We start from the raw sequence: 57,671 nt of genomic DNA on the forward strand, positions 1-57,671 counted from the left end.
GAAATCCCGAACATATCAAGAACTACCTGTATAAATCTTTCAGAAATCTCATTCTTAAAAAAACAGCTCAATTACAGAAGAATCAGGGTTTTGATGATCTTGAAAACTACGGATTCAATGTCAGTCTGAATATAGAAGAAGCATTGATTGATGGAGAAAGGCGTAAAAAAATAAGCGGGCATCTTCAAGAAGCAATCTCTAAGCTTACAGCAAGGCAAAAAGAGGCGATATTTCTGAGATTTTATGAACAGCTTTCCTATGAAGAGATCGCAGAAGTTATGGGAATCACGGTTAAGGCTAGTTATAAGATAATGGCCAGATCGCTCAGTTTTTTAAGGGATAATCTGTCTAAAGAAGATCTGCTGATACTGTACATGGCATTTCACATGAAATTATTAAACTGATAATCAGCAAGATAAAAAATTAAGATAATTTTAATGGGGTGAAATAGTTCGTGGTCGGCTAATAGGATCAAAATAAGGAAGATGAAGAAACAATTAACCGACTATCAATCTTATACTCTGGAGGACCTGATCAATGATGAATCCTTTATGGTATGGGTAACCCAACCCAATGACGAGCTAGATACCCATTGGAGCAGCATCCTGGAGGCCTATCCCGGATTAGCTCCAATTATACAGGAAGGCAGGGAAATTATACAGTCCATGCGTTTTGAAACGGAAGTACTGGATGCTAAAGAGCAAAAGGAACTTTGGAATACTATTGCTGCTAAAACTACTTTATTAGATAAGCCCATTAAGCAGATCAGACTCTGGTCGCGCTATGCAGCTGCCGCAATATTGGTTGGTGTACTTTTCGCATCCGGTCTTTTCTACTCCGGCTTCCGTCAGGTAACTATCCAGACTCCATATGGTCAATTACAGAATGTAACGCTGCCAGATGGGTCCCTGGTGACTTTAAATGCGAATTCCAATATCAGATATGATAAGAAATGGGGAGAAAATCAGATCAGGGAAGTATGGATTGAAGGAGAAGCCTTTTTAAAAGTAAACCATTTGCATAAAGAAGGACAGGTAAAAAATAATCAACGTTTCATTGTACATACTGGTGTATTAGATGTAGAAGTACTCGGTACCTCTTTTAACGTTAATGACAGAAGAGGCCGGACAGCAGTTGCCTTATTAGAAGGAAAAGTTAGCCTCGGTTTGAATACCACTCGGGAAAAACCAATTATAATGGCTCCGGGAGATATCGTAGAATATACTGGAGGCAAGTTAAATAAGAAGCCGGTCGATGTCGTGGAATATGCTTCATGGAAAGATGGGAAGCTATATTTCAGAGATGTCCCTGTCTCCAGAATATTTGATTATTTCGAAGACATATATGGGTATAAAGTAAAGGTAGACGATCCGGAGATTTTAAAAAGAAGACTTTCCGGAACAATGAGTTCGAAGAATGAAAAAGTTTTCTTTGAAACCATCGCCAGAACACTAAACATCAGCATCACACCTGATCACGATTCCCATGAACTCATCATTAAATCAAATTAAGACGAGAATCATGGAAAAATATTTCAAAACAGGACTAATCATAGTGATTAGTATGTTCTTCTTATGTTCGGCCGATGCCATAGCCCAACAGGTTAAACCAGCAGGAACGCCGCAGTCACTGACTAGTGTGCTGTCCTCTTTAACAATACAATATAAGGTCAACTTTTTATATGAAGAGACAAACGTAATCCATCAAAAAGTAATATACGACGCAGCACATTATAAAGGTAAATCTATCAACGAGGTACTAAATAATTTATTAGCGCCCTTAAATCTCTCCTGGTATAAAGTCGATGCTCAAAACTATTCCATCTTCCCTAAACCAGTGCCTTCAATTCCTCAGATACACCAAATCTCTGCCCCGGGTTTGACAGGGCAGGATTCAGTAGTAAGGGAACAGATCGCCGGACGTGTACTGGACGAGCATCAACAGCCCCTGGGCTATACCAAAGTCACTTTACTAACTGCGGCAGATTCTGCTTTAGTGCTGAATGCATTGACTGACCCCGATGGTAATTTCGGTTTTACGGGAATTAAAGCAGGTGTTTATAAGATCAGAATCTCTGCGATAGGAAAACTGCCCTATATCACAAAACCTTTTACTGTTGGCGGGACATTACGTGTAGCGATTGAACCTATCGCGATGCGGGCATCTGAAGAAACTTTAAAAGAAGTGAAGATTACTTCTGCCAGACCACTGGTAGAGACGAAAAGTGACAGGCTTATTTATAATGTCGAAAATAGTGCTATGGCTGCCGGCAATTCCTTACAGTTACTTCGCTCCGCACCTTTCGTTAGGGTTTCCGCAGACAACAGTGTGAGCTTGCAGGGAAAGAAAACTATGATCTTGATTGATAGCAAGCCGGTTCCTGATGTTTCACTGGAAAACATCCTGCAGACAATGCCGGCAGGAAATATCCAGAAGATTGAATTGATTACCCAACCCTCAGCCAAATATGACGCGTCCTACGGCGCCGTAATTAATATCATTACTAAAAAAAGTCAGTTAGAAGGTCTAACCGGTAACTTTCGACTCGATGGTTCTGCAGGAAAGTATGCTAATGGTAATACAAACCTCTCCACTACCTATAAGCGTAACCGCTTAACTATTTCTGCAAATGGCGGGCTCAATAAAGGCGATAACCTTTTTGGCCTTACCGGCACCAGGTTTCAGGATCCTTCAGATCCTTCATATTTCCTGACAAATAACTGGAAACGGATTTCGCATTACAATAACTACTCTTTTCAGGGCAGCGTGGAGTATCAACTAGACAAAAACCAAACTATCGGGCTGTTCGCCGACTTGAACAGATACGATGCTAAAGGTCCCTGGGCTACACAAAACGAATTTGGAAGGCTGAATGCAAAGCCAGACTCTATCTTACTGACTGATGCCGATTTTAACCTAAAAATCAGATCTTCTACCTATAATATTAATTATCACCTTACAGCGGATTCGGGAAAGCATGATTTAACAATTTTGGCAACCTTTACCCCCTGGGAAAGAGACATGTTCCAGCAATTTCCATCTGCACTTTATGATGGATCCGGAAAATTGATCAAAACCCCTTTCCTATATCAGAACAGGAACAGGGGTAATATCGATGTTTATATTGCACAGGCAGATTACACCCGCCAGTTTAAAGATAACTGGAAGTTGGAAACCGGTGTTAAATACCAGAAAACCGATTCCAAAACAAGTGTCAATTACGAAGACGACCGGTCCGGAGAGATGCAACAAGTTCCTGAATTTTCAAGTCAGAATACCTTGCAGGAATCTATTGGCGGTGCATATGGGATAGTTTCCAAAGGTTGGTCAGACACTAAAATACAAGCTGGGCTGCGTCTGGAAGATACCAGGGCGAATTTCGCAGAACATTTTCGCCAGCATTATACAAACCTCTTCCCCACACTTCTAGTGCAGCAGCAGTTGAATAAAAACGTTGATATATCGGCTTCCTATAAAAAAACGATCAGCCGCGCGCCCTATAATGAGTTAGTACCTTATATGGTCTCGACCAATCAGTATACAATTGAACAAGGCAACCCAGCACTGGTACCTGCTTTCGACGATATCTATTCCGTAAACGCTAATATTCATAAGCTTAATCTGTCTGCTATTTACACGAGAAATAAAGGGCTGATCGGACTTTTTCCGGTCAAACAGGATTATGCAACCAAAGTGACCTACTATTCCCGTCAGAACTTAAAAAGTGCTTCAGATATTTCCCTTTACTTGTTCTATCCTTTACAGATTACTAGTTGGTGGGAAACCATCAACAGCGGTACGCCGATCGGATACAACCAGGCTGAAGGCATGGTATTTGGCCGGCAGTATAAACTATCTGCTTTTCATTCAGATTTTCGGACATCACACGTATTCAAATTTTCCGAAAAGCTAAAATTTCAGATAGACGCTTATTACTGGACAAACTACGTACAGGATCTCTCACATAATACAGGTAATAAAAATGTAGACGCTTCCTTTCTGCTGAACCTATGGGAAGGTAAGGGTCAGCTTAGATTAGGTGGAAATGAACTGATATTTAAACGTAATGATTATGTTGTCTCCAGAGATTACGGAAGTTTCCGTTCTGCAGAAAGATTAAATACCGACAGCAAAAGAATTTATGCGGGTTTCACCTATAAATTCGGAAAATCACGTGTACAGAAAAACGACACAAAATTAGGCAATGAAGATGCTTTAAGAAGGTTATAAAAAAGCGCAGCCTCTTTTAAATTTAAAGGAGGCTGCGCTATATATTAAACCATTCTACCCATTAGCGGGTCTGTTTTGGTAACCTGCCCAGTTTCAACCCGTCCGGCGTACTGTGCCATAAAGCTACTTTCACCTTTCAGGCCAACAGTAAAATCGTACCAGTTATAGCTGTTTTTTAAATTCAGCACCAGACTCGCCTTATTAGCAGCAGGCACTTTTAATATTTGCTTCCCTGTCTTATAGCTCAAGTCGGAAATCTCTATTTCTTTTACAGTTGTTGCTGTATTATTAACTGTAACAATCACGTTCCCACTTAGCTTTAAAGGATTGTTCGGAGATTGTTCGTAGCGTATCTGAATTTGTAATGACGGATCAGATTCAGCTCCCTGAAAAGACCTGAAAAAACCATTCGGTCCATGCACGTGTAAATGATACCTGCCCTTTTGGAAATCTTTTATCGTCCACTCATCTTCCAGCGTGTCGCCCGCAGCTACTGTATAATCCCATACCCTTAAGGTTTCATTCTGATAAGGATTCATCGCGTATACCGTAAAAGGACTGCCTGCAGACTTTTTGCCAAAGACTTTCTGACCAGCATGGAAAGTTAATTTCAATTTGCCCTGCGCTGAAACTGCATTAACATAAAGTTCATAAGGGATTGCACAGGCAGATCTGACTCCCTTTTCCTGCTGTGGAAATATGGTAGAAGCAGCCTGATTTTCGTTTACCTGTCTGATCTCTTCTGCATTCAATGCTTTAAAATTATCCGGCTCTTCCTTAAATTTCGCAGAATAAATCTTTTCCATAAAAGGTCGTTTCTCCAGAAATTCAGGCTGCTGAATTTTCTCACCATTATAAGGTCTGAATGCAGCCGTAAGATCTCCACACACCGTTCTTCTCCAAGGCGTTATATTCTCTTCTTTGATACTTTTATTGAATTTTCTCTCTATAAAATTCTCCAGAAACTGGAGTGAAGAAGTATGATCAAAAACCTCGGAACACACATAGCCACCCCTGGTCCAAGGTGAAACAATGATCATCGGAACTCTATAGCCTAATCCAATTTGGCTCTCCCTAATCTTTTCCGGTTGCGCCGAAGGGTTCGTCTGCTGATCCCGGGCAGCAAAATCGAGTTTTGCATCGAGGCCTTTAGACATTTTACCTGTATTCGCTTTAAACGGGTGTGTCGGCACATAGGGTGGGACATGGTCGAAATAACCATCGTTTTCATCATAGGTCATAATAAAAACTGTCTTTTTCCAAACTTCCGGATTCTTGGTCAGAATTTCCATAACCTCACTCACAAACCATGAACCAAACCAGGGCACACCGGGATGATCTGAGAAATTTGCAGGCGTCATTAACCAGGAAACTGCAGGTAAAGCGCCATCATTTACATCTTTCCTGAACTGATGCAACACATCACCCTTTGGAATATTCAACTCTCTTTCTACGCCTTTATCGGTATAGGTAAGCGGAGTTAATGTATGAAAATCCGGATCATTCGTATTGGTGGTAAATGCTTTTGCATTTAAGCGCTGTGCTTTTTCAGACAAGGCGTTATGGGCTTCTACCGTATATTTTTGCTGATCCTGCTCAATTTTGCGTAGCAATTTCTGCATTGCCTCTAGCTTTTTCTGCTCATCATCGCTTAAATCTGCAGGCATTTCCGCCAGCTGGACCTCAAGCAACTTTTTCTTTTTTTGAAGGTTCGATACAGCACCGGGATGAAGTCTGACATTATATTGCTCAAAATACTCCAATACATTTGTACCAAAATTACTTAACCAGCTGCTTTCTTCTCCATTCAGGCCAAAACCCATGGTCAGTTCATTCTGATAGATTTTCCAGGAGACCCCGTTTTCTTCCAGCCTTTCCGGATAAGTTTTCCAGTTCAGTGTTGGTATATCGTAATTGCTGTTATTCCAGAGATGTGCAATTCCTTCTGGACTATTTTTTTCCCGGACAGTACCTGTCATCCAGTAATAACGGTTAGGATGCGTCCCGGCAAGTACGGAGCAAAAATTCTGATCACAGACAGTAAACGCATCAGCTAAAGAATGGTAAAATGGGAAATCTTCCCTTTTACAGTATCCAATGGTTAAAGGTATATGCGCATATGTTGTTTTATATGGTTTTTTGAAATCCAGCCACTGATCGTATTTCCCACCGTTCCTGGCATCGGTCTGATCTGTCCAGTTGTGTGGTGTAGAGCCCATCCACGCGACTTTAGTTTCTTTGATGTCAAGATGAAAAGGTACATAGGTCTCCCCTTCTTTATTAGATTGCAACCATACTTTATTCTTATTTGGTAACTGTACAGCCCTGGGGTCATTAAAACCGCGAACCCCCTGCAGTGTTCCCAATGCATGGTCAAAGGAACGGTTCTCCTGCATCAGGAATACAACGTGCTCTGCATCGTAAAATGTACTGCCCGCTGCCGGATCAATAGCTAATGCCTTTTGTATAACGGGCGGCAAATTATTAATCAGGCCGGCACCTGTGGTTAGTAATGCTGCTTTTTTTAGAAAGTCTCTACGTGAATCCATATCTTATTAAACCTGTTGACACCTGTTCCCACTGGTTAAATAATAAACCTTAGAAACCTGTTTTGATTTAGCGGCTAAAGTAGCTGCAGAATGATTAAGTAAATGTTAAGACTGTTTTACCTTAAAAAGGTTTTTTATAAACTCCTGACATCCTATGTAAAATGTCCGTTCAAAGAATAATTTAGCAAATAATATTACTATTTTGGGATAACCGTTAAAGAACGAATCCATCAAAACCAAATATTATTATGAGCAAATACGGACTACACGGCAAGTTAAAAGCGACACCAGGTAACGCAGAACAACTGGCTTCAATTCTCCTCCAGGCATCTGAACTGGTCTCTAAAACAAAGGGATGTAATTTATACATTATCAGCAGGGACAAAGATGATGAAAATATGTTCTGGGTAACAGAGATCTGGGATACTAAAGAAGACCATCATTTATCTTTAAAGACGGAAGGCGCTGCAGAATTGGTACTACAGGCACTCCCTATTATCGAAGGCAGCCCCAGCGGAAGGGAATTTGAAATCATCGGAGGTTTCGGTCTGAAATAATAGCTGTAAAACCTTTTTATTCGCATAAAAGACACTCTACATTATTTTACTGTTATTTTTTCAGCTTGAAATTCAGAGTGTTCCGCGAAATATTCAAAACGGGGTTTATAAAAAAGAAAAAATATCTATCTTCGTGACGTAATCAACGCGAAAGTAGCTCAGTTGGTAGAGCACGACCTTGCCAAGGTCGGGGTCGCGAGTTCGAATCTCGTCTTTCGCTCTAAAGCCTTCCCACTCAGGAAGGCTTTTTTTATGCCTATATTTTTGGGCAGCTAATTGATCAATGGATCAAGCGGAATTGTTGAGGATCAATGCCAAATGTTGTGGAGCAATCATTTTTTTTTGAATTTAAGCATACAATTGGGTAAGTCTGTAAAGGAATAACTGCACGATTCTTTTGACCTTCCGTCGGGTCCGATGGTTTTTTATACAGTAATTCCAGTATAGTACACTCGGACTAACGTTAAGGTTTGAAAGGGTATTGATAGGGTATTGAAACGGTGTTCAGTCGGTGTTGATATACCCAATTACCGACTGAACACCCTTTCAATACCGTATCAATACCGGCTCAATAGCCTTTTAGTGTAAAGCGAGCTAACCAATAAAAATTCAGGTAAACTTAGTAGAGGAATGAACAACATGATTAGGGTGAGGGCACAAAAAAAAGAGCAAAAACTAAGGTTTTATGCTCCTTTGAATTCTCGTCTCCTAAACCAGTCCGAAAAAAGGGAGGGTTCCATATTCACACAGGAAATAAAATCCTCAATTGTTGCCGTTATCGGCAACAATTGAGGATTAGACAGTTGTTGTTTATTGTATATTTGCCGATAACGGCATTTATAATCAAAAGCTATGAATTATATTTCAGTAAGTGAATTTGCAAAAAAGCGGAACATTCCCGAAAGAACTGTCCGGAATTATTGTGCTATAGGAAGGATTAAGGGAGCATTCTTAACTGGTAAAACATGGAATATTCCCGATGATGCAATATTGCCTGAGAAAGCAAATAAGAAGAAATTTAGTGATAATCAATTACTCAATCATCTCAACGAGCAAAAAGAAATGAAGCTCAAAGGTGGTATTTATCACCGTACGCAAATCGATCTGACCTATAACTCAAATCGCATAGAAGGAAGCAAATTAACCCACGACCAAACACGATATATTTTTGAAACGAATACTATCGGAGCATCCAAAGAAAGCGTGAATGTAGATGATATCATAGAAACGACCAATCACTTTCGATGTATTGATTTAATCATTGATAAAGCAAAATCTAAATTATCAGAATCATTTATAAAGGAATTACATTTCCTACTGAAATCAGGAACATCTGATAGTCGAAAAAACTGGTTTAATGTAGGCGAATACAAAAAACTACCAAATGAAGTTGGTGGTAATGAAACTTGTTCGCCAAAAGAAGTTTCATCAAAAATGAAAGAACTGCTTTTCCAGTATCATAACATTGAAAAGAAAACTTTTGAAAATATACTCGACTTTCATCATCAATTTGAAATTATTCACCCATTTCAAGATGGTAATGGTCGTGTTGGCCGGTTGATTATGTTTAAGGAATGTTTAGCCAACAACATTGTACCTTTCATTATTGATGAAGATAATAAGATGTTTTATTACAGAGGATTACAGGAATGGACTGATATAAGAGAATATCTATTAGATACTTGTCTTACTGCTCAGGACAATTACAAAGCTATTCTTCAGTATTTTGAAATAGCGTTTGAGTAGATTTGAGATTATTTTTCTCTTAGTAAAGGGCTTGATCAGAAAATATTTGAACTCAATCGATTTCAGTTTTCTATTCTTCCTTTAAAATCACTCTGCACTATAAAAAAAGGAGAACAAATAAATGCCTCCAAATTATCTGAAACAGGGATTTATTATGTAATGAACGGCGGAATATGACCATCTGGTTACCATTCTGAATACAATTCAGATGCAGAAATTATTTCTATAAGTGAAGGTGGCAATTCTTGTGGATATATTCAATATAACTATACTAAATTTTGGAGCGGAGGACATTGTTACGATGCGCCAGCGTATATCAAAACTTCTAGACAAAAAAAGCGACTAAGTAAAAGACATGTTTTACTTAATCGCTTTTAAAAGTTGATAAATGAGGAACTTTTTCAGTGCCCTCCTGAAAAAGCTCCCCTTTTTATAAAAAAAATTAGCTTATTAATGCTGATGAACGCCAGGCTGAACAAGCTTATAACCTGTTTTGGCTTTTTCTTTTTCTACCATCTCTTTTACATCCGCCAATAATTTTTTAGCATCATAAATGATTCCGTCTTTGATCGTGTATTTCACACCACCAGCTCTGATCACTTCGTTGTTTGCATTCAGCTGAATAGCTCCCGTTCCGTATAAAACCTGCAGGTTTTTCAATGGGTTTTCTTCAACGATTACAAAATCTGCAAGTTTACCAACTTCTACACTGCCCAGGTCTTTCTCCATACCTAATGCCTGTGCGCCACTTAACGTAGCTGCTTTAATTACCTCAAGCGGATGGAATCCGGCTTCTCTAAGCAATTCCAGCTCTCTGATGTAAGCAAACCCAAATAATTCATAAATGAAGCCCGCATCAGAACCTGCAGTTACCCTGCCGCCCCTATTCTTGTATTCATTGATAAAGGCCATCCAAAGCTTATAGTTCTGCTTCCAGTCATTCTCTTGTTCTGTACCCCAGGAATGCCAGTAAGAACCATGAGAATTCCAGCTTGGGCTGTAAAAATCCCAAAGCTTAGGCATGGTATAATCTGCGTGCCATTCGACTGTCCTTGCCCGCATAAGATCCCTGTTGGCTTCATAAATATTAAATGTCGGATCTAAAGTAAAATCTAAAGCCAGCAACTGGCTGATCAGCTCTTTCCAACGGTCAGACTGCGGTTCCGCAGCTTGTTTCCATAATGTACCTGCTTCGCCAAAACGATCCTGTTCATTCAGATAATTATAGTCCGCAGAATAATGTTGTACAGTACGGTCTTTGAACATCGCTTCCGGCAAACCATACCAATGCTCAAGAGAAGTTAAACCGGCTTTCGCGCTGTTCAATGCATTCCATCGGCCTACATCTGTCTGCGCATGATGTGCTGCTGAACGTAGTCCTAATTTCTTATTTTCGTCAATAGCTGCAAACATCACTTCCGGTGAAGCACCGAAAAACTTAACACCGTCTGCGCCTTTTTTCGCATTTTCACGTACCCAGGCTCTAGCCTGTTCCGCTGTAGAAATTGGCGTTTTATTACCCTGACCGAACACCGTATAGGCGAAGATACGTGGCGCAGTAATTTCGTTGCGCAGACTTTTAGCTTTCTGATCCAGCACCCAGTCTATACCATTCATGCTACCAGGTTCACGAATTGTAGTTATGCCGTGTGCCATCCATAATTTAAAGACATAGTCTGCGTCGGAACCTTTTTCTGCACCGCCGATATGACCGTGCATATCAATAAACCCGGGTAAAAGATACATCCCTTCTGCCTGCAATTCTTTCCCTCCTGCTTTAAGTACCGGTCTTCTTGCTGGATTAATCTTAACTCCCGGAGAACCCACTGCCTGTACGTTTGTGATCCGGTTTCCTTCTACAACAATATCGACAGGTCCCATCGCAGGAGCACCAGTACTGTTAATGAGCGTTACACCGCGGATAATAAGTTGTGGCCAGGGGCCTTCGCCATCATTTCTGGGTGACGCTTTCTGTGCCTGGGCAAAACTGCTCAGGCCGGAAAACAACAGCGCAGTAAACAAAAGGCTGGTTAATTTGAGATGTTTCATATAGATCTGTTCAATTAAGATTTACGGTAACGTTCAGAAATGTAATACACTGGAATTCCTAATAACACGATAACCAATCCCCATCCACATGTACTGGTTTTATAATACAATAATCCACCACAGATAACCGCCGCACATACAATGTACAGTGCTGGGATAAATGGATAACCGAAAGCTTTGTATGGTCTGTCAGCATCCGGATATTTACGTCTCAAAATAAAAATACCACCGATAGTCAGAATATAGAAGATCAGAACCACGAAGATTACGTAATCGAGTAAATCTCCGTAACGTCCCGTCAGGCATAAAGCCGATGCCCATAGACATTGAGCCCATAAACCCCATCCCGGAACTTCAAATTTATTCAGTACCGCAGCTTGTTTAAAGAATACGCCATCCTGTGCCATTGTGTAATAAACTCTTGCACCAGAAAGGATCAGGCCATTATTACACCCAAAAGTTGAGATCATGATCATGATAGCGATAACCAATGTTCCGGCTGTACCAAAAATATACTGCGAGGCTGCTACGGCTACGCGGTCAGCAGGTGCATTGGCAATCTCCTCCATAGAGAGAACAGCAGTGTACATGATGTTGGTCGAAACGTAAATTACGGTGACGATCATCGTTCCGAGAAACAGGCTCAATCCAATATTTTTACGCGGATTTCTAATTTCTCCGGCAATAAAGGTGACGTTATTCCAGGCATCACTGGAAAATAGCGAACCCACCATAGCCGAAACTACACCGGCAAATAAAGTAGCACCACCAATAGTTACTTTAGTCTGTGTACTGGCATCCCACCTGAATGGTGTGAACATATCTGTCCAGTTTGCCTGCCATACTTCGGTACGAAACGAAAATGCCAGACCTGCAATGATCAATCCGAATAAGGACAGAATTTTAACAATCGTTAATATCGTCTGGATGATCTTACCATTTTTAACACCGCGGCTATTGATCCAGGTGAGTAAAATAATCGTACTGATGGCCAATATCTGAGCAGCATTAATATTTACACCGCCTATAGAAAACAGAATATTATCATCTCCCAGTGGCGCGTATAAATAAGCTGCAAATTTCGCAAAAGCTACACCAACAGCGGCAATTGTACCGGTCTGAATTACCATAAAGGTAGACCAGCCATATAAAAATGCAATAAGCTTGTTATATGATTCTTTCAGATATACATATTGTCCTCCTGCTTTCGGGTACATCGCAGAAAGCTCTCCGTAACTTAAAGCGGCCATTAAAGTAACCATACCGGTGAGCAGCCAGATAATAATCAGCCAGCCTGCACTCCCCACACTACGGGTGATATCGGCACTGACGATAAAAATACCGGAACCAATCATAGATCCGACAACCAGCATCGTGGCGTCCAGTAAGCCCAGCTCCCGCTTCATTTCATGGTTTTCTGTTTCGTTTTCGATTTTAGACATGTTTTTTTTATGGTAATAGTGTTAATTTATCTTTTGAAACCCGGTCCTGGCTGAACTGGTAACTGCGCAAGCTTCGCCTGCAATGCATCTGCTTTAGATTTTTGGTTAGCAGCCAAATATTGGGCTTTTAACGGACCATAAGCTTCCAGTAGATATGGATTTGCACCTAAGGCATTTTCCCAAGCTGCTACGGCTTCGGCCTTTTTCCCTTGTGACAGCAATATCTGGCCCGCAGTATAATTATAATCTGCCTGATTATAGAGATCTATCGCAGGTTTTACAGTGTTTAATTGTTTGAAGGCTTCTTCCTGATGCCCTGTTTCAATTAACAGCCTGGCATACCGAAGTTTGTCATTCTCACGCACCGGCGTTTTACCGCTCAGAAATGCCTGGATCAATTCGTCTGCGGCAGCTTTATTACCTTGAGCAACCTGGAAAGCTGCGATGCGAAGGGTATAGTCCGATCTTCCATTTCCCGAAGCCGCAAGTATACGCTGTGCCTGCTCCAGGGTCTTAACGGCCTCAGCATAGTTTCCGTTAGCCGCCAAAGCGTCGGCATACAAATTACGGTATTCATAATTCTGCGGTTTCTGCAGAACCAGCTTCTGTAATACCTGAACCTGGTCGGAATAGCCTAATCCAGATTTCAATGCAGCAGCAAAAGCAACCGCATCATCCCTTCTATCACGCAGATAAGTAGAGACGGTCGCACCGCTTTTGCCATAGGCACCCGCAGCATCGATAGCTTCTGCGATCATCCCATTTCTGCGGTACATTTCACGTAGTTGCATATTTACTTTAGCCAGCTCCTGATAATCCTGTTCTAGTTCAAATGATTTTTTCAGATACTTTGCCTGTTCACGCACAGCGGTCTGCAAATCGAGTTCTTTAGCGACAAAACGCGCAGCATACCACTCGGCATACGCTGCATAAACAGGTGCGTATTTCGCATCAACTGCTTCAGCTTTTTTCAACCAGTTTTCTGCCGATTTAAAATCCTTCCGCGTATTATATAATGCCGCATAACTCAAATATGCAGGGAGGTATTTCTGATCATAAACCAATGCTGTATCCAGATAGCGCGCAGCAAGTTCTCCGTCTTTTTGTTTAGCTTTCTCACTCAGATTCAAATAAACCTGTGACCAGTTACTAGCCATTGCCTGTTTGTCACCAGCGAGGTAAGCTTTTTCCTTTTTAACTAGTTTATCCAGAAATGCATACATATCCGGATCTTTTGTTTTCAGATCGGAAGTGGTATTCATAGACTTAAAATCCAGCGGATGTACTTTAACCGGTTCAAAATAGGCCGGATAAGTTTGTGCCAGGTACTCGCTTTCATTATTCTGAGAATAATAATCGAGTGTACGTTTCTCTTTCATCGCCTGATAGTACAGGGCCTTAATCTGACGGTTTTCGGCATCTGTAAGCACTCTTCCATGAAACAGGTGAACATATTCATGCAGAATCACATTTCTTTCCAGAAAAGCACCACGTTCTACATATTCAATTGCGGCAGCACCACTTCCTACTCCCCTGATATCCATCCACTGCCTGTTATCAAAGGTTGTCATAAAGCGGAAATAAGGAGAATTCATCGTGATTGCCAAATCGTTGTGTAACGGTGGAATCCGGAACGCATTATCCTGTTTAGACAGGAAAGGGAAATAAACCACAGCGGTAAACAACTGGTTCCAGGCCATAGCCTTAACCGTTTCACCTGGATAATAGCTGACGTCAGGAAATACCTTAATGAAATTCTCCATGTCTGTAATCTTAGTGGTCTGCAACTGATTACTGATCGAGTCATAAACTGCCAGGTAGGGAATCCTTTTGGATTTAATTACAGCCGAAAGTCCGTTATGAGCCGGACCATAATGTTTCTTACGCATTAAGATATTGCTGAAGATCTTTTGTGCCGAATCCAGACGAGATTTACGGTCCATATCAAAAGCAATATAATAAATAGAGGCTCTGCGCATTCCGGGAAGCACTGAAGCAGGATATTGTTTCTCTACTTCCCTGGTAATCGCAATGGCTTTATCCACCTGGTTTTGCCTTACAGCATCGTCAGATTTATCGAGCGCTTTTCTCACTTCGTCGTCGTCTTTTTCGGCATAATCGGCATAAGTAAGGTTGGTATGCCCGTTACCCCAATGCCAGTTGGTTTGAAAATGCAGCGGATTTACAGCCAGTGCAAGCTCCCACTGTGCTGCCATTGCATTCAGCTGCGTAGCATCAATTCTCCGCCAGATCGCATAGCCATAACTAAAACGGGCATCAGCGTTGTAAGGATCAATTTCAAGAGAACGTTTCAAAGGTGCTTCTGCCAGATCAGGTTGTTGATCCCAGAAATAAACGTCTGCCTCCAGTAAATACGCTCCCGCACTTTTGGGGTTCTTTTGCAGGACATCTGTAGCAATTTTTAATGCTTCTTTATAATTTTTCTGCAAGAGCCGGGTCCGGCCAAGCATTAGGGATAGTTTCTCGGATGGTTGTTTTTTCAGGGCAGCTTCGCAGATCTCAGCTGCTTCTGGTAAACGCCAGGCCTGAATTTCGAGGAAAGCCTTCAAAAGAATAGCTTTCTCATTGGAAGGTTGTTTTTTCAACACCTCATAAACCAGCTTCTCAGCTTGTTTCAGTTCATTGGTCAGGATCAGATAATCAGCTTTCAGTAACTGAAAATCTGGAGTCTGGTTACCTTTACCGTTAATGGTTGCTAGTGCCTGGTCCCACATGCCAAGCTGTAATAGCCTGGAGAGGCTCTCAACCTGATCTTTACCGGGTTGTGTGGCTTTTTTTAAGACTTCCTGCTGAAGCCCGCTGAGTTGTTTTAACGCCAGGCCTGCACTGTCAGGACTTAATGTTTGCGCCGAAAGGCCTGCAGCCTGTAAGGCGAACAGACAGGTCAGGTAGAAGTGGTTCTTTTTCATCATTTAGGGTTGAGAGATGAATATACAGCGCAACAGCTTTACGGGATAAAGCTGTTGCGCTGGTCTTATTTTATTTTACGGGAGCTGAATTAATCTCCTTCATAACATCGTTGTATAACTTATCTGCATCTTTTTTCACTTGAATCAAAGAAGGTTTATGTACATATAGCATGTGCCCCGCTTCGTAATAGGTGAAATTTACATTTTTTTTCTGCTCAGGTCTTAATCCCATCGTACTGAAAGTATACTCAGCTGCGAAATAAGGTGTAGCCAGATCATAATAACCGCAGAGTACCCACACCTTCAGGTAAGGATTTACAGCCATCGCTTTTCGCAGTGACTCTGCCACGTTCAAATAGCGATTCTGTACGTTATTATAGTTCCAGGGCTGCACACGTCCGCCAAGGATCTCATAGGGCAGATCATTTTTAAATTTCAGTTCTGCACGTACATAATGATTTAACGCTGCACTGTATGGTCCTGAAATCGTTCCGTCATTACTTGGATCGAACTCCGGGGTTACTCCTACATCATTATAATCACGTCCGGTAAATCTGCTGTCCAGACGTCCTACTGTCAGTCCTTCTTCCCTGCGCAGTTCTTTATCGAATTTATGAATGTCTATACGCAGGTTAGTCTGGCGGATATAGTCTTTGGAAAGACCAGTATAACGGCTCAGTTTATTCACTATATTTTCATACTCCGCAGCCGTAAGATCTGAACCTTTCATTAATGCAGTATGATATTCACCCAGCGCAAATGCCTCGACTTCTTTAAGGGTAGTTTTAAGATCACGCTGTAAATCGGCATCCAGTTTTTTATGGTACCAGGCAGTCGCAGCATAAGTTGGCAAAAATAAAGGGAAAGGCAGATCATTGCCGATATCAAACCTTGCAGTCTGCATATTCAGGATAGAACTGATCAATACGACACCGTTCAGATAAAACTTATATTTGCTCTGCAGGTATTCTGATAAGCCTGCAGCACGTGTAGTACCATAACTTTCACCAGCCAGGAATTTTGGAGAGTGCCAGCGGTCATAACGTGTGGCGTACAGACGAATAGCTTCACCCATACTTTGAATATCCTCATCATAACCATGAAACTGTTTATCATTTTCACCAGTTACTGCTCTGCTGTATCCGGTAGTTACCGGATCAAGGAACACCATATCGGTTTTATCCAGCCATGAATATTCATTATCGACATAGCTATAGGGCGGAGAAAGTACGTCACCCTTATCGGACATAAGTACTCTTTTAGGTCCGATGATCCCCATATGCAACCAAACAGATGAAGATCCAGGGCCGCCGTTAAAGGTGTAGGTCATTGGCCTTACTTTGCGGTCTGTCACGCCATCTTTGGTATAGGCTACAAAAAAGATATTTGCTTTAGGCTTGCCATCTTCAGTTTTTAACTGCAGATAACCCGTTGTAGCCGTATAGTTAATTACCTGACCATTAATGGTCACACTGTGTTTAGTACTAATCGGTTCGGGAATATTTGCCGAATTGGAAATAACATATCCACCCGGATCTAGCGGCAGCGAAACTGCTGCTGCTGCTTTACTGTCTGCAGCCAGTGGATTTACTGCGGCCGGTGCGGCCTGCCTTCCCTGTCCCGGCTGTGCCTGTACAGAAAGGACAAAAGCGGCCAGCAGGCCTGTTAAAATGCTGCGTTGTATATATTTTTTATGAAATAACTCCATGTGTATACATTTTTCAATTGTGATTATTTAATTTCTGCCAATGTATTCTTATAATACAGGTCGGCATCGGTCTTCATCTGCTGAAGTGACGGCATATGGATATATAGCATATGGCCGGCTTCGTAATAGGTGAAAGTCACATTCTTAGCCTGCTCCGGTCTTAAACCCATATGGTTCATAACATACCTGGAAGCAAAATATGGCGTTGCAAAATCATAATAACCACCTAATACCCAAACTTTCATGGAAGGATTTGTAGACATTGCCTGTCTCAGGTATTCTGCAACGTTCAGGTATTTATTCTGCACATTACTGTAATTCCATCGGCCGACTCCTCCGCCTAAAGTATAATAGGTCAGGTCACTGGTAAAATTAAGTTCCTTACCCATATAGCTTAACATACCTGCTGTATACGGGCCGGAGATTGTACCTGTATTACTTGGATCGTAAGAAGTAGACGAACCGGTATCATTAAAGTCTGTGCCGGTAAAGCGCGAATCTAAACGGCCCACAGTTTTCCCCTCTTTACGCAAAAGTTCTTTATTGTACTGAGGCAGGTCAATACGAAGATTGGTCTGTCTGATAAAAACTTCTGACAGTCCCGTATAAAAGCTTAGTTTTTTAACTACTGAGTTATATTCTGCTGTTGTTAATTTATCGCCTTTAACCAATGCTGTTGCATATTCATTAATTGCAAATTCCTCTGCTTCAGCGGTTAGTGTTTTCAAATCCTTAGCCTGCAATTCTGGGCTCAGTTTTTTGTAATACCATGAAGTAGCCGCATAACTAGGCAGGTATAATGGGTAAGGTAAGTCATTACCAATTCCGAAATTGATAGTTTGGAAATTTAAAACTGCGGAGATCAATACAATACCGTTCACGTACATTTTATAGGCACTCTGCAGGTAATTGGACAACCCAGATGCACGAGTTGTACCATAGCTTTCACCGGCCAGAAACTTCGGTGATCCCCAGCGTTTGTTCTGTGAGGTATATAACTTGATAAATTCGCCTACAGATTCTATGTCTTCCTGATAACCCTGAAATTCTTTTTTATCGACTCCAGGAGCAGCACGGCTATAACCAGTACCTATTGGATCAATGAATACCAGATCACTGTGATCTAACCAGGAATATTCATTATTGGTATAGGAATAAGGTGGTGTAAGTGCGTCTCCTTTATCGGACATTACAATTCTTTTTGGACCAATTACCCCCATATGTAACCAAAGGGATGCAGAACCCGGACCACCATTAAAGGTGTAGGTTACTGGTCTTTTAGTCAGATCGTTCTCATTATCTTTCGTGTAAGCCACATAGAATATCCTGCCCCGAAGTTTGCCCTCTTCGGTTCTTAGCAGCATATATCCAGTGGTCGCGGTATAGTTGATTACTTTACCTTTAATCGTTACAGATCCTTTTGTTTTTACAGTTTCTTCTACTTCAGGCCTGGCACCAAATATTGGCGTAGCGGCAGGGCTTTCTGTAGTAGATTTGGTCTGTGCATATGACAACTGAATGCCCAATGCAAGGACTACTAAAAATACTTTTTTAATCAGCATGTAATTAGTTTTTAAGTTGATGAAAGCAATCATGAGCTATTGCATCCTCTGCTTTAGCTCATGATCGTTCATTTTTTAGGAAATTTAGTTTTGCTTATTGACGTGTGTCCCAGAACACGCGATCCAACATATTTTTCCTTGCCGGAATGTTTGGATTACTGCTTTCTTCCGATAACGGATAAGGTAATATTCTTGGGATCTGATCGTAAACTGCTACCGAGATGGGTAAAGCTTTAAGGTTTGGATAACCTGTTCTTCTCCAGTCATTCCAAGGCTCCATCAATACACCAAAGTTCGCTACGAATTTTTCAGTAATTAATTGCTCGAGCTTCTGTGCAGTACTACCTGTTAAAGTACCATAAACAGATAAATAGGCTGTGATATCAGCAGCTGAAACTCCAGACTCTTCCATTGAAGATCTGATACCTGCAGCAAAAAACGTCTGTGCATCACCAGGCGCGTTCAGTGTCAAAGCAGCTTCCGCACGGATAAAATTATATTCTGCAAAAGTTAGCAATCTGGCCGGTGCATTCCCTGACCAGGTAATAGATCCATCTGTGATCGACCCATCAGAATTCTGAACGATTGTGTTAATCGTTGCATCACCTTTCAGGAAGGTATTTAGCCTTGAGTAAGCAACCGAAGAATTATCTAAAACCGTGGCGCCTTTATAAGTAGCCGGTGATGTATTGTATGGAAATCTGACAAAGTAAGAAGGACGACGTGGATCTGATTTCGTATTCATCATATCTACAAGCGTTTTATTAGGGAAAAATGCATTCCTGAATTGGCCGCCTTCAATACTGTTTATTGGATTCTGTCTACCGGCTTCCGCTAAATAGTTCATTTTAAAACTATCTCCGTTAGACGTCATAAAAGTCGCTCCGCTATTCACTAATGCAGCAATCTGACTGCTTGCGAAAGCCGGATCTTTCTGACTGTAGTGTAAATAAATCCTTAATTTTAGTGTATTCGCAAACTTAATCCATTTAGGTTTCATATCCGCCCATGAACCAGCGTAGATCGTTGTGTTCTGGTTCGGTTCAAAAACTGACGTCGGTGCATTAATGTCTGCAATACCGGCATCAATTACCTTAATCAGATCTGCATAGATATCCTCATCATTATCAAATTTAGGATACAAATTCTCTGCGAATTTAGCTGCTTCAGAATAAGGCACATCGCCCCATCCATCTACAGTAACCTGATAAACATAAGCTTTCAATATCTTGGCTACTCCTGCATAATGCGGGCTTGCTGAAGCTTCTGCTTTCGGTATAATTTTCCCTATATCGGCTAATAGTGTGGCAAAAATAGAGCTCCACTGATTATTTACATCAGAGTTATTAATATTATAGCGTTCGTACTCTTTAAAAGTTTGTGAAGTATTTGTAGTCTGACCGGAAAACTGCTGGATCATCAAACCTGAATACCTGAAAAGGTCACTTCCACCTAGATAACCAACATTCACTGTAATAGACGGTAGCAATTGTGCAACCGGTACATCCTGAACATTATTAGGGTCTTCATTTACATCATAGAATTTTTTGCAGGAATCGAACAGGCAGCCGAACAATACGAGGCCTGTACATATAATGGTTTTGTTGAGTTTCATAATCTTAATTGAAAATTTCTTAAATCAGTGAATTAAAATGTAGCTCTGATGGTTGCACCAAAAGTTCTTGCTACAGGCTGAATACCAAACTCTAAACCTCTAGCATTACTTACACCCAGTACATTTTGTTCAGGATCAAGATGTGGGAAATGAGGTGCGTAAGTCAGCAGGTTACGTCCATAGACAGAAATCTGAAGGCGGCTGATGAATTTAGTTCTTTCCAATAATTTTGACGGCAGGTTATAGCTGAAAGTTGCTTCTCTAAGTTTCAGGTAGGTCGCGTCAAGCACATAACCTTCCCAGGCTACATATTTACCAGAAAGACCCCAGTAATCCTGAGCACTTACATTCGTAGTATTTGGCGTGCCATCTGCGTGAACACCCTCGAACAGATAAGGTTTAGAAACTGTACCGTCTGCATTAAATCTATCAAATTCAGCTGTTTCTTTAGCTACACCGTTGATACGAAGATCTCCAACTGTCCTGGATAAAATGTCTCCTTTGTATTTGAAATCCAACAGGAATGAGAAGTTGAAATCTTTGTATGTAAAGGAGTTAGATAAACCAGCAGTGAATTTTGGATTGGGATTTCCAACTTGTCCAACTTGTGCAGTCGCCTGAGGTAAGCCATTTGCTTTGATAATCATGCGACCCTGATCATCTCTCAAATACATATTTGAGTAGATCAAACCATATTGCTGACCAGCAACGGCCTGTACGTTAGGTGAGGTAAAACCACCCAGGGAAATCATACTTACACCCGGAGCCAATTCTTTAACAACTGATCTGAAAGTCGTGAAGTTTAAGGACGCATCCCAAGTGAAGTTAGTCGTTTTAACAGCCGTACCAGCTAACAAAAACTCCAGACCTTTTGTAGATAATTTACCTGCATTTTTAACCTGTGTAGTAAACCCTGAACTAGGTGGAACCGGAACACCGAAAATCAGGTTTCTTGAATCACGTTTGTAAACTGAGAAATCCAAAGATAACCTGTTGTTAAAAAAGGCTAATTCTGTACCTAATTCAATCTCTCTTGTAAACTCAGGCGTAATAGCGGCGTTACCAGCAGCATTACTATAGGTATACCCTGCTAATCCGTTATAAGGAAAGTTAACTGCCGTTGAACTGAATCCGTCAGAGGCACCTGCAGTGACATAATAAGTACCTGTCTGATAGGAGTTTGCTGATTTACCAACCTCACCCACATTGGCTCTGATTTTCGCAGAAGTCAGGAAGTTACTTTTCAATTCCGGGAAAGCTTCTGTTGGTACAAAACTCAAGGCGATAGCCGGATAAAAGATCGATCTGTATTCTTTAACCAAAGTTGATGAAAAATCATTACGTGCTTTTAAGTTTAAGTTCAGATAGCTTTTGTAACCAACTGAAACGTCTCCAAATACACCCATTGATCGGATCTGCTCATATCTACCTTCTGCATTAAAAGTGGTAAAGTTTTTTAAGTTGGAAAAACCGGGAAGTGTAATTGAACGGCCGGTTGCCGCACTATATTTGTAATAGTTTGAAAGAACTTCATTACCTAAAGTTGCAGATAAATTGAAATCTCCATAGGTTTTATTCGCGGTTAAAGTGAAATAACTGCTTAAATTCCTGGTTAGATCATTAGTTTCAATAATACCACCTGCACCTGCTGAAGATGTATTTCCATTACTTCTAACGCCTTTATCATCAAATCCAACAAATGAATTAGTATAAACGTCAGCTCCGACTTTTAAATCTGCAGCTAACCAGCTTGTGAAGTCATATTTCAGATTTAAGTTTCCGTAAAATCTATTCAGCTCTTGTTTCGTAGTAACATGATCAATTGCCCAATAAGGATTTTCTTCCGAATTTGAATACCAGACCTGATTACCAGCCGCATCAGTTACAGGAAGTCCTGTCACATCATAAGATCTTGGTGCATAAATAGCTCTCCACAATGGGTTTGCTCCCTGATTACCAGCTTGTGTACGGTTAGATCTGTTGTTAATATAGGAGAAGGAGGTATTAATTTTGAATTTCTCTGTGATTTTACCACCCAGGTTTACGCTAAATGTATTTTTGTAAAGCTTATTTCCCGGTACCAGTGCATCTTGAGTATTGTTTCCATAAGAAACCCTGTAGTCATACTTCTCATCGGCTCCTGAGAAATTGATATTATTATCAAATGCAGCTGAGCTTTGCAGAATGTCACGCACATTATTCGGATAAGCCTGCAAAGCAACCTCTTCACCTAAAATATTTTTGACTTTCTGTCCTGCAATACGAGGTCCCCATGACGTTGCTCTTGCTACCCAATCGTTCGGTTTATCTGCACTGCCATAAATGCCCTGGCTACCCTGCGCATATTCATTTTGATACTCAGGGAATCTATTGATTACCCCGATTGTTGTATTAGAAGTAAAGGACACCTGGCTACGTCCACCTTTTTTTCCTTTTTTAGTCGTAATTAAGATAACACCAGAAGCTGCTCTTGATCCATAAAGTACCGTTGCTGCTGCACCTTTTAATACGTTGATGCTTTCGATGTCTTCAGGGTTCACATCTGAAGCTCTGCTTGAACTAGCCACACCGGCATTTACTGTATTTGAACCACCACCGTTATCGATTGGTACACCATCAATCACATATAATGGCTGATTACTTCTTGCAATACTGGAAAAACCACGGATGGTGACGTTAGAACTGGTGAAACCACCTCCTGAACCAGAAATCTGCACACCGGCAACTTTACCCGCAAGCGCATTCGTGATATCCGGAGTTGGAGATTTAGTTAAGCTCTCACCACTGACTTTACTAACACCATAACCAAGTGTTTTCTTGTCCCTGGCAATACCGAATGAAGTAACGACTACTTCTTCCAGTTTTTTTGAGTCTTCACCCAGAAGGATCTTATAATTTGAATCTCCGGTTACCTTAATCGTTTTATTGGAATATCCAATAAAGCTAATTACTAAGGTGGAATTCTGAGGGACCTGCAAGCTAAAGTTACCCTTGCCATCAGTAACTGTACCAGCAGTGGATCCCTCCACTTTAATTGATGCTCCGGGAATAGGTTGGTTGTCATCCTGGCCGATAACAGTCCCGGTAATTTTCTTGGTTTGCGCATCTGCTACGGAATAGCAGGTAAACAGAACCATAAAAACGAGTAATACTCTTTTCATAATTGTTTGGGTTAGGTTAGGTTAATAAGGTTTTTAAAAAGGTGGTCAGCCTTTCGTTTGATGTTTTTGTTCGTTGGGCAATTACTGATTTATTCTTGGTTAACTCAAAAATAGCGGGGTCGTTGATTTATTACCGGACAATTATTGTCCTGTGCTAATCAAAAATTGTCAACAAAAAGACATAAAACAAGCGATTTTCTCCAATATTTGATTTTTTTCAGGAAATGATGTCTAATTATTGTCCTAATAGCAAGTCCTAACCGTAATTGTCATGACTTAATCAAAAATTGGCCGCTTAAATCAGGCATTAACCCGGTACAATCAATAATTATCCATAATTTACGTGATTTGTAATTATAATGATACAATCCAGCAAGTTATTATTCAACATTCAGCCGAAACATATCCAATTTCTGGGTTTTAGTATAAAAAAAAAGACCCTAGCGGGTCTTCGGAATTTCGAAATTCGTTATTTGATAAGCTTTCAGGAATACCTTTCCCTCACTGCAATTATTGGAAATTCTATCCAGCGTTCAGCCTTGCCAATTGAATGATATCCTTGCCTTCCAGGATTTTTTTAGTGTATCCCCAAGTGGCTGCATTAATCATCGATTCACCCACTTCCTGTAAGGTACAGAACCCATTTGGATAAATTGCTCTCCCCACCGGGAATAACCAGCCTATATATTTATAAAAAGGCTGTGTATGCACCAGCCCTCCGATAGGTTTAATAAAGCCGGGACGAAAGGCGTATACTTCTCTAAAAGGAAGTTTCATCAGGTCGTTCTCTGTCTTCCCTTTCACTTTTGCCCACTTGCTTGAACCTTTTTCAGTACTATCTGTACCCGCACCGGAAATATAACAAAATGTCATCTCAGGATTTCTTTCACTCAATACAGTTGCCAGTTTGAGCGTTAAGGTGTAGGTTAGTTCATAATAGCGTTCTGCCGGCATCCTTATAGCGGAAACACCCAGACAAAAGAAGCAGGCATTATAACCCTCCAGTTCGTCTTCTAATCCTGTCCAGTCCATAAAGTCTTCCTTTATAATTTCTTTGAGCTTAGGATGGATGACATGACACGGTTTGCGGTTAATAACGAGAACATTTTTGACGGCGTCACTATTCAGGCATACCCTTAATACCCCCTCGCCCACCATTCCTGTACTCCCGGTGATAATTGCTTTGATAGCCTTTATTTTCATGATGCGTTAATTATTGATCGGTTATGGTTGATTTGTTTAGAATTGGAGCTGTTAATATACAAAAAACAAAAAAAACAGACCGTACAGAATCACCTTTTTAAACAGTTTCGAAAATTAAGCGCCAGGGAATAATTACCTTAGATCTTAAGTATTGCTATTTGCGGTATGATATATGTTAAATTCCCGCATCAGCTTTATTTTATGCCCGAACAATTGCATCAGATTCGACTCTCCTCTATCCTGGACAACGATTTTTACAAATTCACCATGCAGCAGGGAGTCATCCGGCTTTTCCCACGTGCTGTTGTCCGTTACCAGTTTATTAACCGTGGAAAACATACCTTCCCTGAAGGTTTTGGCCTGACTCTTAAAAAAGCAGTCGATAACATGGCCGGACTACAATTAACAAGGGAAGAGAAAGCATTCCTGCAGAACACCTGTCCTTACCTGGATCCTGTCTATCTTGATTTCCTGGAAGGATATCGTTTCCAGCCACATGAAGTACAAATTACTCAGAAAGATGGTCAACTTGAGGTTCATATTGAGGGATTATGGTACAGGACCATTTTATGGGAAGTCCCATTGATGTCATTGATTTCAGAACTATTCTATCTTACTACCGGCGCAGAAAGGGTGAGCGATGATGAAATTATCAGCAGAACAAAAGCTAAAATTGAAGGATATAAGAAACTGGGGGTTACAACAGCTGAATTTGGAACCCGCAGAAGATATAGTTATCATGTCCACCAGCTGGTTCTTGAAACGCTGAAGAAATTTGGCGGCGGATCCTTTATAGGTACCAGCAATGTCCATATGGCTATGGTTTACAAAACCAAACCTATCGGTACCCATGCCCACGAATGGTTTATGTTTCATGCAGCGAGATACGGGTTTAAAATGGCTAATGCCGTCGGTCTGGAGCACTGGGTACAGGTTTACCGGGGTGATCTCGGTATAGCCCTTTCAGATACCTATACTACCGATGTGTTTTTCAGACAATTTGATAAGATGTTTTCTAAACTTTTTGATGGCGTCCGGCATGACAGTGGCGATCCACTGTTATTTGCCGACAAAGTAATAGCACACTATCAGGCTATGGGAATAGACCCATTAACAAAAACTATTATCTTTTCTGATGCTCTTAATTTTGAAAAGGTGAACAGAATCCTGGAGTACTGTAAGGGAAAGGTTGGTCTTTCTTTTGGAATTGGAACTAATTTCACTAACGACGCCGGTCCTGCTCCTACCAATATAGTGATTAAAATGACAGAGGCTCAGCCTCAGGACGAAGATTGGACAGAGGTTATCAAATTATCTGACGAGCCAGGGAAACATACAGGTTCTCCGAAAATGATCCATTTAGGAAAAACTATTCTGAAAATAAACGACTAAATAAAAAAGGCTGCCGGTTCCCGGCAGCCTTTAAATCAGGTATAGTTTTTTACTTTATTTTAAGCGTATAGATTAATCCTTTATTACCAGCCAGAATAATTAGCTTCCCATTTTTCGCTCTCTGTATGGCATTAAAGCTTTCATCTGAAATGTGATACCAGTTCATTCCTCCGTCTCTTGATACATCTGTTCCGCTTGTACCAGTTGCAAAACAAACTTCGTCGTTAAACCAGATTACACCGCTCCTAAATCCAAAAACTGGTCTGGATGGTTTGTTCCATGACTTACCGCCGTCTTTTGTGAGGAGTATATTATTGGAATTCTCCTGATCACGCTTGTAATCTCCGCCAACAACAATTCCGTGTGTACCGGTATAAAAATCTAAAGAGAATGCACCTGAACTATTATTCCCATGCAAAATGGGACAATCATACCGTTTCCACTCTATCCCATAATCTTCAGTCGCATAAATACCAGATTTACTACCTCCGGTTGCAATCCAGGCTTTTCCTCCCGGCAACACCTTGATACTACTTCCGCTGGCCGCAAAACCAGCTTCTCCCTCCGCCATTTCGATTTTCATATTTTCCGAAACATCTTTCCAGGTTATACCTCCATCTGCTGTTTCCAGCAACTGCATCTTATTTTTTACAGGATCGCCGAATATCAGTCCCCTGGATTCACTCCAAAAAGCCATACCATCCAAAAAAATGGCAGTATCTGCATTTTTATAAGAGGTTGACCAGTTTTTACCACCATCTTCTGTTCTCAGTACGACGGCGGGCGAGCCTGAACTCATTACGACGGCTTTTTGTTCATCAAATGCTTCAATGTCTCTGAAATCTGAATTCTCAAACCCTGCCGGTTTCTGCCACTTCCATTGCTTGCCTCCATCTGTCGTTTTTCCAATCAGCCCATTGCTGCCACTTACCCAGGCAACACTGTCCGAAACAACAGAAAGTCCTCTTAAACTGGTATTGGCACTCGCATTACTGGTACTTAATTCGTAGGTCTGGGCTATGGCTGCTAAAGGAAACAGACAGATTAAAATCAGGGTTATTCGCATTATTAAACTTTTTTCCACACTTCGGTTCTTCCAATCAAAGATATACCAATATATCCTCTCATGCTAAGGTCACCATTGGATTTTAAATTCATGTTACAACTGTACGTTTTTCCCGATTTAGGATCATAAATTTTACCATCAGTCCACTTTCCATCGGAGAAAACGAAGTCTTTCAACAATTCCATACCTAGTATAGGCCTGGTTCTTAATTTAGCATCAGGATTCTTCACGTCTTTCTTAGGGTTCCCTTTCTCGTCATTAGGAGCTTTAACCCAAACAATTTTACCGAAAAACTTTGCATCTTTTTTGTAAATCTCAATGTGTGCCTCACCTGAAGAATTTACCCACTTTCCAAGAATAGCATCTGCTTGTTGTGCCGACACAGTAAAAGAAGCAACTGTCAGCAATAAAAATAATGATAGATATTTCATATAGTCCATATTTAGTGTAAAGCTAATTTACACATTGACGGCGCTAAATAGAAGTAAATCAGAATATTTGCTCAGACAGCGGACTGAACGGACAAATTAACTCCAGATTTTTTCTTCTTTTTCTTCATCTTATTTAACCAGATCAGTGTACCCGATACCGGCAAACTTGTTGCGATTAGACAGGCCAGAAAATAGATTAATTTGGTAAAGGTTCCATAAACGTCTCCCAGATGCAATGCTTTTAAAGAGCCAGAGACTCTTTCATTAAATGGCATTTCGGAAAATTTCGATAATTCGAGTACTTCTCCAGAGTATTGGTCCAATGCTACTTTATCTCCCGCAGCAGGTGCAAAAAATCCGTTTTTATATTTGGTTACCACTACAGTGGCTACAGAATCTGCAGGAAAACTCAGGTGAAGATCCCCGTGATAATTTAATACCTGCGATGCAGCGGCGCTATAATCGGCGACACTCAACTTCTTACTAATAGCCAGTTCTGGATTTGATGATGGTGCTTTTACTGGTGGTGCGTCAGGTGACTGATATGTACCAAGTGTTTTTCTTAAACCATCACGATACCAGTCAAACGAAAATAACGGACCAGTTACGCCCATCAAAAACAAAAAGATACAAGAGTAAAATCCTAATGTATTATGTAGATCATGATTGGTTCTTTTCCAGCTGCCTGACCACTTAATCTTTAATCCTTGTTTCCATGATTTTATTTTTTTCGGGAACCATATTGCCATTCCAGTAAGTACACCTACCGTAAACAAAATCGTGGCGATCCCCGTAATGTAACTTCCAAGTTTCCGGTTCTCCAAACCTTCAAATATTGGTTCTTCGATTTTGTCCAGTAACAACCACCGGTGAAGACTGAACATATATCCCATAAAGTCTACCGTAGTAGACTTTATCGCAGCCGAATTGCCCAAGACTTCAGCAGTATAGGGATTTACATAATAAGTAACAGGTCTGCTGTTTTTTCCAGGTCCTTTAGCTTTTGCAGATCCACCTTCCTTTACACCCTTCCTGGGTGTCTTAATTTCTTTTTCAACCGGAACTATTGTTTCTATAGATTTCCCCTTCTTCTCCTCCTTCTTACGGACGCTGAACTGCCAGCTACGGTGCTGATCTGCCGGCATTCTCATCCCTACGACTTTACCTTCGCTTGATCTCTCTACAACAGCAATCAGTTCTTCGTGAGTCCTTATTTTTAACCCATTCGGGTTAATCTTAAAAAGCTCTGGAGTCGCCGCCTCACGAATTTCTGTGTTAAAGACATATATAGTTCCGGTTAGGCAGACAACCAAGACGATGATACCACTTCCTAAACCCAACCATAAATGGACATCTGTTAAAAATTTCCGGATTCTCGCCCAGGTTGTTTCTTTTTTCATTCTTTATTTAATGTATATAGATTAAAATATCCTTTTTTACAGCAACTTGAACCGAGAATTAACGGTATACAAAGGCTTTCGTTCAAAAATATCATTTAGAATCAGAATAAATAAACATTAATAAAAAAAAGACACAAAAAAATCCCTCATTGCAGAATGAGGGATTTAAGATCAATTAGAATTATGATCAGGAATTAATTTCCCGATTAAAAACATCGGCAAGTATTTTATAAGAATGCAATCTGGCATGGTGGTCATAAATAGCAGAGGTTACCATAATTTCATCCACCCCTGTTTCCTGAAGGAAATCTTTCAAATCTGCAGTGATTGTGGCACGGCTACCTACAAAAGTACAGGAAATCATTTGACTGACAGCTTCTTCTTCATAAGGTGTCCAGACTTTATTGATATCTTCCACAGGTGGCTGCAACAACTGACGCTGTCCGGTAACGACTCCACGGAAAAACTGCTGCACCGAACTAAATAAGTAAGTTGCCTGTTCATCTGTATCTGCTGCAACCACATTAACGCAAGCAATAATATAAGGCTCTTTTAATACCGCGGAAGGTTTAAAATTCTGCCTGTATATTTGAATTGCAGCCATAAACTGAGCTGGCGCAAAATGGCTTGCAAATGCGTAAGGCAAACCCAATGCGGCCGCCAGACGAGCACTCTCGGTACTTGATCCTAAAATATAAATTGGAAGATCCAGGCCTTCACCAGGTACAGCTCTTACCTTTGCGTGTGCATTGGACGCAGAAAAATAAGTTTGAAGCTTAATAATATCCTGAGGGAAATCATGTGCTGACTGGATATTATTCCCTCGAATTGCCATTGCAGTTACCTGATCGGTTCCAGGCGCACGTCCCAGCCCCAGATCAATCCTCCCGGGATAAAGTGATTCTAATGTTCCAAATTGCTCTGCCACTATAAGAGGGGCATGATTCGGCAGCATAATTCCGCCGGAACCAACTCTAATTTTAGAGGTCCCTCCGGCAATATATCCAATCAGAACTGCAGTAGCTGAACTCCCAACATTCGACATATTGTGATGTTCGGCCAGCCAAAATCTTTTATAGCCCAAAGTCTCCGCATTTATAGCCAGATCAAGAGCATTATGGAATGAATCAGCAGGTGTATGTCCTTGCGTTACTGCAGCAAGCTCCAGTACCGAATAGGCAATATGATTAGTTCTATTCATATCAAAAAATTAAGTTATATCTATTGTCAAACAATAATTGTTTTTATCTCTTTTCAGATAAATTGTCAGTTAGGGTTACAAAAGATTTTATAAAATTAGTTGATATAAAAAGCAAAACGCAGGATTCAACAAATTTGACGCTGATGTTATATTTTAATAATCCCGTCACTAATAATTCCTGGACCCGATAAGCTGGTCAACGCAAGTAAACCTTATATTGCTACATTAATTGCCCATGAAGCTATTCATGGACAATTAAGATTAGAGACAGGAGGAGACGAAGCTTTTAACGGAATGGATCATGAGACGATGGCAAATAAATATGTGAAACCTATTGCGGAATTTGTTTCAAATCTTTATCAAATTCCTTATTTAGATGCAGCAAGTATTGCGTGGAGAGGTCTATCTGCTACAAACGCATATAAAAATATGAATGAGTTTAATATAAATGGAACAATGGTCAATAAATCGGAAGTGGAACGATTAGGTGTCGCACACTTAATATCACAATTAGGAGGCCATAAATGCGATTAATTAAAATTTTACTCACACTAGTGCTTACTCAACTTACATGTGTAGCGGTTGCTCAAAAGTTAGAAGAACCAGATAAAAATTATCTACACCTCGCTAAGGTGATATCTAGTTTGGATTTCAGGAGTTCATTTGAGGACTCCTTAGCTCACTATACTTTTAATGTCCAAATTATTATGGATGGATCTAAATCAAACCAAAGATTAATACAATCCAGCAATCCCAGGATCTCTGATAAAATACTGGGATTGGACAGCCTCCTTAGATCATATGATTTTGAAAAAATCAAAGGTGGGCTTCACAAAGTAAAAATGATAATTCCTTTCTCTATTATAGTTTCTGGATCTAATACACCTAATAGAAGTTTGGAAATGAACTCAGTTGTAAAGGATATTTCGGCACTTTTTTACTATAAAAAATTGAGAGAAGATATTCCTATTTTATATCTGTATCCGATTAATATTTATGTGCTAAAATCAATTGACTAACTATATTTTGGATATCTGCAATACTTTTACCCAACTGTGGCAGGTAAATAAAAACCAATTTTCAACCATTTGTAGTTAGGTCATCATCTACCAATGAATTACTGTTTATGTATATGGGGTTAACTTTCGAGTTATTTACCATTGAGCAGCATCAGTGCGTTCGCATATCTAATATCAGGGGTTGATTTAATTTTTTAGACAACAGCACAGCTTTCAGCTAAATTAGATTCTAACCTAGAAAACATACTTGACAAAACCGGGTAACTAAATAATTCCTTCTATTGGTTCAGGGTCAATTCAACATCTGTCGAAATTTATAATGCAGATATTACCGGTTCGGAATTGGTAGGTACTAAAAACACGTATTCCTACAAAATTAATTTAAGTTACATCAACGCAGATAGTTTTGAAATCACCTACCCGAATTCACAAGTGGAGTAGGTTTTACAAGCAATGGCATCAATAAGATAAAGTACGACACTAATGACTATGAAAGAGTAAAATAATTAATCTCATTAGCGAAGCACAAGAATATATCACCACAACGTGCAGGACGGGAATTAAAAGCGATTGGCGCACGCGTAAGAACGATCCGTGAGAATCAGGAATTAAGCCAAGAGGAATTTGGTGAAGTTTTAAATGTAAATAAAAAAACCATATCCCTGCTTGAAAACGGACACAGAAAGCCTGGTCAAAACGTATTGTCAATTCTTTCCAATAAATACCAAGTAAACCTGGATTGGGTTAACAGTGGTGCGGGCGACAAATACCGCACTAAGGAGGTTAATCCAAAAACTGTAGATAATTTGTACGCGAAGATTTCATTAATGGAGATGGAACTTGCGGAAATTCGCGAGAAGATGAAGCAAATAATCGACCAGGTGAAATAGTTTACCCACTAATCATACACCTAATTGACACCGTAAATTAAAAAACCGCTTAACTCATTGAAAGTTAAGCGGTTTTAAGTACCGGATGTGCCCGAAGAGAGACTCGAACTCTCAAGGATCTTACTCCAACGGCTTCTGAGACCGCAACGTTTACCAATTTCGCCATCCGGGCATTGTCACAAAAAGCATTTGCTTTCTGTGGCCACAAATGTAGCATTAATTCTTAAACACCGATAAAAAATTATAAAAAAAATGCGTCTGGATGTGTATACAGTGGGATTTCTACTGTTTACATTTTGATTATCTGACAGATATCTTATTCTAATACCTCCGTCATTTTAACAATTCAGGACTAATGAAAATTGCAAAAAAAACAAATTAGGCTACATTTGCGATCTATGAATCAAAATTCGGCCGTCATTTTTGACATGGATGGCGTAATCTGCCATACCAATCCTTACCATTCTCTGGCGTTCAGAGAGTTTTTCCTGAAACGCGAACTTCAGCCTACTGATGAAGATTTTGCACAACACATGTTTGGAAAGAGCAATAGCTATATTCTCAGCCATTTTTTACAAAGACCTGTAACGGGTCAAGAACTTCTGGAACTGGAAGATGAGAAAGAAAGTCTTTTCCGCAAAATTTACGAGCCACATATCGATCCGATTGCCGGGATTGTTTCATTTATGGATGACCTTGCGGCCCATAATTTCAAGCTAGGTGTTGCGACCTCTGCTCCTTACGCAAACCTGGAACTGATCCTGTCAAAAGTCGAAATCAGAGCTAAAATGGGATCTATACTTTCAAGCGAGGATGTGAAAAAACATAAGCCTGATCCGGAAGTATACTTGCTTTCAGCAAAAAACCTGAATGTAGACCCTGAAAACTGTATTGTTTTTGAAGATTCATTTTCTGGTGTTTCGGCTGCACTGAATGCGGGTATGAAAGTTGTTGGTGTATTGACTTCGCATACACGGGAAGAACTACCTCCCTGCCAGCTTTATATCAAAGATTATTCTGCTTTAAAGGCAAGCGACATCATCGCAATTTTATAATCATTCTGTAGAAAAAACAAGCCTTACCGGCATAAAAAAAGCAAATAATACTACTGGAATATGCTCCAAATCCAGGCGAATATAATGAGTCATTTTTAGAAATAATTCATCATATTTGCCTGCGTCTATAAAATTAGGCATCTTTACGGGAACGTTCCCGTAAAGATCAAAATATGCGGGTAGTGATTTTAATCCCCATTAAATTTATATGTATGCGTAAAACATTTATCACCATGTGCTTCTGTCTGATCGGCAGTCTGACATTTGCACAGGAACTGCGGTCACCGGATTCAAGCTTCAGTTTACAATTTAGCGTGAATGACAAAGGTACCCCCACCTATCAACTGAAATACAAAGGAAAATCGGTAATCAAAACAAGTAAAATGGGTCTGGAGTTAAAGGACTCCATTTCATTTCAGGAAGGATTTGCTATAGCTGATACTAAAACAAGTACTTTCGATGAAACATGGAAACCGGTATGGGGTGAAGTGAGTCAGATCAGAAATCATTATAATGAACTGGCCGTGACCCTGGATCAGAAATCAACGCAGAGAACGATAATTATTCGTTTCAGATTATTTAATGACGGTCTGGGTTTCAGATATGAATTTCCCGAGCAAAAGAACCTTAATTACTTTATCATTAAAGAAGAAAAAACACAGTTCGCCTTGGCAGGAGACCATAAAACATTTTGGCTTCCAGGAGATTATGATACACAGGAATATAGTACCGTCACTTCTGACCTCTCCGAAATCAGGGGTAAAATGAAAGCTGCTGTGACACCAAATTCATCTCAAACTACCTTTTCAGATACCGGTGTTCAAACACCACTAATGATGAAAAGTAAAGATGGATTGTATATCAATATCCATGAGGCAGCACTGATAGATTATTCCTGCCTTTCACTCGAACTAGACGACAAGAACTTCATCCTGGAATCTGTACTGACACCTGATGCAATTGGTAATAAAGGGTATATGCAGGCGCCTACAAAAACGCCATGGAGAACAATTATAGTAAGTGACAAGGCCGCTGGAATTCTGGAATCAAAGCTGGTTCTGAACCTAAATGAGCCCACTAAATTTAAGGATACGTCCTGGATCAAACCGGTTAAATATATCGGTGTATGGTGGGAAATGATTACCGGTAAGAGTAACTGGGCGTATTCAGACTTGAGCAGTGTTCAATTAGGTGTAACTGACTTTTCTAAAGTAACTCCTTCAGGAAAACATGCTGCAAATACAGCACACGTAAAAGAATATATAGATTTCGCTTCTAAACATGGCTTTGATGCGGTATTGGTGGAAGGCTGGAATGTCGGCTGGGAAGATTGGTTTGGCAAAACAAAAGATTACGTTTTCGACTTCGTCACTCCCTACCCTGATTTCGACGTAAAAGAATTACACAACTATGCAAAAAGTAAAGGTGTAAAAATGATGATGCACCATGAAACTTCATCTTCTGTAAGAAACTACGAACGCCATCTGGATACAGCGTATAAATTCATGGTTGAAAATGGCTACAACTCTGTAAAAAGTGGTTATGTAGGGAATATGATTCCAAGGGGTGAACATCATTACGGGCAGTGGATGAATAACCATTATCTGTATGCTATTGAAAAAGCGGCTGACTACAAAATAATGGTTAACGCACATGAGGCTGTAAGACCAACTGGTATGAGCCGCACCTATCCTAACCTGATTGGTAATGAGTCGGCAAGAGGTACGGAGTATGAAGCTTTTGGCGGAAATAATGCTGATCACACTACTATTCTTCCTTTCACACGTCTAATAGGTGGTCCAATGGATTATACACCAGGTATTTTTGAAACTAAGATCTCCGCATACAATCCAGAAAACAATTCTTTTGTTCATAGTACGCTTGCAAGACAACTGGCTTTGTATGTAACTATGTACAGCCCGTTACAAATGGCTGGAGATCTTCCAGAAACCTATAACAAGTTCCTGGATGCATTCCAGTTCATTAAAGATGTAGCAGTAGACTGGGATGATACTAAGATTCTGGAAGCCGAACCAGGTGACTATATTACAATTGCCAGAAAGGCGAAGGGAACTGAAAACTGGTTTATCGGCAGTAGCTGTGATGAGAACGGAAGGGTTTCTAAAATTAATTTTAATTACCTCGATCCTGCTAAAAAATATATAGCAACGATTTACAGTGATGCAAAAGACGCACATTATGAAACTAACCCCCAAGCTTATCAAATCAGAAAAGGTTTGGTGACGAGCAAAACCAAACTCAGCCAATATTGCGCGCCAGGTGGTGGTTATGCGATAAGTGTAATGGAAGTTAAGGATTCTGCTGTTTTAAAAGGCCTAAAAGCTATCAAATAAGCCTTGCAAATTTCTATATTGTCGTAGCTAAACAGCTACATACATGAACCGTAAATACTTCCTCTCTTCTTTACTCACTGCAGGTGCTGCATTAACCAGTATGGGAAGCTGGGCGACTCCAGTTTCGCCGACTATAAACAGCTCGCTTAAAGTGCCGCCATTTCTAAAACCTGGCGACACAATCGGTATTTGCAGTCCTTCGGGGTTTATCAGTTTAGCAGATATTGCTCCGGCAGTTCAGTTAATGGAGAGCTGGGGTTATCGTGTTCTTATAGGCTCCAGCCCCGGACAACAGGATTTTATTTACGGTGGTACGGATTTACAAAGAGCTAAAGACCTGCAACAAATGCTGGATGATCCGGAGGTCAAAGCTATTATGTGTGCAAGAGGTGGTTACGGCGTTGTCAGGATTATAGACCAGCTTGATTTCAGTGGTTTTAAAAAGAAGCCGAAATGGATTATCGGTTTTAGTGATATCACCGTATTGCACTGCCATATCAGCCGCAATTTTAACATCGCCACCCTTCACTCTAAAATGTGTAATAGTTTCCCTAAAGACTGGACGAAGGCAGAGCCTGTTCAGATTGAAACCATCCTTTCGATAAGGCAGGCACTCGCAGGTGAAGAATCTGTCTTTAGCGCGCCCTTCAATCCGTTTAACCGCTTAGGAGTGGTTACCGCCGAACTTGTCGGCGGTAACCTTAGTATTATAGAAACACTTGCTGGTACAGCATCAGATCTGAAGACAAAAGGCAGAATCTTATTTATCGAAGATGTAGACGAATCTCTTTACAGGATTGACCGGATGCTCTGGAACCTGAAAAGGACCGGTAAACTGGACAATCTGGCCGGTTTGGTTGTCGGAGGTTTCAAATTAAAACCAGATGAGCCTGGTGAGGAATTTGGCCGGGATCTTTATGAAATTGTGAATAGTCAGGTGAAAGATTTCAACTATCCGGTATGTTATGATTTCCCTGTTGGGCATCAGAAAAACAATTTCGCGCTAAAATGCGGAATGGTGCATAAACTGGAAGTCGGAGCGCAACATACTTTTTTAACGTCTGTTAGAATTTCTGTTTAACCATGTATAGCCTCTTTTTTTCCAAAGCTCTGAATTAATTCCCCCTCGAATTCAAGCCATTCTTTCCATCTTTTATCGACATCTATATCAATAGTATACTTCCGTGCAAAGTTTAGAAAAGTCGTGTAATGGCCTGCTTCGGAAATCATAAGATCATGATAAAATTTAGCAAGCTCCTGGTCTTTAATATTAAGTGACAACACACGGAAGCGCTCGCAACTTCTTGCCTCAATCATAGCAGCAAATAATAACCTGTCGATAAACGCGGCATTTCTGCTACCGTCTTTACGGCTAAATTTAACCAGTCGACCAACATAATCGTCTTTACGTTCTCTGCCAAGCGTATATCCCCGTTTTTGGATAATATCAATAACCATTTGAAAATGCTGCATTTCTTCGATAGCAATCGCAGTTAGCTCTTCTACCAGATCCATGTGCTCTGAATTATTAGTAATCAGGGTAATGGCATTAGTCGCAGCTTTCTGTTCGCACCAGGCATGATCAGTTAGAATTTCTTCTAAATTTGACTCAGCTATATTTGCCCATCGCGGGTCTGTCAGTAATTTTAATCCAAGCATCTTACAGGGGTAATTCTTTGCCCCCAAAATTAGGAATAATCGCAGGGTTTTAAAATTGTAATTAAAAACACCTTCTTTGCACAAATTTATAAGATGAAAAGTAAGAAAATATTGATCATTGGCCTGGTCTGGCCAGAACCGGATTCTTCTGCGGCAGGTACAAGAATAATCCAGTTGATCAAATTATTGCTTGCTGAAACCCACCAGTTGATCTTCGCCTGTGCAGCCGGAAAAGGTCCATATAGCTTCGATCTGTCTGGCCTTGGAGTTACTGAACAGACAATAAGCCTTAACCATAGTAGCTTTGATGCATTCCTCCAGGAAATTAATCCGGAAATAGTGATTTACGACCGTTTCGTAACGGAAGAGCAGTACGGCTGGCGAATAGCTGAACATTGCCCGGACGCTATTACCATTTTAGATACTGAAGATCTCCATGGTTTGCGTAAAGCCAGGCAACAGGCACATAAACACCAAAAAGATTTTAATCCAGACGCTGTATTCTCAGATCCGGTGACCATAAGAGAGATATCTGCAATCATGCGATGTGATCTTTCACTTATTATTTCAGAAGCCGAAATGCTGCTTCTACTGGAAAAATTCCGTATAGACCCTAGTCTGCTTTGTTATATACCTTTTCTGGAAGAACCTATTAAGCCAGCAGATATACTACAATGGAAAAAATATCAGGACCGGGAAGGTTTTATGTTTATAGGTAACTTTCTACATGAGCCAAACTGGAATACGGTTCAGGTTCTAAAAACGAAAATCTGGCCAGCATTGAGTAAAATACTTCCGGGGGTCGGCATGCATATTTATGGTGCTTACTGCAGTCAGAAAATAACCCAGCTACACAATGTAAAGGAGCGGTTTTACGTGCACGGACGTGCAGATGATTCGCTCGAAGCTATCTCCATGCACCGCATTTTACTTGCCCCTATTCTTTTTGGTGCCGGCCTGAAAGGAAAACTCATACACGCGATGCGAACTGGCACACCTTCGGTAACGACCACTATCGGTGCAGAAGGCATGCCGGGAGAACTGGAATGGAATGGTTTAGTAACCGATGATTTAGAAGAGTTTCCCCAATTTGCCGCCCAATTATATACCAATAAGGAGTTATGGACCCAATACCGTAATAATGGAATTGCCATAATAAATGAGCGGTTTGAAAAGACAAAATCCAGCAAAGCTTTTATTTCCATGCTTCACAATATCTTAACGAATCTAGAGCAGCATAGAAAGCATAATTTCACAGGCAGAATTTTGAGATTCCAAACTATGAACAGCACAAAATATATGTCTTTATGGATTGAACAAAAAAATGCAGCAGATCAGTCCCGGTAATACCGGGACTGATTGTTCTATCTCCATCCTCCGCCTAAAGCACGATATAAATTGACGACTGCATGCAGTTTCTGACTTTTATCGTCAATGCTTTTCATTTCGGCACTAAGCAGGTTTTGTTCTGCCGCCAGCACATCAGTATAGTTCGTCTGCGGGCTGTTATTTAACAACTCTTTATTGAACTCAACTGCTGTTTCTAACGCTTTTAGCTGCTTTGTACGCCCAATTTCTTTTTGTGAGGCAGCGTGGTAGGCTCCCAGTGCATCTGACACTTCCTGGCTCGCACGCAAACAGATAAGCTGAAAATTATATACTGTCTGTTGTTGTCTGGACTGAGCCTTTGTCAGTTCCGCTTTATTAATTCCGCGATTAAGAATTGGCTGCGCCAGCCCGCCGGCGATATTACCAAATAAACCAGCATTGGTAAACCAGTTACTCAGACCAAAACTGGAGAACCCTCCACCAGCTGTAATTCTCAATGCCGGATAAAAATTTGCTCTGGAGATATTTGTATTTTCAAATGCCTCCCTGAACTGATATTCAGCTTGCAGAACATCGGGCCTGTTGGCCAGTAACTGTGCTGGTACCCCTGGATTAAGGTCGTAATTCAATCGTTGGTCTGCCAGGACAGATCTTTTGATTTTTCCCGGCATACGTGCGAGTAGTATACTTAGCGCATGTTCTGTTACGCGAATCTTTTGTTCAATATCAGGGATGGCTAATTCCGCCTCATAATAATTTGCTTCACTTTGTACGACAGCAACTCCATTCTGGATGGAATTTTCAAATAGAACCCGGATCGCTTCTGCATCAGCAGCCCTGTTTACAGCAGTTTTTCTGGTTACAGTCAATTGTTCATCCAAGGCTAGTAAGTCAAAGTAATGGTTTGCTATATCTGCGATCAGTTGTGTCTGAACAGCTCTCTTTCCAGCTTCGCTCGCTAGTAAACCAGCTACTGCGGAGCGTTTTGCACTACTTAATTTACCCCAGATATCCATTTCCCATATGGAGGAAATTCCAAGGTCATATTGTGTGGAATTTCTAAAAAACCCAAATCCTTGAGGAAAAGACAGACGGGACTGCCTTACACTCAGGTTTCCAGTGATTTCGGGTAAAAAAGCTGCCTTACTCATTTTCAGACCGGCTCTGGATTCTTCAATTCTTTCCAGCGCGATCTTCAGATTCAGATTTGCGTTTAAACCTGCATGAATTAAATCTTTCAATAAAGTATCTGCGAAAACCTCACTCCAATTAAGCTGGACCATATTCAATGTATCATTTCCTCCAGGTGAGTGATACTGTCCCGTTAAAACTAGGTCTGGCTTTTTATAGGGTTTGGTTATTTTGCAGGAACTCCACAAAATGGAAGAACAAAGAAATAACAAAGGAATTTTTATAGTATATAATTTCATTTTGATTTTGTTTTTAGAGATGCTCCCCGGCCTGCAACAGCTTTAACAGGCTGAATTACAATAAGACCGGGAAACAAATGAGTTAAAGAAGCGGATCCTGAAGAACCCGGGGTTCATGTGCCGGTTTGTCGACACCAAACAGTTTCTCTTGAATCGACTGGAATACGATGAACAAAACCGGGATCACAAACACACCGAAAAGTGTACCTATCAGCATTCCGCCGATTGCAGCAGTTCCAATTGACTTATTACTTAAAGCACCGGCTCCTGTACTAAGCATGAGCGGCAAGAGCCCGAATATGAAAGCGAAAGAAGTCATCAGGATAGGTCTTAACCTGGCCCTTGCACCCAGAATTGCAGACTGTACCAGACTCCGCCCGCTCAAACGATGCATTAATGAGAATTCTACAATCAGAATTGCATTTTTGGCGAGTAGTCCAATTAACATGATCAGGCTTATCTGTAGAAAAATATTATTATCGACACCAAATATATTAGCGAAAATAAAGGCACCAGCCAAACCTACAGGTAGCGACAGCAACACTGAAAAGGGTAAAATATAACTTTTGTATTGTGCACTTAACAGGAAATAAATGAATAGTAAACAGAGTGCAAAAATCAGTACCGTCTGACTCCCGCTGGAGAGCTCCTCCCTCGTTAAACCGGAAAATTCATAAGTGTAACCCCGGTCCAGAGTCTCAGCAGCTACTTCTTCCAGCGCTCTGATTGCATCTCCGGAGCTATATCCTTCATTGGGGCTACCAGTTACCGTAGTTGAATTAAACAGGTTGAATCTAGTTATAAATTCCGGGCCGTAAGTTTTAGTTAGCGTCACTAATTCGGAAACCGGCATCATTCCGTCTGCAGATCTGACGAAGATTTTATTCAGCGTCTGCTCATCACCGATTAAATCAGGTTGACTTTGGACCATCACCCGGTATTGTTTTCCGAACTTATTAAAATCAGAAGCATAAATACCCCCAAAATATCCCTGAAGTGTATTTAATACCATATTAACACTCACTCCAGCATCTTTACATTTAGCGACATTCACGTTCACCTGGTATTCAGGAAATCCTATGTTGAAGGGATTAGTGGCATACATAATTTCCGGCCGCTGATTCACGGCTGTCATGAATTTATCTATCGAACTGGAGAAGGCCTGGTAATCGCCGCCTGTACGATCTTGCAGCTGCATTTCAAATCCATTACTATTCCCAAATCCTTGCAGTGTCGGAGCAGCAAAAAATATAAGTTTAGCCCCTTTTATATGCGCTGTTTTAGCGAACAGCTGACCGACTACAGAATTGATATCCTGTCCTTTATCCATTCTTTCATTCCAAGGTTTTAATCTGATAAAAAGTGCACCGTATGATCCACCAAAACCATTGAAGAGATCCATACCTGATAAATTGGAAGAAAGTTCAACTTCTGGAATACTCCGGACAATACTGTCAACTTCTTTGGAAATCTCGACGGTACGTTCCAGTGTAGCAGCAGGTGGAAGTACAATGTTGCCGTAAATACCACCACCGTCTTCATTAGGTACAAAACCTGTGGGCGTACTTTTCATCAGACCATAGAATATCAGTGAAAAGGCCAAAATACCTGCCGCTGAAATCCATTTTCTGCGGACCAGAAATTTAACTGCATGAATATATTTGAAAGTGACAACCTCAAAAGCAGTATTAAAGCCTGTAAAAAATCTAGGCAGAAAGCCTTTCGGCTGATGATTCTCTCCAGGTTGATGCGGCTTAAGCAGAATCGCACAAAGTGCCGGACTGAGCGTTAAAGCATTGATAGCAGAAATTACAATTGCTACGGCCAGCGTCAAACCAAATTGCTTGTAAAAGACTCCGGCCGATCCGGTAATAAAAGTAACGGGCAAAAACACAGCCGACATAATCAATGTAATCGAAATAATAGCACCGCTGATCTCACTCATCGCATGTATAGTAGCTTTCTTAGCTGACTTCGCCCCCTGGTCAAGTTTAGCATGAACCGCTTCGACCACAACAATCGCATCATCGACAACAATGCCTATGGCTAGAACCAATGCAAAAAGCGTGAGTAGATTGATTGTAAAGCCAAATAATTTCAGAAAAAAGAACGTACCGATAATAGAGACCGGAACCGCAATTGCGGGAATTAAAGTAGATCTGAAATCCTGCAGAAAAATAAAGACTACTATAAAAACTAGTATAAACGCCTCTATAATCGTGTGGACAACTTTTTCTATGGAAGCATCTAAAAAGTCATTCGCATTTAAAAACGTACTATATTTAATTCCTGGAGGGAAATCTTTAGAGGCGTCTTTAAGTATTTTTTCACAAGAAATAATCAACTCTCTCGCATTTGATCCTGATGTCTGACTGATTTCACCGCCAGAGGAAACTTTACCATTCGTTACCAGTGATGTCGTATAATCCAACGCCCCAAATTCGATATCTGCAACGTCTTTTAATCTAAGTAAACTACCTTTTCTGTCACTTCGCAGAATAATCTGCTCGAATTCTGTGACTTCATCTAACCTGCCTGTATATTTTAAAGTGTATTGAACAGATTGTTTGCTATTCTCACCGATTTTACCCGGAGCTGCCTCTATATTCTGTTCCTTTAAGGCATCAACGATGTCATCTGGCACCAGGCCGTGGTTAGCCATTGCATCTGGCTTAAGCCAGATCCGCATAGAATATTCTCGCATTCCATAGATTTCAGCACCACCGACTCCCTCAACTCTTTTCATTTGAGGGATGATGTTAATCCTCAGATAATTGTCTAGAAATTTTTGATCATATTTACCACTTTCATCGTAAAATAAGAAACTAAATGCAGTACTGCTCAGCTTTTTACTGGTCGTGATACCAGCTTTGATCACATCTGCCGGCAACTGGCTGGTCGCCTTATTGACACGGTTTTGAACATTGACTGCAGCAAGATCAGGATTAGTTCCCTGCTTAAAAAAGATAGTAATAACAGCGCTTCCGTTATTACTTGATTTGGAAGTCATGTAGGTCATGTCTTCCACACCATTAATTTGTTCTTCCAGAGGCGTGATAACACTTTTCATCACCACTTCTGCACTTGCCCCCTGATATGCAGCAGAAACCTCGACGGTTGGCGGCGCTATTTCAGGATATTGGGAGATGGGAAGGGAAAATAGTCCCAATAGTCCCAGAATTACGATTATTACCGATATTACCGTTGATAATACAGGGTTCTCTATAAATTTTCTTAACATTTTATCGTTTATTTAGCAGCTGAACCATCAGGAACTATTTGCATTCCATTACTTAAATACTGAAGTCCTTCGCAGACTATTCGGTCTCCTGATTTTAATCCGCCGGTCACAACATAAGTCTTCTCGTTAGCGGAGTCCATAATCTCAATTGGCATTTGCTGTACTTTATTCTTATTATCCACTGTAAAAACAAAACGTTTACCCTGGATTTCATAAGTCGCATTTTTAGGAATCAGCAACGCATCCTTTAACAGCAAAGGGACAGAAACTGACGCACTGGAACCACTCCAGAGTCGGCCGTCCGGATTAGCAAATACCGCTTTAAAATTGGCTGAACCGGTATTTTTATTGAGCACACCGCTTAACGTTTCTATTTTACCTTTTAAAGGGTATGTCTCTCCCTGCGAAAGAATCAGGTTTACTTCGGGCATGTTTTTCAATCTATTATGCTGCTGATTTCCTTTATATTTATTAAGAAACACCTGCAATTGCTGCTGACTTAGTGAAAAATAAGCATAGACTTTTCTGGTGTCTGCAACACTGGTAAGCGGTATTTCTGCTGTACTGCTAACTAAACTTCCTGTTTTATAAGGAAGTGTCCCTATATATCCGTCTATAGGGCTCAGAATACGGGTATAGGAGAGTTTTGTTCTTGCTGCGGAAAGATCTGCTTTTGCCTGAAGGAGTTGTGCTTTTTTCACCCGCTCCAGATTAACAGCAGTTTTTAATTCGAATGTGTTTACGATTTTACGTTCTACCAGCGCTTTTGTTCTTTGCACCTGGATCCCCGCAGTTTCTAGTTCTGCTTCGGCAGCTGCAATGGCTGCTAGGCTAATATTGACATCTTGTTTGTAGGTATTGGCATCAATATTGAAAATCGGCTGACCTCTTTTAACATAAGTACCCTCCTGAACCAATACTTGTTCAATATACCCGTCAACTTTTGGACGTATCTCAACGGTTTGCTCACCCTCGAGCGTTGCAGGATAAGTAACGTGTAATTCCGTCTCGCGGGGCTCGATAACCTGCGTCTGAAACTTTTCGGGTATTGGTGCAACATTATTTTTCACCGCATTTCCACAGGAACTTAGGATCGAACCAGCGACTATAAAAGTCAGCATATTAATTTTTTTCATTTTTCGTCAAAGCTGTTTTTTAAAAGATAAAAAAGAAGAAATACTTCCTGAAGGAGCGAATTAACCATCGACGAATCAAAAAAAATACGCATAGTTATCCTGTACAGCAGAATAATGCCGTTCCTAAGGTTTATTTCCAGTTAAAAGTTTAATAGGTTTCTGCTGAAGAATTCAACAGAAATAACATGTTTACCGCTTCTTTAATACATTCCAATAAGGAACAAGGAATACAGGTATTTTTTCATTCCTGCTTAAAGTCGTTGAGGTGGGGTCAAATAATACAATAGGCATAAGTTAAATCATAAAGTAAATCATTAGATACTTTTTCCATTCTGAATAGAAAACTGAACCTAAATATGAATAAGTACGGCAAAGTTAGTACTTTTGTGAATAAAACAACCATTTACTTGTTTTATTGAATTATGACGACAAATCGAATACTGATGCTCCTCAAGACAAGAGGCCCTCTAACTGCAAAAGATCTGGCTTCACACCTTCAAATAACCAGTGAAGGAGCTAGGCTTCAACTGGTTAAGAACATGGAAGAAGGTTTCGTGAAAGTTGAGACTGATGTTACGGGAGTTGGCCGTCCTAAACAATATTATAGTCTTACCGATCTTGGAAATGGTAAATTTCCAGACACACATGCTGAACTTACTGTAAAACTAGTTGATATTATTAAAACATCTTTAGGCGAAAATGCGCTACAGACGGTTATAGATATTTACGAAGAACAGGGGAAAACCCGGTATCTAAATGAATTGACGGAACACACTGCTTTAGAAGAAAAAATTGCAAAACTGGCTGAAATCAGAACCAGAGAAGGTTATATGGCAGAATACACGAAGGAAGATAACGGATATTTTTTCATAGAAAATCACTGCCCTATTTGCGCAGTTGCTAAAACCTGCCAGGGATTCTGTTCATCGGAATTAAATACATTCAAATATGTGCTGGGCGACAAAGTGGAAATTAGTCGCATGAACCACATGATCAAAGGAGACAGACGCTGTGTTTACCAAATCATCGAAACTGAGTCCGATACTGATGCAAATGCGTTCAATTCGTAATTCTCCGGTATCTATAAAGGCACAACGGCTTTGTTTGGTAAAAAATATTTCGGAGAAAGTTCGAAGTAAAAAGCCAGGATATTCAAATGCTTGATATTATACTTCGCGATATTCTGAGGATTTTCAACGTTCCAGATAAAGGACGGGCTGACGTTTAAAATATATCCAAATTCTTTCATGGTCAAATTATGGGATAATCTAAGTTTCTGAACTTTATCAATTATATATTGATCTATAGAACTCACCAAAGGCTTTTCCATATCGAGATGCGTTGTTTTGTCAAAAAAATCACTAAATGATTTTAAACGAATTAAACCCAAACAGTAAACTAACTCGGGATTCAATGGACTATAGTATTGCATGGATGAAGTGTCATGGCGTCTTAAGATTCCTTTTTTGAATATCAAAAGTCCGTGTACACATCATAATCTGAGCATTAATTACGCTTCATTTAGTACTCGAAAATAAGCATCAACACCCACAATACGCAAAAACCACACTCATTTTACGTAGTTATACTGCTTAGCAGGTATTAATACGTTCACATAAGTACAAATACGTATCTTAATACGTTATCATTTTTCTTTAAACAGAAGCAGTGATGACCTGGGATCTGACGGTTGTAACATATTTTAGTAACCAACCTAGTCCAGATAGCGTATAAATACAGAGGACGGTAATAGCGGCATAACTCACAGAATGCCCGGTCACGTCATGATTTATAAAAAGTGTAAGTAAGGAAAGACCTATTCCTCCACCCAGAAAATAAGCTGTGCTAGCCAGACTTGAAGCTAATCCATGGTGTCGAACGGGGATACCCATGATTGAAATAACAGATAAACTTGTGTAGCATATAGTCATGCCTAAGCCAGATACACAGGCTGCAGAGCAAAGTAATAACGGTAAATTATGCCCGAAAAAGACAGAAGCCATTAAAAAGCCTGCTCCCATCACCATTAAAGTCATGCCCATTATTGCAGTTTGCCATATTGTGAATTTTCGGATAACCAGGGGCAAAGCAAATTTAGCAAACGCCGCTGAAAGCAGGCTGAATGGCACCAGGTACAAACCAGCCTTTGCTGCACTAAAGTGCATATCCTGCTGAAGCAGTAGTGATAAAACAAACATATATCCGGTAAAAAAGGCCCCCAGTAAAATGAATACCCCGAAGCCGGTAACTGTCTCCCTAGAGCGAAATAATGACAAATCAATCAGGGGCAATGATTTTTCTTTTAGCCTTTTTAAAATTGCCCTGGACATCAGGAGTACAACTATTCCCAGACCGGCGATCAGCCAAGCCTTTTCTCTGATATGACCAAGTTCATGCACACCATAACTTAACATTAGCAATACCAGTACCAGCAAAAACCCAGATAGAAAATCAGTTTTAGAAGTATCTTTTGCCGGTTCATCAGCCCTAAGCAGATACCAAGCTAAAAGGATAACTATTAACAACACAGGTACATTTAGAAAGAAAATCCAGTGCCAGCCCATATGTGTTGTTATAATACCGCCTAAAGCCAGACCGCTCCCCGATCCGATCGCAGCGAATGAACTAAAAACAGCGATAGCTCTGCTTCTCTCGCTACTATCTGTAAAGGTATGGGTGACTATGGCGAAAGCTGAAGGCATGATCAGGGCAGCACCGATGCCCTGCAATGCGCGAAAAAAAACGAGATATTCCAACCCGGGAGAAAAGCCTGCCCCCAGAGAGGTGAGCAGAAAAAGTAGGCAACCTGTCATAAAAATCTTTTTCTTTCCAATCAGGTCGGTTAATTTTCCGCCTATAATCAGGAATCCGCCGTATAACAGTACGTACAAAGTTTGCACCCATTGTACCTGGTCGCTTGTCAGTCCATATTGAGACTGTATTGAGGGTATAGCCAGATTCACAATTGCAATATCAAGTGCTTCGACAAAAATGCCTACGGACGCGATGGCGAGAATCAGGTTCTTTCTTTGAATCATAATTATATACGAATAAAATTCTACGCAAAGGTAGATTTAAGCCATAGTTTATAAAAATAATACAGATATTTAGAACAAACATAACTATCAAACTATATCCATAGAACATTTGCCTTATTTCAAATGAACACCAAACCTCAAACAGAACAAACTAAAGGGAACAATCTCGTACTGGACGAGAAAGACCTCGACATATTGAAACTATTACAGGCAAATGCAAAACTCACAATAAGAGAAATTGCGAATACGGTACACCTCAGTCCTACCCCCACTCATGAAAGAATAAAACGCCTGGAGAGAGAAGGAATTATCAAAGAGTATGTCGCTGTGCTGGATAAAAGAAAACTAAATAAGGGCATTATTGTAATTTGTAAAGTATCTCTGAAAGAGCATAACAAAGAAATAGCGGGTGCTTTTATTCAAAAAATATTACAGTTTAAAGAAGTGATAGAGTGTTATAATATCTCTGGGGAATTCGACTTCATGCTCAAAATCGTAACTGGCAGTATGGAAGCTTATCATCATTTCTCTATACATAAGCTCGGTGAAGTTTCCGGAATTGCTAAAACAGAAAGCATTTTTGTAATGGATACCATTAAAGAAACACAGCAATTACTTTAATCATTTTTCTATGAAAATCTATTTTAAACCTCGAGGTAATGCTTAAAGCAACCCGCCTTCTAATCTCCACATAGAATTTGCTGAATAAGTTTTCTAACAGGTGCCATATGAAACGATATATATTTTGTGAATTTTCAAGAATTGTTTAAGCAGCTCAACTGTAAGTCAAATAATTAAAATTACGGATTTAACTTAAGTCTATTTGTAACAAGTCTTAATAAGTATATATTTGCGGAAATTATTCTATATGAAGCCTGGATCTTTACTACTATACATTACGTTCTTAATATTTATTCCTCTTTTTACTTTTTCCCAAGGCACACAAAACATACTGACGGGTACGGTAACTGACAGCGATCATCAGAAAATCGCAAATGCAAATGTACAGTTAAAGAAAACTAGTATGAAGACTGTCACCGATCAAAATGGACGGTTTCAGTTCAAAGGGATCCCTTCCGGAACATATACAATCCGTATTTCCGTTACAGGGTTTCTTAATCATGAATCTGTAATATCCATCAATTCTGATCAGGCAATAAACCTTGATTTCACCCTGCAGAATGACAATGCAGACCTAAATGAAGTAATTGTTTCCGCAAGCAGAAAGGCAGAATCACTTTCTCAGACACCGTCATCAGTGACGATATTAACAGCCAAGGACATTGCAACACAGTCAACTATCAGTCCTAATCTCGCCAATATTCTTGCTTACAGTGTTCCTGGACTGGGTACATCTACAAATCAAACGGGCAATTCAGGTCAGACACTTCGCGGACGTAATGTCTTAGTATTGGTCGACGGTATACCTCAATCTACCCCGCTACGTGCCGGAGGAAGGGATATCCGAAGTATAGATCCATCTGTAATTGAAAGAGTTGAGGTTATTAAAGGCGCTACTGCCATATACGGTAATGGTGCCGAAGGCGGGTTGATCAATTATATCACTAAAAAACCTGTTGCAGGTAAAAAATTCGGTGGGTATTCTCAACTTGGAATGACAGGTAATACTAAGGGAGACAGCACTCTCGGTTTTCGCGCAGTACAGCAGTTTTATGGAAAAGACGGGAAAATAGATTACGTTATAAGCGGTTCTTATGAGAAGACGGGTGTTTACCGTGATGCTAAAGGAGAAGTTATTTCCCCAGATTACGGATTAGGAGAAACTAAAACTTATAATGCTTTCGCTAAAATTGGCTACGATATTTCTGCCAATCAGAGACTTGAACTGATGTACAACTATTTTAGCTCAAGGCAGCATTCTGAATATGTATTGAAAAACGGAATATATGGTGAGAAACCTGCAATTGGAGTTAAAGGTATACGTAAAGGAGAAGATGAAGGAACGCGCTACAATCACAACGCAAACCTGCAGTATACCAATAACCAGATCTTTGGACAAACTAATCTACAGGCTAACGTTTATCTACAGGATTTTTATACTATCTATTCAAATGTAGCGTCTTTTTATGAAGGTGGGCAGTCGGCCATTAAATCACAAAAAAAAGGGGCAAGAGTTAATTTGAATACTCCTGTTACTTTTTCGGAACAAGTTTCCACACAGATTAACTATGGACTCGATCTGATGAATGATAATACCTCTCAAAGTCTGACTGATGGAAGAGTATGGGTACCGGATATGAATATGGTTAACTTCGCACCTTATCTGCAGACTACTACAAATATTTTAAGAAACCTGACCATTAAAGGAGGTTTAAGAGTAGAAAATATCAATATCAAAGTTGACGATTTCAATACGCTTGCCACTGGCCCCAATAATGAAGGAAGTATCGCTGTTCAAGGTGGAAAGTTAAATTATAATGCCCTTGTATTTAACTTAGGCGCCAGATATTCAGCTTCTAAATTATTTAATCCATTTATCAGTTATGCACAATCTTTTTCTGTTTTCGAATTAGGCCGTGTGCTGCGTGCAGCGCAAAGCAATACGCTTTCACAATTGCAAACAAAGCCTATTATTGTCAATAATTATGAGGCGGGATTTAGTAGTTCAATCGGAAGTCTGAATGTGAGTGCAGCTTATTACATCAGTACTTCTAAACTAGGTGCGAATCTTTTAGAAGTAGATGGTAAGTATATTTCCCAAAGAATACCTGAACGGGTTTCCGGCTACGAGATCCAAGCCGACTACACGTTTACAAAAGATCTGTCAATTGGCGGTAACTATGCTTTTGTAGATGGAAAAGGTGATGTCGATAACGACGGAAATTATGATGGACCAAATGACGTATATCTTAATACAACCCGCATTCCCCCTTCTAAAGCGACAGTTTATCTTAAGTTTTCGGGTATTAAAGATTTCACCTTCGATTTAAACTGGATGAGAGTTGGCAACAGGGATCATTTCGAGCCAAGTCCAAAGACAGGCAAATACCTAATCGGAGAAGGCCCTGTGAAGGCGTATAACCTTTTCAACCTTGCCATGGGTTATCAGGCAACAAAGGCTTTGAAACTGAATCTTGGACTAGAGAACCTATTTAATAAAGCTTATTACCCAAGCATCTCTCAGTTCTATGGAAATAACACTATCTATACCAGAGGAAACGGACGAAGATTTAACCTTGCTGCAGGATATTCTTTCTAATGAAAACAAGTAAGAAAATTAAAAATGGTGTGAGGTTAATCCATTTATGGCTGGGTTTGTTTAGTGGGGTCATAGTTATGATCATCAGCCTTACCGGCTGTATGTATGTCTTTGAGTCTGATATCCGGACCTATCTGCAGAAAGAATACGCTTATGTACCTGTATGCAACCAAACACCTGCAAGCCTTGCTGCATTATTGCATGACATGTCCAAAATTGCCCCTGGAAAGAAAATAACAGGGATTGAGATTAACCATACAGCGCCTAATGCAACCGTTGCTTTCAGTGCCGGAAAAGGTAATGTTTATTACCTTGATCCGTATAATGGGCGTCTGGTCAAAAAAGCTGGGAAAGATTATCTGCTTACCATCCGCGAAATACATACCTCATTATTAATGGGTGAGACAGGAAAGTTTATTATCCGCTGGTCTGTAGTCATATTTGTGATTATGTTAATTTCCGGTTTGATTTTATGGTTTCCTGGCCAGGTCCGGCTTATCAGACAAGCCCTTACGATTAAATGGGAAGGCTCTTTTAAGCGAGTCAATTATGATTTGCACAATGTAGTGGGATTTTATGCTTCAGGTATCCTGCTGGTAATTTCTCTTTCCGGACTATATTTTGGATTCAAAGAAGTACGCACAGCGGTTAGTTTTTTTAGTGGGTCTAAACTCACCGAAGGTAAAAAAGCTGAGCCGGCGATTAAACCTGAAATCATTGAAGCTATCCCGGAACGTTACGGAAAAATGTATGCAGATGCGGTCAGTCTATACCCTGGTGCTGAATTAACAACGTTGACTATCCGTAAAGACGGAAATATCCGTCTTCGTTTAAACTATGCTTCAAGCTGGGAAAGAAAGCGGAACACTTTTTTCTACAATGCAGATAATGGGCAATTAATCAGTTCCAAATTATACAAAGACTATACAAGAGCTGATGTCATCGAGGCTGCAAATTATGACCTTCATACCGGGCAGATATTTGGCCTGTTCGGGAAAATAGTAGCCACTATAATTAGTCTTATTTCTGCCAGTTTACCTGTAACGGGGTTTATTATCTGGCTAAAAAAAGGTAAAAAGAAAAAGAAAAATGCACATCGTATAAAGGCTTAACGTATGTCTTTTTACCCAGGGGGAACAACCAATTCAATTATTCTGCCCCCGGAAGACTGGGTAATCTATCAGTAATTTACATACAATCTTACCTGCTCATCAATAATCTCCGGCGTGAGCCCCTGAAAATACGCCATCAGGACAGGTACATAACTTTTAAAATCAGGGTATTTTTTATGGTTACGTTCATACTCTACGATTTTCGCCTCTAATAGAGGGATCAGCACGCAATTGTATTCCCCGATATGCAATTTCCGTAATCGTTCTGCTTCTTTATCATTCTTCACTGAAACTGCAATTCGAATTTCTCCCAACCTTACCAGATGTTCAATAACAGTCACATGCCAGCCACGGATATTGCTTGTACTCAATATCGCTTCTAATTTTTTTGTATAAAGTGCGGAATCTGCCTTAATGCTTGTCGTATATTGATCAAGCAAAGGATTCACAAAAGAATGTCCTATTTCATGCGAAGAAATAAATGAAGTTACAGGTTCGTTATCAAATCCAAATTCATGATAGTCGGCAAGGCTATTTTGAAGTTTGAGCATTTTACTGGAGCTGACAACCATAGAAGGAATCTTACCCTTTGGAGAGTCTATTTGTGGTCCAACACCACGATAATTGTCATCGCCAGGAGTAATAGGCATAGCCGGGGAAATGTATAATTCATAAAAAGGAAATTTTTGGCCGTACCACTTCTCCATATGAAGAAAAATATCCTTGTTGATATCTTTTCCTATTTCCTGCAGTGCTTGTTTGTAAAAGGACGAATTTTCAGCCAGAAATCTCCCCACATCTGCTTTGACATAGAAACTCCTCAGACTATCAGTGAGCTCTGCCAACAGAGCATCCACATTTTTATTCATGGAAGAGCCAGAAGGATTATTATCTGTTTTCAACGCAAACCTCGGCCCCGCCCCGGGGAACTCCTTCTGATTCAATAAATAGTTAAAAATCGGACCATTATCGTGCAATGTATCACGAATCTCCTTTAGTATTTCCGCTGCACGGATTATAACGGGATCATTCTGGTAGTTACTAAAATGTTTAAAACCAAAATACACAATGGGTTGATGAGAATAATCTACCCCCTTAATATCAAAAACATAGTTGCCGATATGTTCGACTGCAAGCTTTTCAGCAAAGAAGTAGGTTTCGATATTTGTACTAACACCAACTGAACCTTTTGTGGACAAAGGCAGCTGGTGCTGGGCAAAAAGCACGGAAGAAATTAAGGATAACAAGAAAACAATAAACATCTTATTCATGGTAATATTTTTGCTCCAAATTTAAGATAGATATGCCTCCAACGATTGTATAATCTTGCTATTATTTTGCCTGTTCAGACAGGTCTTTTACCTTTTCCAGTGCGGCAGGCCAGGTATTATTCATGAAATCGACGTAATCATCGTTCATATCTAGCGTAACAACCCATACCGTTTTTCCATTAACCTGCTCTAGTTCATAATTTTCCAGTGCGTCTCCCCACTCCTCTCCCTGATAGGTCGTTGCATCTTCTACACCGTCTTTTACTTCTCCAAGGTGACGGATCGAAAGAAATTTACCCGGAATACTATCGACAATTTCAGATACCATTCCCTGACCCTCACCATTGAGAAAGATCGCCTTACTTCCTTTTTTCCAGTCTGTCTCTGCACTGGAGCCTTCAGCAAATACCGACGTCCATTGTCCGTAGGTTTCCTTGCCGGTAATTATTTCCCAAACACGCTCAGGTGACGCATTAATAGTAATGCTGTATTCAAGTTTTTTCATAAGACCAATTTTTGATTATGATAAAGTTAACTGTTATCCAGCGTCCAAAAACGGTGCATAAAAGACATAAAATGGGTAAATTGAGACAGCTTTATAAAGTTATTCGTCTTTTAGATAAGGGGAAATACTTGCCTTATATGCTTTTAAAATATGCCATGACACACTTACTGCCGTAGTAAATAACAGGGCGACCACAGCCATTAAAACCGGCAATAATGAAAACTGACTATTAACAGATAGCTGATTGAACATAGCGGTCATCATAACATAGGAAAGCGGCAATCCAATTGATATGGCAAAAACCAATGCAAAGAAAAACTCTTTGACAATCAAATATATAATATGGCTCATATCTGCACCCAATACTTTTCGGACACTTATTTCCTTCATTTTTTTGCCTAGAATAATCAATGCCAGTCCAAATACACCCGAAACTGATATCAGCGTCATGAATAACGATGTTACGCCTAGAAGTTTTGATATTTTCGAAAACCCTGTGAAATATCCCTCAAAAACCTCGTCCTGATAATAATATTCAAAGGGATGATAAGGATAAATCTTCTGCAGAATTCCTTTGATGTCCTGCAGTGCGTTAGAAAACAGCTCAGGCGCATATTTGATGTATATAAACCTCACATCTTCTGGTTTACAATTCATCAGGACTAAGGGCGCTATTTCGTGTTCAAAACTTTCGTAACGGAAATCATTAACTTCACCTACTATCACATAGTTATGGCTGTTATAGATGATCTTTTTCCCAATTCCCGATGACCACTTCATCATTTTCAAAAATGCCTGATTTACAATAACCGAATTCTGACGGTCCGCTGGAAACTTCTCATTGAACCCTCGTCCGGATGTTATTTTAATTCCCAGATGGTCGGTAAATCCGGGCAGAACATTCAAACTTTTGACTGTCTCGGTCTCCGTATCAGCCTTTACGCTGATCTCTCTGGTAAAATTGCCAAGCGATTCAACTGAACCCGCAACTGACTCAATTTTATTATTTTTTTTAAGTTGTTCCTGTATAGAATTATAACTATTTGAGTTATCTATACTTACTACCACATTATTATCAGGCTGATAACCCCAGGGCTTAGATTTGATAGTTTTTGTTTCTTTTACGAATGCGATAGCTGTTGAAATAGCCATAAAAGTAAGAAAGAACTGAAAAGCCAGCAGAACCTTCCTGAAACGATTCTTACTTCCCATCTGTACATTTCCTTTCATCATTCCAACGGTACTTAAGGAATAGATATAGTATGCCGGATAAGTGGCTCCGCTCAAAGCGGAAACAAAAATAAGTATGAATGCCATGACCCAGGTTCTTTGATGCAAGAAAAATTCGTTCCCCAACTGAAATCCTGATATCGAACTAAACCATGGAAAAAAGAAGACTTCTGCCAACAGCAAACCGAAAAAAACGGCTATTGAGCAAATTATTAAATTCTCAGTTATAAACTGCAGAATGATCTGGCCCTTACTGCTACCCATTACTTTTCGGACGCTGATTTCTTTCAGTCTGCCGGAAACAGATGCAATAGTGATATTAATATAATTAAAATATACCAGCAGCAAAATGGATACTGCAATAACAATCAGCATAATTAACCCGATTGGTTGCATGGTATTAAAATAACTCCCATACACCTTATACGAATGAAAGTTCATCGCATTTAGGTGCTGATAGTGGAAAGATGAAATCTGGCTATTCTGATTAGCAGCATTGTAAAGATCTGAATATCGCTTCCCCTGGCTCCTAAGTAAAGCAATGTCTTTCGCGTCTTTCATTTCAATAAAAGTAATGCTGGTACTCTCAACCCAGCTTCCGGGCTTATCCAGCCCCAGCGCGGTCATTCTGGAATATGGAACAAGCGCGGAGAAATTAAACGAAGCTTCTACAGGATACTTATTAAGAACCCCTTTTACTATAAAGTTTTCTGAAATGACGCTCTTCCCGCGGTTGATTCTTATTGTCAGCGCTTTACCTACCGGATTACTGGTTCCAAATAACTTGCCAGATAACTCCTGCGTCAGAACAATTCCATCTTGATCAGTGAATTTCTGCCTTTCTCCCCATTTTACAGGGTAATCAAACATTTCATAAAAATCATCGTCTACAAAAGTGAGTCTATCCCGGAACACATTTTCCCCTTGCTTGATAACTACAGACCGGTAATTAAGCCTTGCCGCATTTGATACCTGAGGGTAATCATTCTTCAGCGATGGTGCCAGAGCTGCAGGAACATCTCCATAAATCTGCTGTACCCCTTTCTTATCTACTATTTTTTCAATCACAAATAGCCGGTCAATTCTGGAATTAAAACTATCCTGATGTAAAGCCCAGTAAGTATATTCAGAAACCATAATGCAGCAACCTACTGCCAGGGCAAGACCTGAAATATTTATAAACGATGACAGTTTATATTTTTTGAGATTCCTGAAACCTAATTTTAAGTAGTTCTTGAACATGAAATGTTTTTTTGACTATGATAAATGAGGTGCAAGAACCAATCATATGCCACAATAAATTAATAGACAAAAGGTCGAGGATAAGCTTCCTGCTTAATCTTTATAGATTTGCATGTACGTTAGCGTTCACCGGTGTCCGGTAACGTACATGAAATTTTCAAAAAAATTGACAGTAGAAGCTCATTGCTAAGGCTTGCAAACTTTACAGGCGGAATATCCGTTTTTCACCGCTTCCTTTTTAGTAGTTTGTATCTTACTTTGCCTAAGATACCTGCAGTTTGATTGATGATATTTTTCACCAGTACGAGTAATGTATACGATTATCTCTTTCCTGTCTGAGATGTGCGTATGTAAATATTCAGCACCAAATCCTGGAACAGCAAGCAAACTCAATCCGAAAAGAACAGAGAAGATCAGCTATTTCATCGAATTAATATAAGTATATAATCGCTAATACTTATTATATATAAAATGAATAATAATAGCTCCCTTATTAGCAGAGATTAGCTTTGATCGTTTTACCAATCAGAAGACATAACTCATCAATATCAAAAGGCTTCAGCAAATAGTTATCCGCACCGTTCTCACGGGCTATCTGTGCTATATTGGGATTAGTTGAGGTTAAAATTACCGGAATTGAAGACGTTCCCGGTTCAGATTTAATCCTTTTAGATATTTCACTGCCTTCATTAGCCAGTCCGTTATGAATTAAGATCAGGTCTGGCTTAATGTCGTATATCTCCGAATGCTCAAATGGCTTCTTGGAGACATATATTTGATATCCTTCAGATTCAAGTAACAAAGTTATAACGTCAATTACCGCAGGATCTTTGTCTATAAGGAGGATTCGTTTATTCATAAAACCAGAGCATCTGTTTAAGATTTCGCCAAATATATTAAATAATAAAAACACCTATAACGGGGGTTTATACGTATTTCATTAGTTTAATCTGATTCCATTACTTACGCTCTGTTTTTTCAACAATTTCCTTTAGTACCGCATCCAGTTCTTCGGCCGAAGAAGCCACCATAGGAATTAATTCATTCAGGGCAGATAGATCATTTTTGCTAAGCTTCATTAGAGAAACAAGGCCCAATATCTTCGCAAGTGGACTGCGAACCTTGTGGGATTGTATCCACGATATTTCCTGTAAACGCCTATTTTGATCCTTAATTGCATTCAGATCACTCACCCGCTCGGTTACATCTTGCATGGAACCAATTATTCTTACCGGCAAGCCGTCCCCGTTAAAGAGAATAAAGGCTCTGTCGAGTACAAACCTGTATGAACCATCTGCACATCTAAAACGGTATTCGGCATTCAATCTAGTTTTATGATTTTCGATCAGTGATTTTGCCTTCCAAAGTATTTTGTCCAGATCTTCGGGGTGGACATGCTCCTGCCACCATTTTTCAGTATACGAAGTTTTTTCGTGACCAAAGATTCCTCTGATGCCCTGATTCCATAACATTTCTCCGGTAACCATATCCAGATCCCAAATTGCATCGCTTGTTGCTTTGGAAACAATATCAAATCTTTTAAGACTATTTTCCTGTGCTTGCTTCGCCTGGATCTCGGCAGTACGATCTATTGCCATTACAAGCCTTGCATTTTTGCCTTCAAAGTAGACCGTATTGCCCTCCACATTTACCGAGATAATTTCTCCATTCTTTTTCTGGTGCTTTACGCTGTTTTTA

Annotated in this window: 41 protein-coding genes and 2 tRNA genes (2 of these 43 cut by a window edge); 18 read left to right on the forward strand and 25 right to left on the reverse strand. The window is 40.1% G+C overall.

Features of this window, described 5'->3' with window-relative positions:
- The 3 genes from BM192_RS13340 to BM192_RS13350 all read left to right on the forward strand — a co-directional run.
- Positions 1-404 carry the 3' portion of an RNA polymerase sigma factor gene (locus BM192_RS13340; protein ID WP_074964018.1) on the forward strand. 211 nt of this gene lie to the left of the window's left edge, so the window shows 404 of its 615 coding nt (coding positions 212-615); its start codon lies off the left edge, out of view; it ends in the stop codon at positions 402-404.
- Positions 405-485: 81 nt separating this feature from the next.
- Entirely contained in the window at positions 486-1,511 is a 1,026-nt protein-coding gene (locus tag BM192_RS13345; RefSeq protein WP_051759728.1) for a FecR family protein, read from the forward strand.
- 10 nt (positions 1,512-1,521) lie between these two features.
- Complete coding sequence (locus BM192_RS13350) at positions 1,522-4,230, forward strand: outer membrane beta-barrel protein (RefSeq protein ID WP_037439294.1); 2,709 nt, start codon at positions 1,522-1,524, stop codon at positions 4,228-4,230.
- Between the two features lie 44 nt (positions 4,231-4,274).
- Here BM192_RS13350 and BM192_RS13355 read toward each other — a convergent pair whose 3' ends face one another.
- The gene (locus BM192_RS13355; protein ID WP_037439295.1) at positions 4,275-6,779 is read right to left on the reverse strand and encodes a phosphocholine-specific phospholipase C; all 2,505 of its coding nucleotides are present in this window, start codon (positions 6,777-6,779) and stop codon (positions 4,275-4,277) included.
- 248 nt (positions 6,780-7,027) lie between these two features.
- On the opposite strand from BM192_RS13355, the gene BM192_RS13360 reads away from it, so the two are divergent.
- From BM192_RS13360 to BM192_RS13370, 3 genes are all read left to right on the forward strand, one after another.
- Positions 7,028-7,336 carry a putative quinol monooxygenase gene (locus BM192_RS13360; RefSeq protein ID WP_037439297.1) on the forward strand — a complete coding sequence of 103 codons (309 nt, stop codon included), beginning with the start codon at positions 7,028-7,030 and terminating at the stop codon, positions 7,334-7,336.
- 147 nt (positions 7,337-7,483) lie between these two features.
- A tRNA-Gly gene (locus BM192_RS13365) sits at positions 7,484-7,556 on the forward strand.
- Positions 7,557-8,188: 632 nt separating this feature from the next.
- The gene (locus BM192_RS13370; protein WP_037439299.1) at positions 8,189-9,082 is read left to right on the forward strand and encodes a Fic family protein; all 894 of its coding nucleotides are present in this window, start codon (positions 8,189-8,191) and stop codon (positions 9,080-9,082) included.
- A 450-nt stretch (positions 9,083-9,532) separates the two neighbouring features.
- Here the strand turns inward: BM192_RS13370 and BM192_RS13380 are convergent, their stop codons facing one another.
- From BM192_RS13380 to BM192_RS13415, 8 genes are all read right to left on the reverse strand, one after another.
- Positions 9,533-11,131 (reverse strand): amidohydrolase family protein, encoded by a 1,599-nt coding sequence (locus tag BM192_RS13380; protein WP_037439301.1) that lies wholly within the window; start codon positions 11,129-11,131, stop codon positions 9,533-9,535.
- A gap of 14 nt (positions 11,132-11,145) precedes the next feature.
- Positions 11,146-12,573: an APC family permease gene (locus BM192_RS13385; protein ID WP_037439302.1), complete on the reverse strand. Its 1,428-nt coding sequence runs from the start codon at positions 12,571-12,573 to the stop codon at positions 11,146-11,148.
- A gap of 26 nt (positions 12,574-12,599) precedes the next feature.
- Positions 12,600-15,506, reverse strand: coding sequence for a tetratricopeptide repeat protein (locus BM192_RS13390; RefSeq protein ID WP_037439303.1), 2,907 nt, complete (start codon positions 15,504-15,506; stop codon positions 12,600-12,602).
- A gap of 67 nt (positions 15,507-15,573) precedes the next feature.
- Positions 15,574-17,211 (reverse strand): S10 family peptidase, encoded by a 1,638-nt coding sequence (locus BM192_RS13395; RefSeq protein WP_083401137.1) that lies wholly within the window; start codon positions 17,209-17,211, stop codon positions 15,574-15,576.
- A gap of 23 nt (positions 17,212-17,234) precedes the next feature.
- Complete coding sequence (locus BM192_RS13400; protein WP_081857482.1) at positions 17,235-18,773, reverse strand: S10 family peptidase; 1,539 nt, start codon at positions 18,771-18,773, stop codon at positions 17,235-17,237.
- A 94-nt stretch (positions 18,774-18,867) separates the two neighbouring features.
- Positions 18,868-20,388: a SusD/RagB family nutrient-binding outer membrane lipoprotein gene (locus tag BM192_RS13405; protein ID WP_037439305.1), complete on the reverse strand. Its 1,521-nt coding sequence runs from the start codon at positions 20,386-20,388 to the stop codon at positions 18,868-18,870.
- Positions 20,389-20,420: 32 nt separating this feature from the next.
- Positions 20,421-23,549, reverse strand: coding sequence for a SusC/RagA family TonB-linked outer membrane protein (locus BM192_RS13410; RefSeq protein WP_074964021.1), 3,129 nt, complete (start codon positions 23,547-23,549; stop codon positions 20,421-20,423).
- A gap of 522 nt (positions 23,550-24,071) precedes the next feature.
- A complete protein-coding gene (locus BM192_RS13415; RefSeq protein WP_037439313.1) occupies positions 24,072-24,752 on the reverse strand; it encodes an NAD-dependent epimerase/dehydratase family protein in 681 nt (226 codons plus the stop codon).
- Between the two features lie 201 nt (positions 24,753-24,953).
- Here BM192_RS13415 and pncB point away from each other — a divergent pair, with 201 nt between their 5' ends.
- Complete coding sequence (gene pncB, locus BM192_RS13420; protein WP_037439465.1) at positions 24,954-26,144, forward strand: nicotinate phosphoribosyltransferase; 1,191 nt, start codon at positions 24,954-24,956, stop codon at positions 26,142-26,144.
- A gap of 49 nt (positions 26,145-26,193) precedes the next feature.
- Here pncB and BM192_RS13425 read toward each other — a convergent pair whose 3' ends face one another.
- The 4 genes from BM192_RS13425 to BM192_RS13440 all read right to left on the reverse strand — a co-directional run bounded on the left by BM192_RS13425 (position 26,194) and on the right by BM192_RS13440 (position 30,242).
- Positions 26,194-27,210 (reverse strand): WD40/YVTN/BNR-like repeat-containing protein, encoded by a 1,017-nt coding sequence (locus tag BM192_RS13425; protein ID WP_037439315.1) that lies wholly within the window; start codon positions 27,208-27,210, stop codon positions 26,194-26,196.
- Between the two features lie 2 nt (positions 27,211-27,212).
- Positions 27,213-27,641: a DUF2147 domain-containing protein gene (locus BM192_RS13430; RefSeq protein ID WP_037439466.1), complete on the reverse strand. Its 429-nt coding sequence runs from the start codon at positions 27,639-27,641 to the stop codon at positions 27,213-27,215.
- A gap of 71 nt (positions 27,642-27,712) precedes the next feature.
- Complete coding sequence (locus tag BM192_RS13435; RefSeq protein WP_037439317.1) at positions 27,713-29,041, reverse strand: PepSY-associated TM helix domain-containing protein; 1,329 nt, start codon at positions 29,039-29,041, stop codon at positions 27,713-27,715.
- Positions 29,042-29,228: 187 nt separating this feature from the next.
- The gene (locus BM192_RS13440) at positions 29,229-30,242 is read right to left on the reverse strand and encodes an LLM class flavin-dependent oxidoreductase (RefSeq protein WP_037439319.1); all 1,014 of its coding nucleotides are present in this window, start codon (positions 30,240-30,242) and stop codon (positions 29,229-29,231) included.
- A 294-nt stretch (positions 30,243-30,536) separates the two neighbouring features.
- Here BM192_RS13440 and BM192_RS13445 point away from each other — a divergent pair, with 294 nt between their 5' ends.
- The 3 genes from BM192_RS13445 (at position 30,537) to BM192_RS21205 (ending at position 32,151) form a co-directional block, all read left to right on the forward strand.
- Entirely contained in the window at positions 30,537-30,776 is a 240-nt protein-coding gene (locus BM192_RS13445) for a hypothetical protein (protein WP_037439321.1), read from the forward strand.
- 20 nt (positions 30,777-30,796) lie between these two features.
- Positions 30,797-31,261, forward strand: coding sequence for a hypothetical protein (locus tag BM192_RS13450; protein ID WP_139218446.1), 465 nt, complete (start codon positions 30,797-30,799; stop codon positions 31,259-31,261).
- Between the two features lie 569 nt (positions 31,262-31,830).
- Complete coding sequence (locus BM192_RS21205; protein ID WP_262496560.1) at positions 31,831-32,151, forward strand: helix-turn-helix domain-containing protein; 321 nt, start codon at positions 31,831-31,833, stop codon at positions 32,149-32,151.
- Positions 32,152-32,239: 88 nt separating this feature from the next.
- Here the strand turns inward: BM192_RS21205 and BM192_RS13460 are convergent.
- Positions 32,240-32,323: transfer RNA gene (locus BM192_RS13460), tRNA-Leu, on the reverse strand.
- 226 nt (positions 32,324-32,549) lie between these two features.
- On the opposite strand from BM192_RS13460, the gene BM192_RS13465 reads away from it, so the two are divergent.
- From BM192_RS13465 to BM192_RS13475, 3 genes are all read left to right on the forward strand, one after another.
- Positions 32,550-33,206: an HAD family hydrolase gene (locus BM192_RS13465; protein WP_037439324.1), complete on the forward strand. Its 657-nt coding sequence runs from the start codon at positions 32,550-32,552 to the stop codon at positions 33,204-33,206.
- A gap of 212 nt (positions 33,207-33,418) precedes the next feature.
- Complete coding sequence (locus tag BM192_RS13470; RefSeq protein WP_037439325.1) at positions 33,419-35,560, forward strand: glycoside hydrolase family 97 protein; 2,142 nt, start codon at positions 33,419-33,421, stop codon at positions 35,558-35,560.
- Between the two features lie 43 nt (positions 35,561-35,603).
- Entirely contained in the window at positions 35,604-36,641 is a 1,038-nt protein-coding gene (locus BM192_RS13475; protein ID WP_037439327.1) for a S66 peptidase family protein, read from the forward strand.
- On the opposite strand, the gene miaE is transcribed toward BM192_RS13475, so the two are convergent.
- On the reverse strand, positions 36,638-37,219 hold the full coding sequence (miaE, locus tag BM192_RS13480) for a MiaE family protein (protein ID WP_037439328.1): 582 nt from the start codon (positions 37,217-37,219) through the stop codon (positions 36,638-36,640). The genes BM192_RS13475 and miaE overlap by 4 nt on opposite strands.
- 93 nt (positions 37,220-37,312) lie before the next feature.
- On the opposite strand from miaE, the gene BM192_RS13485 reads away from it, so the two are divergent.
- The gene (locus tag BM192_RS13485; protein ID WP_051759732.1) at positions 37,313-38,566 is read left to right on the forward strand and encodes a glycosyltransferase family 4 protein; all 1,254 of its coding nucleotides are present in this window, start codon (positions 37,313-37,315) and stop codon (positions 38,564-38,566) included.
- A 17-nt stretch (positions 38,567-38,583) separates the two neighbouring features.
- On the opposite strand, the gene BM192_RS13490 is transcribed toward BM192_RS13485, so the two are convergent.
- The 3 genes from BM192_RS13490 to BM192_RS13500 all read right to left on the reverse strand — a co-directional run bounded on the left by BM192_RS13490 (position 38,584) and on the right by BM192_RS13500 (position 44,355).
- Positions 38,584-39,978, reverse strand: a complete 1,395-nt coding sequence (locus BM192_RS13490) for an efflux transporter outer membrane subunit (protein ID WP_074964023.1) — start codon at positions 39,976-39,978, stop codon at positions 38,584-38,586.
- Between the two features lie 82 nt (positions 39,979-40,060).
- On the reverse strand, positions 40,061-43,219 hold the full coding sequence (locus BM192_RS13495; protein WP_037439335.1) for an efflux RND transporter permease subunit: 3,159 nt from the start codon (positions 43,217-43,219) through the stop codon (positions 40,061-40,063).
- Between the two features lie 8 nt (positions 43,220-43,227).
- Entirely contained in the window at positions 43,228-44,355 is a 1,128-nt protein-coding gene (locus BM192_RS13500; RefSeq protein ID WP_051759734.1) for an efflux RND transporter periplasmic adaptor subunit, read from the reverse strand.
- 443 nt (positions 44,356-44,798) lie between these two features.
- On the opposite strand from BM192_RS13500, the gene BM192_RS13505 reads away from it, so the two are divergent.
- On the forward strand, positions 44,799-45,425 hold the full coding sequence (locus BM192_RS13505; RefSeq protein WP_234797562.1) for a helix-turn-helix transcriptional regulator: 627 nt from the start codon (positions 44,799-44,801) through the stop codon (positions 45,423-45,425).
- Between the two features lie 11 nt (positions 45,426-45,436).
- Here BM192_RS13505 and BM192_RS13510 read toward each other — a convergent pair whose 3' ends face one another.
- Together BM192_RS13510 and BM192_RS13515 are read right to left on the reverse strand one after the other, a co-directional pair.
- A complete protein-coding gene (locus BM192_RS13510) occupies positions 45,437-45,685 on the reverse strand; it encodes a helix-turn-helix domain-containing protein (RefSeq protein WP_051759736.1) in 249 nt (82 codons plus the stop codon).
- A gap of 325 nt (positions 45,686-46,010) precedes the next feature.
- A complete protein-coding gene (locus tag BM192_RS13515) occupies positions 46,011-47,393 on the reverse strand; it encodes an MFS transporter (protein WP_051759738.1) in 1,383 nt (460 codons plus the stop codon).
- Positions 47,394-47,516: 123 nt separating this feature from the next.
- Here BM192_RS13515 and BM192_RS13520 point away from each other — a divergent pair, with 123 nt between their 5' ends.
- The 3 genes from BM192_RS13520 (at position 47,517) to BM192_RS13530 (ending at position 51,725) form a co-directional block, all read left to right on the forward strand.
- Positions 47,517-48,014, forward strand: a complete 498-nt coding sequence (locus BM192_RS13520) for an Lrp/AsnC family transcriptional regulator (RefSeq protein WP_051759740.1) — start codon at positions 47,517-47,519, stop codon at positions 48,012-48,014.
- A 247-nt stretch (positions 48,015-48,261) separates the two neighbouring features.
- Complete coding sequence (locus BM192_RS13525) at positions 48,262-50,613, forward strand: TonB-dependent receptor (RefSeq protein WP_074964024.1); 2,352 nt, start codon at positions 48,262-48,264, stop codon at positions 50,611-50,613.
- A complete protein-coding gene (locus BM192_RS13530; protein WP_051759742.1) occupies positions 50,613-51,725 on the forward strand; it encodes a PepSY-associated TM helix domain-containing protein in 1,113 nt (370 codons plus the stop codon). Before BM192_RS13525 ends, BM192_RS13530 begins: the two co-directional genes overlap by 1 nt.
- 68 nt (positions 51,726-51,793) lie before the next feature.
- On the opposite strand, the gene BM192_RS13535 is transcribed toward BM192_RS13530, so the two are convergent.
- From BM192_RS13535 to BM192_RS13560, 5 genes are all read right to left on the reverse strand, one after another.
- On the reverse strand, positions 51,794-52,996 hold the full coding sequence (locus BM192_RS13535) for a DUF4932 domain-containing protein (RefSeq protein WP_037439339.1): 1,203 nt from the start codon (positions 52,994-52,996) through the stop codon (positions 51,794-51,796).
- Positions 52,997-53,057: 61 nt separating this feature from the next.
- Positions 53,058-53,501 (reverse strand): SRPBCC family protein, encoded by a 444-nt coding sequence (locus BM192_RS13540; RefSeq protein ID WP_037439340.1) that lies wholly within the window; start codon positions 53,499-53,501, stop codon positions 53,058-53,060.
- Positions 53,502-53,600: 99 nt separating this feature from the next.
- A complete protein-coding gene (locus tag BM192_RS13545) occupies positions 53,601-55,973 on the reverse strand; it encodes an ABC transporter permease (protein ID WP_074964025.1) in 2,373 nt (790 codons plus the stop codon).
- 493 nt (positions 55,974-56,466) lie between these two features.
- A complete protein-coding gene (locus BM192_RS13555) occupies positions 56,467-56,832 on the reverse strand; it encodes a response regulator (RefSeq protein WP_037439345.1) in 366 nt (121 codons plus the stop codon).
- Positions 56,833-56,932: 100 nt separating this feature from the next.
- Positions 56,933-57,671 carry the 3' portion of a PAS domain S-box protein gene (locus BM192_RS13560; protein ID WP_037439347.1) on the reverse strand. The gene runs 650 nt beyond the window's last position, so only the last 739 of its 1,389 coding nucleotides appear in the window; its start codon lies off the right edge, out of view — the gene reads right to left on this strand; its stop codon occupies positions 56,933-56,935.

This window comes from Pedobacter antarcticus (assembly GCF_900112985.1).
GTDB lineage: Bacteria > Bacteroidota > Bacteroidia > Sphingobacteriales > Sphingobacteriaceae > Pedobacter > Pedobacter antarcticus.

Excerpts from the sequence above, each read along its gene's own strand:
- BM192_RS13345 (WP_051759728.1), top strand. The coding sequence starts at position 486 with ATGAAGAAACAATTAACCGACTATCAATCTTATACTCTGGAGGACCTG.
- BM192_RS13350 (WP_037439294.1), top strand. The coding sequence starts at position 1,522 with ATGGAAAAATATTTCAAAACAGGACTAATCATAGTGATTAGTATGTTC.
- BM192_RS13355 (WP_037439295.1), bottom strand. The coding sequence starts at position 6,779 with ATGGATTCACGTAGAGACTTTCTAAAAAAAGCAGCATTACTAACCACA.
- BM192_RS13360 (WP_037439297.1), top strand. The coding sequence starts at position 7,028 with ATGAGCAAATACGGACTACACGGCAAGTTAAAAGCGACACCAGGTAAC.
- BM192_RS13370 (WP_037439299.1), top strand. The coding sequence starts at position 8,189 with ATGAATTATATTTCAGTAAGTGAATTTGCAAAAAAGCGGAACATTCCC.
- BM192_RS13380 (WP_037439301.1), bottom strand. The coding sequence starts at position 11,131 with ATGAAACATCTCAAATTAACCAGCCTTTTGTTTACTGCGCTGTTGTTT.
- BM192_RS13385 (WP_037439302.1), bottom strand. The coding sequence starts at position 12,573 with ATGTCTAAAATCGAAAACGAAACAGAAAACCATGAAATGAAGCGGGAG.
- BM192_RS13390 (WP_037439303.1), bottom strand. The coding sequence starts at position 15,506 with ATGATGAAAAAGAACCACTTCTACCTGACCTGTCTGTTCGCCTTACAG.
- BM192_RS13395 (WP_083401137.1), bottom strand. The coding sequence starts at position 17,211 with ATGGAGTTATTTCATAAAAAATATATACAACGCAGCATTTTAACAGGC.
- BM192_RS13400 (WP_081857482.1), bottom strand. The coding sequence starts at position 18,773 with ATGCTGATTAAAAAAGTATTTTTAGTAGTCCTTGCATTGGGCATTCAG.
- BM192_RS13405 (WP_037439305.1), bottom strand. The coding sequence starts at position 20,388 with ATGAAACTCAACAAAACCATTATATGTACAGGCCTCGTATTGTTCGGC.
- BM192_RS13410 (WP_074964021.1), bottom strand. The coding sequence starts at position 23,549 with ATGAAAAGAGTATTACTCGTTTTTATGGTTCTGTTTACCTGCTATTCC.
- BM192_RS13415 (WP_037439313.1), bottom strand. The coding sequence starts at position 24,752 with ATGAAAATAAAGGCTATCAAAGCAATTATCACCGGGAGTACAGGAATG.
- pncB (WP_037439465.1), top strand. The coding sequence starts at position 24,954 with ATGCCCGAACAATTGCATCAGATTCGACTCTCCTCTATCCTGGACAAC.
- BM192_RS13425 (WP_037439315.1), bottom strand. The coding sequence starts at position 27,210 with ATGCGAATAACCCTGATTTTAATCTGTCTGTTTCCTTTAGCAGCCATA.
- BM192_RS13430 (WP_037439466.1), bottom strand. The coding sequence starts at position 27,641 with ATGAAATATCTATCATTATTTTTATTGCTGACAGTTGCTTCTTTTACT.
- BM192_RS13435 (WP_037439317.1), bottom strand. The coding sequence starts at position 29,041 with ATGAAAAAAGAAACAACCTGGGCGAGAATCCGGAAATTTTTAACAGAT.
- BM192_RS13440 (WP_037439319.1), bottom strand. The coding sequence starts at position 30,242 with ATGAATAGAACTAATCATATTGCCTATTCGGTACTGGAGCTTGCTGCA.
- BM192_RS13445 (WP_037439321.1), top strand. The coding sequence starts at position 30,537 with ATGGATCATGAGACGATGGCAAATAAATATGTGAAACCTATTGCGGAA.
- BM192_RS13465 (WP_037439324.1), top strand. The coding sequence starts at position 32,550 with ATGAATCAAAATTCGGCCGTCATTTTTGACATGGATGGCGTAATCTGC.
- BM192_RS13470 (WP_037439325.1), top strand. The coding sequence starts at position 33,419 with ATGCGTAAAACATTTATCACCATGTGCTTCTGTCTGATCGGCAGTCTG.
- BM192_RS13475 (WP_037439327.1), top strand. The coding sequence starts at position 35,604 with ATGAACCGTAAATACTTCCTCTCTTCTTTACTCACTGCAGGTGCTGCA.
- miaE (WP_037439328.1), bottom strand. The coding sequence starts at position 37,219 with ATGCTTGGATTAAAATTACTGACAGACCCGCGATGGGCAAATATAGCT.
- BM192_RS13485 (WP_051759732.1), top strand. The coding sequence starts at position 37,313 with ATGAAAAGTAAGAAAATATTGATCATTGGCCTGGTCTGGCCAGAACCG.
- BM192_RS13490 (WP_074964023.1), bottom strand. The coding sequence starts at position 39,978 with ATGAAATTATATACTATAAAAATTCCTTTGTTATTTCTTTGTTCTTCC.
- BM192_RS13495 (WP_037439335.1), bottom strand. The coding sequence starts at position 43,219 with ATGTTAAGAAAATTTATAGAGAACCCTGTATTATCAACGGTAATATCG.
- BM192_RS13500 (WP_051759734.1), bottom strand. The coding sequence starts at position 44,355 with ATGAAAAAAATTAATATGCTGACTTTTATAGTCGCTGGTTCGATCCTA.
- BM192_RS13505 (WP_234797562.1), top strand. The coding sequence starts at position 44,799 with ATGCTCCTCAAGACAAGAGGCCCTCTAACTGCAAAAGATCTGGCTTCA.
- BM192_RS13510 (WP_051759736.1), bottom strand. The coding sequence starts at position 45,685 with ATGGAAAAGCCTTTGGTGAGTTCTATAGATCAATATATAATTGATAAA.
- BM192_RS13515 (WP_051759738.1), bottom strand. The coding sequence starts at position 47,393 with ATGATTCAAAGAAAGAACCTGATTCTCGCCATCGCGTCCGTAGGCATT.
- BM192_RS13520 (WP_051759740.1), top strand. The coding sequence starts at position 47,517 with ATGAACACCAAACCTCAAACAGAACAAACTAAAGGGAACAATCTCGTA.
- BM192_RS13525 (WP_074964024.1), top strand. The coding sequence starts at position 48,262 with ATGAAGCCTGGATCTTTACTACTATACATTACGTTCTTAATATTTATT.
- BM192_RS13530 (WP_051759742.1), top strand. The coding sequence starts at position 50,613 with ATGAAAACAAGTAAGAAAATTAAAAATGGTGTGAGGTTAATCCATTTA.
- BM192_RS13535 (WP_037439339.1), bottom strand. The coding sequence starts at position 52,996 with ATGAATAAGATGTTTATTGTTTTCTTGTTATCCTTAATTTCTTCCGTG.
- BM192_RS13540 (WP_037439340.1), bottom strand. The coding sequence starts at position 53,501 with ATGAAAAAACTTGAATACAGCATTACTATTAATGCGTCACCTGAGCGT.
- BM192_RS13545 (WP_074964025.1), bottom strand. The coding sequence starts at position 55,973 with ATGTTCAAGAACTACTTAAAATTAGGTTTCAGGAATCTCAAAAAATAT.
- BM192_RS13555 (WP_037439345.1), bottom strand. The coding sequence starts at position 56,832 with ATGAATAAACGAATCCTCCTTATAGACAAAGATCCTGCGGTAATTGAC.